We start from the raw sequence: 57671 nt of genomic DNA, 5'->3' as shown, positions 1-57671 counted from the left end.
AGCACCGACCACGGCGCCCCGGTGCGGTTCGTCGGCTACACCGACACGACCGCGAGCTCGACGGTCGTCGGGCTGCTCGTCGACGGCGTGCCCGCGCCGTCCGCGACCGCGCCCGCGCACGTCCAGGTCGTGCTCGACGTCACCCCGTTCTACGCCGAGGCGGGCGGCCAGCTCGCCGACACCGGCACGATTAGCCTCGAGAACGGCGGCATCGTCGAGGTCGACGACGTGCAGGCGCCGATCAAGGGGCTGTCGGTGCACCACGGGCGGCTCGTCGACGGCACGCTCACGATCGGGGACGCGGGTGTCTCGACGATCGACACCGCGCGCCGTCGCGCGATCGCCCGGGCGCACACCGCGACGCACATGGTGCACAAGGCGCTGCGCGAGGAGCTCGGCGACAACGCCACGCAGGCGGGGTCGGAGAACGCGCCGAGCCGCCTGCGGTTCGACTTCCGCTCGGGTGCGGCCGTGCCGGCGTCCTCGCTGTCGCAGATCGAGGGGCGCGTGAACGAGCGCCTGCAGGACGACCTCGAGGTCACGGACGCGGTCATGGCGATCGACGAGGCCCGTGCGCTCGGCGCGATGGCGCTCTTCGGGGAGAAGTACGGCAACGAGGTGCGCGTCGTGTCGATCGGCGGCGACTGGTCGCGCGAGCTGTGCGCCGGCACGCACGTGCGTCGCTCGGGCGAGCTCGGGCTCGTCACGCTGCTCGGCGAGGCGTCGATCGGCTCGGGCGTGCGACGCGTCGACGCGCTCGTCGGCGACTCGGCGTACGGCTACCAGGCCAAGGAGCGCGCGCTCGTGAGCCAGCTCTCGGGCCTGCTGGGCGCGCGCCCCGACGAGCTCGGGGACCGCGTCTCGTCGCTGCTCACGCGGCTCAAGGAGTCGGAGAAGCAGCTCGCGGCGCTCCAGCAGGCGCAGGTGCTGGCCGCGGCCGGGTCGCTCGCGGCCGGTGCGCAGCAGGTCGGTGCGACGCGCGTCGTCGCGCACGACGCGGGCGAGCTCGCGTCGGGCGACGACCTGCGGACGCTCGCGCTGGACGTCCGCGGGCGGCTGGGGGAGTCCTCCCCGGTGGTCGTCGCGGTCGGCGGCGTCGTCAAGGGCCGCCCCGCGGTGGTCGTCGCGACCAACGCCGCCGCGCGCGAGGCCGGGCACCGCGCCGGGCAGCTCGTGCGCACGGCGTCGGGCGTGCTCGGCGGTGGCGGCGGCGGCAAGGACGACGTCGCGCAGGGCGGCGGCACCGACGCCGCGCGCCTCGGCGAGGCCCTCGAGGGCGTCGTCGCGGCGGTCCGTGGCTGACGGCGGCGACGCCGTCGTCCGTGGCGTGCGCCTCGCGGTCGACGTCGGGACGGTGCGCGTCGGGGTCGCGTCGAGCGACCCCGACGGCCTGCTCGCGACGCCGGTCGAGACCGTCGCGCGGGCGTCCGGCAAGCCGCGGCCGGGTGCCGCGGACGTCGCGCGGATCGCGCACGAGGCGCGCGAACGGGGTGCGGATGTCGTGTACGTCGGACTTCCCCGCCATCTCTCGGGCGCGGAAGGGTCGTCGGCGGGGCTCGCGCGCGCGTACGCTGTCGCACTGGCGCGCGCGGTCGGACCCGTCCAGGTCCGGCTGGTCGACGAGCGGATGAGCACGGTGTCCGCCCATCACGCGCTCCAGGCGTCCGGCCGATCCGGGCGCCGCCACCGGCAGGTCGTCGACCAGGCGGCCGCGGTGGTGATCCTGCAGCAGGCGTTGGACGCGGAGCGGTCCACGGGGCGACGTCCCGGGGAACGGGTCGAGGTCGACCCTGGCCGTGACGCGGCAGCACCAGGGGGCGGTGCGGGCGACGGCACGACGACGGTGGAGTGACGCACACGTGAGCAACCAGACGGAATGGTGGGCCCCCGTGAGGTCGGAAGACGGTTCGCCCGATCTGTTCGGCGGTGACCGCGCGACCCCCGACGGCGGTGCGCAGCCTCCGCGTCGCCGCTCGCGCGCCGCGGGGCGCAAGCGTGAGGAGCGGCTGCGCAAGCAGCGCCGTCGCCGCTCGATCGGCGTCCTGCTCGTCGCGCTCGTGCTGGTGGCCGGGGCCGGGTACGTCGTGTACTCGCTCGTCGGCGGGTCGCTGTTCGGCGGCGACTCGAGCGCGGCGCGCGGCGTCGACGACTACCCCGGCCCGGGCCGCCCCGGCGCTCCCACCATCACCGTGAACGCCGGTGACTCGGGTGCCGTCATGGGCAAGACCCTCGAGGAGGCGGGGATCGTCGCGACCGCGAAGGCGTTCACGGCGGCCTTCAACGCGAACCCCGACGCGTCGAGCATCCAGCCGGGCACCTACCAGCTCCTGCTGGAGATGAAGGCCCAGGACGCGGTGCTCGCGCTCCTCGACCCCAAGAGCCGGGTCTCGACGCGCGTCACCATCCCCGAGAGCTGGACGGTCGAGCAGATCCTCGAGAAGGTCAGCCAGGTCACGACCGTCCCGCTCGACGAGCTGCGTGCCGCTGCCGCCGACCCCGCGGCGATCGGGCTGCCGGCAGAGGCGAACGGCAACGTCGAGGGCTGGCTGTTCCCGTCCACGTACCAGTACGAGCCGGGCACGACGCCGGCGCAGATGGTCGGCCAGATGGTCGCCAAGACGATCGAGGTCCTCACGTCCAAGGGCGTCCCGCAGGACCAGTGGGAGACCGTGCTCATCAAGGCGTCGCTCATCGAGCGCGAGGCGGCGCTCGACGCCGACCGGCCCAAGATGGCGCGCGCGATCGAGAACCGTCTCGAGAAGGGCATGCGCCTGCAGATCGACGCGTCGCTCGCGTACGGTCTCGGCATCCCGGGCACGCAGCTGACGCTGGACATGCTCCAGACGTCGGACAGCCCGTACAACCTCAACCGGGTCACCGGGCTGCCCCCGACGCCGATCGCCGCACCGGGGGAGCCCTCGATCGACGCGGTGCTCAACCCGGCGGACGGTCCGTGGCTGTTCTGGATGACGATCAACCTCGACACCGGCGAGACGCGTTTCGCGACGACGAACGACGAGCACGAGCAGAACCGCGCGCTCTACCGGCAGTGGCAGGCCGAGAAGGCGGCCCAGGAGGCGCAGGGCGACGAGGAGCAGGACGGGTGACGACCGCGGTGCACCGGGCCGCCGTGCTCGGGCACCCGGTCGCGCACTCGCTGTCGCCCGTGCTGCACGCGGCCGCGTACGCCGCGCTCGGGCTCGACGGCTGGCGGTACGACGCGGTCGACGTCACGGAGGACGCGCTCGCGACGTTCCTGCGCGACCTGGACCCGACGTGGGCCGGGCTGAGCCTGACGATGCCGCTCAAGCAGACGGTGCTGCCGCTCCTCGACCACGTGGAGCCGTTGGCGGAGGTCGTGGGTGCCGTGAACACCGTGCTCGTGCACGGCGCGGGTGCCGGCCGCACGCTCACGGGTGCGAACACCGACGTGCACGGTCTGGTGCGGGCGCTCGGGGAGGCGGGCGTCGTCGACGGCGTGCGCACCGGCGCCGTGCTCGGTGCAGGGGCGACCGCCGCGTCGACGCTCGCGGCGCTCGCGCAGCTGGGGTGCACGTCGCCGCGCGTGTACGTGCGCACGCAGGCGCGCGCGGGTGGTCTGCTGCGGGCCGCGCACCGCATGGGCGTCGAGCCCCGGCTGTGCCGGCTCGACGACGCCGCCGCGGAGATCGCGCGCGCCGACGTCGTCGTCAGCACGCTCCCCGCGCACGCGGCGGACGGCGTGGCGGCCGCGCTGCCCGCGTCGGTGCGGGGTGCGCTCCTCGACGTCTGCTACGACCCGAGCCCCACCGCGCTCGGCAGCGCCTGGGCCGCGCGGGGCGGCGCCGTCGTCGGCGGCGAGCGGATGCTGCTGCACCAGGCGGCGGAGCAGGTCCGCCTCATGACCGGTCGGGTCGCGCCACACGACGCGATGGACGCGGCGCTGCGCGGCGCGCTCGCCGCCGCCTGACCCATCGCCGCCGCGGCGTGACGCCGGTGTGATCCGGCCGACGCGTCCTTCAGGCGCGGCCCGCACGTGCCGATGACCTCGGGGGCGCCAGCTCGCGGCGCCGCGGAACGAGGAGGCGCGCGTGAAGCAGCTGGGTGAGGTCCTGCTCGACGAGGGGCTCGTGACGGAGGCGCAGCTGCTCGCGGCCCTCGACGTGCAGACGTCCATGGGGACGTCGCTCGGGCGCACGCTCGTGGAGCAGGGCGTCCTCTCCGAGGCGCAGCTCGTGCGCGCGCTGGCGGCGCAGGTCGGCATGGAGTTCGTCGACCTCGACGAGTACGCGGTCGACCGCGCGGCCGTCAGCATGGTCCCGGGCGCGCTGTGCCGGCGCTACGCCGTGCTGCCGATCGGCCTGCGCGACGGTGCGCTCGTGCTCGCGACCGCCGACCCCGGCAACGTCGTCGCGGTCGACGACGTGCGCACGGTGTCCGGCATGGGCGTCATCCCGGTCGTCGCGACCTACGACAACGTGCACCGTGCGATCGACCGGTTCTGCCGGGCGGACGACGAGATGGAGGACCTCTCCAGCGCGTTCGAGGAGGAGCACGCCGAGCCGGAGGCGGACCTGTCGCGCCTCGGGGACTTCGTCGACGACGACGCGCCGATCGTGCGCTACGTCAACCTGCTCGTGACGCAGGCCATCACCGACCGCGCGTCCGACATCCACATCGAGCCCACCGAGCACGACCTGCGGGTGCGGTACCGCATCGACGGCGTGCTGCACGAGACGCAGCGCTCGCCCAAGAACATCCAGGGCGGCGTCATCAGCCGCGTGAAGATCATGAGCGACATCGACATCGCGGAGAAGCGCAAGCCGCAGGACGGCCGCATGTCGGTGAACCACAACGGACGCAAGATCGACCTGCGCGTGGCGACGCTGCCGACCGTGTGGGGCGAGAAGATCGTCATGCGCATCCTCGACAACTCCACCGCGAGCCTCGACCTGCGGGACCTGTCGTTCCTGGACCACAACTACGAGACGTACCGCGAGTCGTACACCAAGCCCTACGGGATGATCCTCGTGACGGGGCCGACGGGCTCGGGCAAGTCGACCACGCTGTACGCGACGCTCAACGCGGTGTCCCGGCCGGAGATCAACGTCATCACGGTCGAGGACCCCGTCGAGTACCGGCTGCCGGGGATCAACCAGGTGCAGGTCAACCCCAAGGCGGGCCTGACGTTCGCCGCGGCCCTGCGCTCGATCCTGCGCTCCGACCCGGACGTCGTGCTGCTCGGCGAGATCCGTGACCACGAGACCGCGCAGATCGCGATCGAGGCCGCGCTCACCGGTCACCTCGTGCTGTCGACGCTCCACACCAACGACGCGCCGTCGGCCGTGACGCGCCTGACGGAGATGGGCATCGAGCCGTTCCTCGTGGGCTCGGCGCTCGACTGCGTGGTCGCGCAGCGGCTCGCGCGGCGGCTGTGCCCGAAGTGCAAGGAGCCCTACCAGCCCTCGCCGGCCGAGCTCGAGGCGGCCCGGTTCCCGTGGATGCCGGGGGAGCCGCTGCCGCAGCTGTTCCGGCCCGCGGGCTGCAGCGCGTGCTCGCGCACCGGGTACAAGGGGCGTCTCGCGCTGCACGAGGTGATGCGCGTGACCGAGGACATCGAGCGGCACGCCGTCGCGCACTCGTCGTCCGCCGACATCGCGGCCACCGCCGAGAAGCAGGGCATGGTCTCGCTGCGGCACGACGGCTGGCACAAGGTCGCGCTGGGGCAGACGTCGATCGAGGAGATCCTGCGCGTCGTCGCCTGAGGCGCCCGCCGGCCGCGGCGCGGGCTCAAGTCGGCTCGCGCCGTGGCCGATGACAACCACGGGCACCCGTGTGCCACGCCCGCAGCCGCGGGCACGACGTCGTGACGACGGAGGAAGACGTGACCGACTCGTACCAAGGGCGTCCCGGCGAGCCGGGCAGGGGCCTGCCGCCGTACCGTCCGGCCGGGCCGCAGGCGACCACGGCGCCGGCCGCGACGACGCCGGTGCCCGGGGTCCCGACCCAGGGCGCCCCCGCCCCGTGGCAGGTCGACGCGCGCCCCGTCGCGCCCCCCACGACGCCCGGGGGAGGCCACGCGTACCCGCCCGCGTCCGGGGCCGCGCCCGCATCGGGCCCCGGCTACGGCGGCCAGTGGCCCCAGCCCGGGCAGCCGGGTGCGGCGGCACCCGCGTACGCGCCGGCGCCCGCCGTGGCCGCGCCTCCCGCGGCAGCACCCCGCCCCGCACCGGCCGCGCACCGCCCCGTCACGCGGGCCGGCGTCGGGCAGGAGCGGCACGAGGGCGACATCGAGATCGACGACGTCCTGCGCGAGCTCGTGCGGCTCGGCGGCTCCGACGTGCACCTCACGTCGGGCGCGCCGCCCATGGTGCGCATGAGCGGCTCGCTGCGTCCCATGGAGCAGTTCGCCACGATGGCGCCCGACACGCTTCGCCGCTCGCTCTACTCGATCCTCTCGCAGAAGCAGCGCGAGCAGTTCGAGGAGGCGCTCGAGCTCGACTTCTCCTACGCCGTGCGCAACGTCGCGCGGTTCCGCGTGAACGTCTACCAGCAGCGCGAGTCGGTCGGCGCGGCCTTCCGCGTGATCCCGTACGAGATCAAGCCCCTCGAGGCGCTGGGCGTGCCCCCGGTCGTCGGGACGTTCGCGGGCCTGCCGCGTGGGCTCGTGCTGGTGACGGGTCCCACCGGATCCGGCAAGTCGACGACCCTCGCGGCGATCATCGACCTCGCCAACCGCACGCGCGAGGACCACATCATGACGGTCGAGGACCCGATCGAGTTCCTGCACCGCCACAAGAAGTCGCTCATCAACCAGCGCGAGGTCGGTGCCGACACGCACTCGTTCGCCAACGCGCTCAAGCACGTGCTGCGCCAGGACCCCGACATCATCCTCGTCGGCGAGATGCGCGACCTCGAGACGATCTCCGTCGCGCTCACCGCCGCCGAGACCGGCCACCTGGTGTTCGCGACCCTGCACACGCAGGACGCCGCCCAGACCATCGACCGCGTCATCGACGTGTTCCCGTCGGGGCAGCAGGCGCAGGTGCGCACGCAGCTGGCCGGGGCCATCCAGGGCGTCGTGTGCCAGACGCTCTGCAAGCGGACCGACGCCCCCGGGCGGGCCGTCGCGACCGAGGTGATGGTGGCCACCCCCGCGATCCGCAACCTCATCCGCGAGGGCAAGACGCACCAGATCTACTCGGCCATGCAGGCCGGCGCCCAGCAGGGCATGCACACGATGGACCAGCACCTCGCCGAGCTCGTCAAGACCGGGAAGATCTCGTACGAGGTCGGGCTCGAGAAGTGCCACCCCGTCGAGGACTTCAACCGGCTGGCCGGCCGCATGGGCGGCCAGACGCAGGGCGCGGCCGGCCTGGTCGCCGCGGGCGGAGGCTACTGATGGCGAGCAAGACGTTCGAGTACGCGGTCCGCGACCGCAGCGGCAAGATCGTCAAGGGGCGCGTCGAGGCGTCCAACCAGGCGGCGGTCGCCAACCGGCTGCGCGAGATGGGCATGGCGGCCGTCTCGATCAACGAGGTCAGCACCGGCGGCCTCAACGCCGAGATCAAGATCCCCGGCATGAGCGACAAGGTCTCGCTCAAGGACATCGCGGTGATGTCGCGCCAGCTCGCGACGATGATCAGCTCCGGCCTGTCGCTGCTGCGCGCGCTGTCGATCCTCGCCGAGCAGACCGAGTCCAAGCCGCTGCAGCGGATCGTCGCGCAGGTCCGCAACGACGTCGAGACCGGTGTCGCGCTCTCGACGTCCCTCGGCCGGCACCCGCAGGTCTTCCCGCCGCTCATGATCAACATGGTCAAGGCCGGCGAGGTCGGCGGCTTCCTCGACCAGGTGCTCGTGTCGGTCGCGGGGAACTTCGAGTCCGAGCTCAAGCTGCGCGGCAAGGTCAAGAGCGCGATGACGTACCCGGTCGTCATCTTCGTCGTCGCGATCCTCGCCGTCATCGGCATGCTGCTGTTCATCGTGCCGATCTTCGAGTCGATGTTCTCCTCGCTCGGCGGCGACCTCCCCGCTCCGACGCAGTTCCTCGTGTTCCTCTCCGGGATCCTCAAGGTCGGCATCTTCCCGCTCGTCGCGCTGCTGGTCGCGTTCGGGGTCTGGTGGGCGCGGCACAAGAACGACCGCGCCGTGCGTGAGCGCGTCGACCCGGTCAAGCTGCGCATGCCGGTGTTCGGCAAGCTCTTCCAGAAGATCGCGATCTCGAGGTTCACGCGGAACTTCAGCGCGATGCTGCACGCCGGCGTGCCGCTGCTGCAGGCGCTCGAGATCGTCGGCGAGACGAGCGGCAACATCGTCATCGAGCGCGCCACCAAGGCGGTGCAGGACTCGGTCCGCTCCGGTGAGTCGCTGGCCGGTCCGCTCGCCGAGCACCCGATCTTCCCGCCGATGGTCGTCCAGATGATGGCCGTCGGCGAGGACACCGGTGCGCTCGACACGATGCTCGGCAAGGTCGCGGACTTCTACGACCAGGAGGTCGAGACGACCACCGAGCAGCTGACGAGCCTCATCGAGCCGCTCATGATCGTCGTGATCGGCTCGATCATCGGCGGCATGATCGTCGCCCTCTACATGCCGATCTTCAAGATCTTCGAGCTGGTCCAGTGAGCCGTCGCCCTGGCGGCGACCCGGGCTTCACGCTCGTCGAGGTGCTCGTGGTCGTCGCCGTCCTGGGCGTGCTCGCGGCGATCGCCGTGCCGGTGCTCCTCGGTCAGCGGGCCCGAGCCCTCGAGACCACCGTGCAGGCCGACCTGCGGTCCGTCGCGTTCGCGGTCGCGCAGGCGGACGACGGCTCGGGGACCCTCGACACCGACCGGTTGCGGGACGTGGTGGTCGTGAGCCCGGGCAACGTCGTCGAGGTCGCCGCCGACGGCGACGCGTGGTGCGTGCGCGGGTGGCACGACGGGGTCGTGGACTCGCGCCGGTGGGTCCTCGACCGCGGCGGGCTCGACGCGGACGACGCGCGCTGCGCGGGCGTTGCCGTCGTCTCCTGGTGAGCGCGACCGCTCCCACGGCCGGGCTGCGCGCCTGGTGAACGGCCCCGCTGGGCCGATCGGGCGCCGCTGCGCGGCACCCCGCCCGGCTGGCGTACGGCCGCACGGGTGATCTGCGCGGCGGCGGGTCAAGTGCACGACGACACCGTCCGAAGCACGGTGCGGAGCCGGCCGCGAGGTCGGTGCCGCTGACACCTGAAACTGACACCTGAATGGGGACGGGCATGATCGCTCGCATCAGCAAGGCGCTCAACAAGAAGGACGGGGACAAGGGCTTCACGCTCATCGAGCTCCTCGTCGTCGTCATCATCATCGGCATCCTCGCGGCCATCGCGATCCCGGTGTTCCTCAACCAGCGCAAGAGCGCGGTCGACGCCTCGATGAAGTCGGACCTCCGCACGGTCGCCACGGCCATGGAGACGTACCTGACGGCGAACAACGGCTACCCGACGAGCGAGACCGAGCTCGGCGCCATCGCCCTGTCCGAGGGCAACGTCCTCAAGGTGGACGTCGCTGACGACAACGCGTCGTACGTGATCGCCGCGACGCGCGCCGACGGCGCCCAGCCGTCGAGCCTCGCGGACGGCGACGCGTGGATCTACGACTCCGGCAAGGGCGGCCTGCAGAGCACGGCCGGCGACGACGTCACGGGCTTCACCGTGACGTCCACGGCCGACTGAGACTCGCCCGGCTGGAACGCAGGACGACGTCGGTCGCCGGGGAGAGCGCACGCTCTCCCCGGCGACTTCCCTGTACGGCTCGGTCTTCGTTGGAGGAGCACGTGAGCGCCACCCGCATCGCGCACCGCACGCACCGCCCGGTCGACGACGGCTTCACCCTCGTCGAGGTCATCGCCGCCCTCGCGATCGTCGGCATCGTGGCGTCCACGGCGCTCTACTTCTTCGTCAACGGGACCCGCTCGATCACGCACCAGTCCCGCACGCAGTCCGCGGTGACGGTCGCGAACGAGTCCATGGAGGACGCGTTCGCGGTCAGCGCGAAGCCCGTGACCAAGGGGCCGCACCAGTTCTCCGGCCTGCTGCGCGACCGCCCGCAGGCCGCCGTCGAGCAGGCTTGGGCAGCCGCGCAGGCCGCGGGGCTCGACGGGCTCGACCAGACCTACCCCGCGTGGGACCCGCAGCCCGCGACGGGCGCCGCCCCGGCGGTGCCGATCACGCGGACCACGGTCCTCGACAAGGTCGAGTACACGTCGACCATCCTCATCGGGACGTGCTACCGGCCCACCGGCGGCGCGAGCCAGGACTGCACGCGCACCGGCGCCGGTGCGACGCCGCCCGCCGTGACGCCCGCGAACACCGTGCGCCTGCTGCGCGTGATGGCGCTCGTGCAGTGGCCCGACCTGACGGGCAGCTGCGGCGGCACCTGCACGTACCAGACGCAGTCGCTCGTGGACCCCAACGAGGACATCGTCTGGAACAACACGACCCGGCCGATCGCCGTCGACGACAACACGTCCGTCCCGGTCGGCGAGTGGGTGGACGTCCCGGTGCTGCTCAACGACGTGCTGGGCCCCGTGACCAGCAACCCCGTCGTGAACGTGACCGCCCCGACGTTCGGGACGGTGGCGCCCGCGCCGACCACGGGTCAGCTGCGCTACACCGCCCCACCGAACCGTTCCGGCGTGGCGACGTTCACGTACCAGCTCAAGGACCGCGCCGGGCACATGTCCGACGTCGCGACCGTGCGCGTGACCGTGACCGGCAAGGCGCGCGACGACACCGCCTCGGCGATCCGGAACCAGGTCGTCACGATCCCGGTCCTCGACAACGACCTCGGCACGCCGACGGCCGTCGTGATCGACACGCCGCCCACGGGCGCGTCGGTGAACCTCAGCAACGGCGGGCGCACGGTCGACTTCCGTGCGGCCACCGACGGGACGTACACGTTCCGGTACCACTTCACCGACGGGACGTCCGACTCGACGCAGGCGGTCGTGACCGTGGTCGTCACGAACTACGCGCCGCCCCTCGTCTCCGACTTCGTCGCGAACGTGCCCGCGACCATGTCGCTCACGGACTTCGACATCGACATGCTCGGCAAGACGGGCAACCCCGAGGGCTACCTGTACGAGATCGTGTCGATGTCCGTGAACCAGGGCCAGCTGAAGATCGACGGGCCGCTCGGGGTCCGGAACGTCAACATGAGCAACTACAAGCGCGGCACGCGGTTCCTGTACGCCGCGCAGACCAACACGCTCGGCACGTGGACGTTCCAGTACCGCGTGTTCGACCCCGAGGGTGGGCAGGGCTCCGCGGTGAAGACCGTGACGCTGCGGATCGTGCCCGTGGCGGTGGACTTCACCTACCAGGTCCGCACGGGCGTCAACGAGGCGCGCATCGACCTCAAGAACCAGCCGGGCATGGCCCCGACGAACTTCAGCGGCACCGTCAAGCTGGTCGACGGGGCGTTCCCGTCGTGCGTCGTCGATCCGGGCGGCCAGGAGTACCACAACGGGATCATCAAGATCCGCACGACCAACAAGAAGGCCGGGACGTGCACGATGCGCTACCAGCTGGCGAGCCCGTCGGACCCGGCGGTCGTCTCCGAGGTCAAGACGATCACGATCGTGGTGAAGTAGCGGTGACCGGAGGCCACGGACGCGACCGCGACACCACCACGTCGACCCGCGACGCCGGGATCACGCTCGTCGAGCTCATCGTCTCGATGGGGATCTTCACCGTGCTCGTGGCCGTCGTCATGGGCGGGGTCGTGATGATGAGCCGCAGCACGGTGCGCGCGGACGTCACCGTGACCGCGAACGACGGGCTCCGGACCGCGTTCCAGCGGCTCGACCGGCAGGTGCGGTACGCCGAGGCCGTGAACTTCCCCGGTGACGGGGCGCAGGGCCGCCGCTACGTCGAGTTCCGCGTGTCGGCGACCGTCTCGGCCACGGGAAGGGCCACGTGCACGCAGTGGCGGTGGGACCCCACCGCGGGCACGCTCGACCGGCGCAGCTGGGAGGACTGCGTGGGCGTCGCGGTGCCGGCGTTCGGGACGGTCGTCTCGGACGTGCAGCCGCCCGCCGACGGCGTGACGGCGAACTACCCGTTCCAGCTGCTCAAGGCGACGGAGGACAACCCGCGCCAGCGGCTCGTCGTGCGGCTGCGGGCGGGGGACAGCACGCTCGGCAACCCGGTCGAGCAGCGCACGGTCTTCGTCGCGCGCAACAGCTCGACCGGGTCCCTGACCAACAGCGACACGAGCACGCCCGGGGTCAGCGACATCCCGGTGTGCATGGCAGGAGGCAGGCCGTGAGGACGATCCGGAGGGCGTGCGACGACCTGCGGCGGGGCGGCGACGAGGGCATCGCGATGCTCAGCGCGATCATGCTCGCGCTGATCCTGACGACCCTGAGCATCCTCGTGCTTGGGCTCGTGCTCTCGCAGGCGATGCCGACGCAGTTCCAGCGCAAGAGCACGCAGACCGTCTACGCGGCCGAGGCCGGCATCGAGACGGCGTTGAGCTCGGTGCGGACGGCGCTGGGGAGCGAGGACTTCGTCGGGGCGGTCTACGGCGACATCCGCAAGCTGCCCTGCGCGTTGGAGGGGACGGTCGCGACGCCCGGTGGCGACCTGGGCTACAAGGTCACGGTCCGGTACTACCGCGACAACCCGGCGGGTCAGAGCGAGTCGTGGCTGAACTCGAAGAAGCTGTCGTGCGTGCCCGGCAGCGGGACCACGCTGCAGCCGCTGTTCGCGTACATCACGTCCACGGGTGACGCGCCGACGGGGGCCACGCTCGGGCAGGACGACGCCGTGCGGACGATGTCGAGCATCTACCGGTTCAACACGACGAGCACCAACGTGGTGGGCGGGCGCCTGTACAGCTACGAGTCCAAGTACTGCCTGCGCGCGGACGGCACGACGGCCGGGTCGACCGTCAGCTACGTGCGCGTCGACCAGTGCGGCGTCGACGACGACCGCGAGCTGTGGGTGTACGACAAGGACTACCAGATCAAGCTGGCCATCACGACGCTGCCCGGCTCGGGACCGCCGCTGTGCATCACGGGCCCCTCGACCAACACGTCCAGCCTCACGTTGGCCTACCTGCGGGAGTGCGCCGCCGCCACGAGCTCGTCACGGTGGAACCAGCTGTGGAGCTGGGAGGCCGGTGCGCGCTTCAAGGGTGAGAACACCGCGATCACGAACTACGGCGCGTTCTGCCTGCGGTCCTCGGGCACGCCGCTGAACAGCAAGCTCTACACGGGAAGCTGCTCGGACAAGCAGGACTGGGGGTCGTTCAACCCGGACCCGGCGGTCGGTGCCGGTGCCGCTGGCCCGAGCACGAACCAGATCGTGAACTTCCTCGAGTTCGGTCGCTGCTTCGACGTGACCCGCCTCGACGTCAACTTCGAGCACATGATCATCTACCCGTGCAAGCAGGACCCGTCGGGCGGCAGCAACCTCGAGTGGAACCACAAGTGGTACTACTCGGAGCCGACCGGCGGCGCGACGACCGTCGAGACCCAGATCGTCGTGCGTGTGAACAACAGCACGGCCCCGAGCAACACCTACTGCCTCACCGCGTCCGCCACGACGCTGTACCCCAAGCTGACGAGGTGCAGCGACTCGGCCCAGAACCAGCGCTGGATCCGGTCGGGCGACACGGGGAACTACCAGACCAGCTTCACGTTCATGCCGAAGGGCATGCAGACCAAGTGCATCGGGCTCGGGGACGGGTTCGAGGAGGCCAACTGGTCGAAGATGGTGCTCGCGGACTGCAACGGCGGCATCGACCAGAAGTGGAACGCCCCGCCCGAGAAGGTCAGTGCGTCCGTGGGCAACTACCTCGAGAGCCGGGGCGGATGAGGCAGGATCCTCTGCCATGACAGCGCTGCTCGTGGTCGTCGCGGCCGTGCTCGGTCTCGCCGTCGGCTCGTTCCTCAACGTCGTCGTCTGGCGCGTGCCGCGGGACGAGTCGGTGGTGCGACCGCCGAGCGCGTGCCCGGCGTGCGGGCACCCGATCCGTCCGCGCGACAACGTGCCCGTCGTGTCGTGGCTCCTGCTGCGCGGGCGGTGCCGCGACTGCGACGCCCCCATCAGCGTGCGGTACCCGCTCGTGGAGGCGACGACGAGCGTGCTGTTCGCGCTCGTCGTGGGGTGGCTCGGCGCGTCCTGGGCGCTGCCCGCGTTCTGGTACCTCGCCGCCGTCTCGGTCGCACTGTTCCTCATCGACGTCGACGTGCGTCGGCTGCCAAACGCGATCGTCCTGCCGTCGTACCCCTTGGCGTTCGTGCTGCTCGCCCTGGCGAGCGCGAACCCGGGGGGACCGTCGGACTTCTCGGCGCTGCTGCGCGCGGTGCTCGCGGGCGTCGCCCTGCTCGTGTTCTACGTCGTCCTGCGGGTCGTCTACCCCGCCGGCATGGGGCTGGGCGACGTCAAGCTCTCGGGCGTGCTCGGCCTCTACCTCGGGTGGGTCGGGTGGTCCGCCGTCGTGGTGGGGGCGTTCGCCGCCTTCCTGCTGGGGGGCGTGTACGGGGTCGCGCTGGTCGTGCTGCGCCGCGCGGGGCGCAAGTCCACGCTGCCGTTCGGCCCCTGGATGCTCCTGGGCGTCGCCGTCGGCCTCGTCGCCGGCCCCGCCGTCGCAGGGTGGTATGTCGGACTGCTGTGACCCGCGGCGTCGCGCCCTCAAGAGGTGCGGCGCTCGTGCCGATGAGTGCCTCGTACGGACGGACTCCCGGAAGGACCTCCAGTGGCCTCATCGCGTGTGATCGGCCTCGACATCGGCACCACCGCGGTGCGTGCTGTCGAGGTGGAGTTCGGGTCGGGCGGGCCCGCCGGGACCGTCTCGCCCACGTTGCTGCACGCAGCGGTCGCCCCCTTGCCGCCCGGCGCGGTGCGCGAGGGTGAGGTCGTCGACCCGCGCGTCGTGTCGGACGCGATCCGGGGCATGTGGTCGCGCGGTGGCTTCTCGTCGAAGGACGTCGTCATCGGCGTGGGCAACCAGCGCGTCGTCGTGCGTGAGCTCGAGCTGCCGTGGATGCCGGCCAACCAGCTGAAGGCGTCGCTGCCGTTCCAGGTGCAGGAGCTGCTGCCCGTCGCGTCGTCGGAGGCGCTGCTGGACTTCCACGTGACGGGGGAGTCCGACGGCGACACCGGGCGCCGCGTGCACGGCATGCTCGTGGCCGCGCAGCGGGACACCGTCGCCGCGAACGTCCTCGCGGTCGAGGGGGCGGGGCTGCGCCCGGTGATGGTCGACCTCAACGGATTCGCGTTGCTGCGCGCGCTGTGCCGCGGCGAGTACGCCGAGCACGTCGTCGCGTTCGTCGACATCGGTGCGCGGCTCACCAACGTCGTCGTCGCCGACCACGGCACCCCCAAGCTCGTGCGCGTGCTGCCGTCGGGCGGTCAGAACATCACCGACGCCGTCGCGGCGGCGCTGCAGGTCTCGCAGCCCGAGGCGGACCAGGTCAAGCGCACGCTGGGCCTGGGCTTCTCCCCGCCGCCGGGGCACGAGGCCGCGGCCGAGGCCATCGTCGAGGCGACGCGCACGCTCGTCGAGTCGATCCGCAACACGTTCGTCTACTACGCGTCGAACCACCCCGGGCGGGCGATCGAGTCGCTCGTCGTCACCGGTGGCGGCGCGCACCTGTCCGGGCTGGGGCAGTTCCTCTCGAGCAGCACCCGTCTCCCCGCCGGCCTGGGCGACCCCGTCGCCGGGTTCCGGCTCGGCAAGAACCTCGACCGCACCGTCGTGCAGGGCGCGGAGTCCACCGTCGCCCTTCCCGTCGGCCTCGCCTACGGAGTCGCCGCATGAGCGCCCAGACGCTGCGCGCCCCCGCGCGCCAGAAGAAGGGCGCGGCCGCGTTCACGCCCGGCCTGCCCCAGGTCAACCTGCTGCCGCCCGAGGTACGCGCCGCGCGCTCGCTCGCGGTCGTCAAGCGGTGGCTCGTCGTCGCGCTGCTCGTGACGGTGGCGGTCGTCGCGCTGGCGTACGTCTCGGCGGTCTTCGTCCGCAGCGCGGCGGAGGACCGACTCGCCGACGCCGAGAGCCGGACCATCGCGCTGCGGGCCGAGGAGCGCAAGTACGCCGAGGTGCCGCAGGTCCGCGGGGCGATCGACCAGGTCACGGCCGCGCGCCAGACCGCGACCGCGACCGAGATCCGGTGGCTGCCGTACCTCGACGCGGTCAGCGCCGTCCTCCCCGACGGCGTGCGCATCGAGTCGTTCGCCGCCACCGGCCCGTCACCGACGGGCCTGGTCTCGCAGTCGACCAGCCCGCTGGACGCGCCGAGCATCGCGTCGTTCAGCTTCCAGGGGCAGTCGACGACGGTCCCCGACACCGCCGCGATGCTCGACGGGCTCGCGTCCGTGCCGGGTCTGCAGGACCCGTGGGTGTCGTCGATCGCGGTCACCGAGGTCGACGGCACGACCTTCTACACCTTCTCGGCCACCGTCCAGATGGGGCCGACGACGCTCGCGCAGCGGTTCGCCGCGACCACCGAGGAGAGCTGACATGCGGTCGAGCAAGGCCACACCGTGGATCGCCGGCGCGGGTGTCGTCGTCGTCCTGCTGCTCGTGGGGGCGTGGTTCCTCGCGATCTCACCGGTCCTCACGGCCGCGGGCGAGACGAGCACGACCGCCGACCAGGTCGAGGCGGACAACGCGCTGCTGACCGACCGCATCGGCGTGCTGCGCGAGCAGTTCGAGCAGATCGACACCTTCCGCGCCGAGCTCGCGACCCTGCGCACGTCGGTGCCGAGCGACGACGACCTCGCGGGCTACCTCCGCCAGCTCGACGGGCTGGCGGCGACGCACGCGGTGACGCTGCTCACCGTCTCGCCGTCGACGCCCGTCGCGTTCGTCCCGGAGGTCGCAGCCGCACCGAGCGACGCCGCGACGAGCGACTCGACCGGTGAGGACGCGGCCGTCGACGCCGCCGCCGCACCGGCGTCGGCGGCCCCCGCGGGTCTCGTGTCCGTCCCGCTGGGCATGACGGTCGTCGGCGGCTACGAGAACGTGCGTGCCTTCCTCGACGCGTTGCAGGTCGGCACCGAGCGCCTGTACGTCGTGGAGTCGGTCGTGGGCGCCAGCCAGAGCGACGCGGAGGCCGGCGGTGGCCGGCCGGCGACGGCGGTCGGCGACCTGGAGATCAACGTGAGCGGGTACCTGTTCGTCCTTCCGGACACCACGACGGCGTCGCCCGCGCCGGAGGCGACCGAGGAGCCGGCGCTGCCGACGCGCCCCGAGGGCCGCAACCCGATGGTGCCCCTCGGCTGAGTCGACCCGTCGACGCCCCGTCCGCCCCGCCCGGGGTGGGCGGGGCGTCGTCGTCCGAGGTGCGGGCGGCCGAGGGCTGCGGGGTCGCGGGCGTGGGAGGATCCCCGCATGCTCCGTTGGCTGACCTCAGGCGAGTCGCACGGTCCCGCGCTCGTCGGCATCCTCGACGGTCTGCCCGCCGGCGTGCGGGTGGAGACGTCCGACGTCCGGGCCGCGCTCGCGCGCCGCCGCCTCGGCCACGGCCGCGGTGCGCGCATGAAGTTCGAGCAGGACGAGGTGCGCCTGCTCGCGGGCGTGCGGCACGGGCTGTCGCAGGGCGGTCCGGTCGCGGTCGAGATCGGCAACACCGAGTGGCCCAAGTGGTCGGACGTGATGTCGGCGGACCCGGTGGCGCCCGAGGCGCTCACGGTCGACGCCGGGACCGGTGACGCGCGGGAGATCGCCCGCAACCGGCCGCTCACGCGCCCCCGCCCGGGCCACGCGGACCTCGTGGGCATGCGCAAGTACGGCTTCGACGACGCCCGGCCGGTGCTCGAGCGCGCGAGCGCGCGCGAGACCGCGACGCGCGTCGCGCTCGGCACGGTCGCCGCGGCGTTCCTCGAGCAGGCGGCGGGCGTGCGGCTCGTCTCGCACGTCGTCGCGATCGGACCGGTGGGCGTGCCCGACGACGCGCCCGTGCCCACGCCCGACGACGTGGCCGCGCTCGACGCGGACCCCGTGCGGTGCTTCGACCCCGCCACGAGCGCGGCGATGGTCGCCGAGATCGACCAGTGCCACAAGGACGGCGACACGCTCGGCGGCGTCGTCGAGGTGCTGGTGCACGGCCTGCCGTCCGGCGTCGGCACCTACGTGCAGGCCGACGGGCGCCTCGACGCGCGGCTCGCGGCCGCGCTCATGGGCATCCAGGCGATCAAGGGCGTCGAGGTCGGTGACGGGTTCCGCACCGCGGCCCGGCGCGGCTCGCAGGCGCACGACGAGATCGAGCGCGACGCGTCGGGCCGGATCGTGCGCCGCACGAACCGGGCCGGCGGCATCGAGGGCGGCATGTCGAACGGCGAGGTCGTGCGCGTGCGCGCCGCGATGAAGCCGATCTCGACCGTGCCGCGCGCGCTCGCGACCGTGGACACCGCCACGGGCGAGCCCGTGACCGCGCACCACCAGCGGTCGGACGTGTGCGCGGTGCCGCCCGCGGCCGTCGTCGCCGAGGCGATGGTCGCGCTGGTCGTCGCGCAGACGCTGCTCGAGAAGACCGGCGGCGACTCGGTCGCCGAGGTGCGCCGCAACCTCGAGGCGTACGTCGCCTCGATCCCCGAGCTGCTCGCGTGACCCGCGCGCGGGCGTGCGGCGGCGTCCGCGCGCCCGCCCGGCACGCGGACAGCCCCGGACCGCGCGGCCGCGCGCACTAGGCTGCCCGTCGTGCCAGCCGCCGTCCCGCCCCCCGGTCCCCGTGTCGTGCTCGTCGGCCCCCCGGGGGCAGGCAAGTCGACCGTCGCGGAGGCGCTCGCGCAGCGCTGGCAGCTGGCCGTGCGCGACACCGACGCCGACGTCGAGACCGTGACGGGCAAGACCGTCGCGGACGTGTTCGTCGAGGACGGCGAGCCGCGCTTCCGCGAGCTCGAGCGCGACGCGGTCGCCGCGGCGCTCGCCGAGCACGACGGCGTCCTGGCCCTGGGCGGCGGCGCGGTGCTGCACGACGCGACCCGCGCCGCGCTGGCGGCGTACCGCGCGGCGGGGGGCGCCGTCGTCTTCCTCGACGTGAGCCTCGCGCACGCGGCGCCCCGCGTCGGCTTCAACCAGGCACGTCCGCTGCTCGTCGGCAACCCGCGTGCCCAGTGGCAGGCGCTCATGGAGGCCCGACGCCCCGTCTACGAGGAGGTCGCGACCGTGCGCGTGCCGACCGACGGGCTGCGCCCGGCCGAGGTCGCCCAGGCCGTCGAGGACGCGCTCGGTGCGCTGCGCACCGCGGGGGGTGACGCGTGAGCGGCGAGCAGACGGTCCGCGTCGCGGGGGAGCAGCCGTACGACGTGGTCATCGGTCGGCACCTGCTGGGTCGGCTGCCGGACATGCTCGGCGGCGGCGTGCAGCGCGTGCTCGTGGTGCACCCGGCGGCGCTCGCGGCGTCGGCCGACGCGGTCCGCGAGGACCTGCTGGCGCACGGGTACGAGGCGTACGTGGCACAGGTCCCCGACGCCGAGGAGCAGAAGACCGCGCAGGTGGCCGCGTTCCTGTGGGGCGTGCTGGGCCAGGCGGGGTTCACGCGCTCCGACGCCGTCGTCGGGCTCGGCGGCGGCGCGACGACCGACCTCGCGGGCTTCGTGGCCGCGACGTGGTTGCGCGGCGTGCGCGTCGTGCAGGTGCCGACGACCGTGCTCGCGATGGTCGACGCCGCGGTCGGCGGCAAGACCGGCATCAACACGGCCGAGGGCAAGAACCTCGTCGGTGCGTTCCACCCGCCCGCCGGGGTGCTGTGCGACCTCGCGGCCCTCGAGTCGATGAGCCCCCACGACTTCGTGGCGGGGCTCGCCGAGATCGTCAAGTGCGGCTTCATCGACGACCCGCGCATCCTCGAGCTCGTCGAGGAGCACACGGCGCTGCTGCGCGACCCCGCGGCGGCGGCGTCCTCGCCGGTCCTCGCCGAGCTCGTCGAGCGGGCCGTGCGCACCAAGGCGCGCGTGGTCGGCGAGGACCTGCGCGAGGCGGGCCTGCGGGAGATCCTCAACTACGGGCACACGTTCGGGCACGCGGTCGAGCACGTCGAGCGCTACCGGTGGCGGCACGGCGCGGCGGTGTCGGTCGGCATGGTGTTCGTCGCCGAGCTCGCGCGGCTCGCCGGTCGCCTCGACGACGACGTCGTCGCGCGTCACCGGTCGGTCCTCACGGCGCTGGGGCTGCCCGTGACGTACCGGGGCGACCGGTGGGAGCAGCTGCTCACGGCGATGCGTCGCGACAAGAAGACCCGGGGCGACCTGCTGCGGTTCGTGGTCCTCGACGGGCTCGCGAGCCCGTCGCGCCTCGAGGGACCCGACCCGACGCTGCTGGCGGCGGCGTACGCCGAGATCTCGGCCGACCCGACGCCTGCCGGTGCTCTGCTGCTGTGAGCGCGCCCCGCGACTGACGTCCCGCACAACTCCTTGAGGTTGTGGTGCTGAGAACAACCTGGCAGGGTTGTGCCATGTTCGTCATGACGATCGACCAGCGAGGGAGCCGACGCGGCACCGACCGCGTCCCCGAGCTCCTCGCCGCGCTCGCGGACGTGCCGACGGTGCGCGGGTTCGAGCGCACGGTCGGCGACGAGGTGCAGGGCGTCCTCGACGACCCGGGCGTCGTCGTCGACGTCGCGCTGCGGGTGCTGCGGGACGGCGAGTGGACGGTGGGCGTCGGCGCCGGGCCCGTCGTCGAGCCGCTGCCCGCCTCGCCGCGCGCCGGAGCGGGCGACGCGTTCGTGCTCGCGCGCGACGCGGTCGAGAGCGCGAAGAGCCGCCAGCGGCCGGTGCCGGTCGCCGTGCGGGGCGCGGTGCCCGAGGTGGCCGAGGACGCGGACGCCGTGCTCGTGCTGCTCGGCTCGGTGGCCGCGCGCCGCACCCCCGCGGGGTGGGACGCCGTCGACGCGCTGCGCGCGGCGGGCGAGGCGGGCCAGGATGCCGTGGCGCAGGCCCTCGGCGTCACGCAGCAGGCCGTGAGCAAGCGCCTGCGCACCGCGATGTGGGCCGAGGAGGTCGCCGCGCGACCCGCGGTCGCCCACCTGTTGACGCGGGCCGCCGGCGACGCCAAGGTCTGACGCGTGCACCCCGCCCTCGTGGCCGGCATCTGGGCCGGCGCCCTGCTCGTGTCCTCCGCGGGCGGCTGGCTCGTCACGCGCCTCGTGCTGCGGCTCGCGTCGCGCTCGCGCGACGCGGGACGGGCGCGTCGCAGCGGTCCCGTCGTGCTGCAGCCGCTGCGCGTGAGCGACGGCCCCGACGGCGAGGGCGCGCAGACCGTGCTGCGGGGCGGCACGTGGATCGGCGTGCTCGAGCGCCTCGCCGTCACGGCGAGCCTGCTCGCGGGCGTGCCCGAGGGCGTGGCCGTCGTCGTCGCCGTCAAGGGCCTGGGGCGCTACCCCGAGCTGCGCGAGAACCCCGGCGCGTCCGAGCGCTTCGTGATCGGGACGCTCGCGTCGCTGCTGTGGTCGGCCGCGGTCGGGACGCTCGCGCAGCGGCTGGTCGGCTGACGCGCCCGCGCGGGCCGCGCGCGCCGGCCCGCGCGGGTCCGTGCAGTTCCGGGCAGGTCGGTGCGGGCGCCCGGGGGAGCGGGCGCTAGGATGGACGACGGCCTGGGGCCGGACGACCGCACCGGTCGGCGGCAGCGCCGGGTCGGGCATGCCGGAGGACCGGCGCCCGCCGCCCGCACGCGCCGCACGGCGCGCACCACCACCGATCGGGAGAACGACGCTCGTGGCGACCACCAACGACCTCAAGAACGGCATCGTGCTGCGCATCGACGGCCAGCTCTGGACCGTCGTCGAGTTCCAGCACGTCAAGCCCGGCAAGGGCGGCGCGTTCGTGCGCACCAAGCTCAAGAACGTCCTGTCCGGCAAGGTCGTCGACAAGACGTTCAACGCGGGCGTGAAGGTCGAGACGGCCAACGTCGACAAGCGCGACATGCAGTACCTGTACAAGGACGGCGAGGACTTCGTGTTCATGGACACGGACACCTACGACCAGATCAACGTGCCGGCCGCGACCGTCGGCGACGCCGCGAACTTCATGCTCGAGTCGCAGACCGCGCTGGTCGCGACCAACGACGGCGTGCCGCTGTACGTCGAGCTGCCTCCGTCGGTCGTGCTCGAGGTCACGTACACCGAGCCGGGCCTGCAGGGCGACCGCTCGTCGGCCGGCACCAAGCCGGCGACGCTCGAGACCGGCTACGAGATCCAGGTGCCGCTGTTCCTCGAGTCGAACACCAAGGTCAAGGTCGACACGCGTGACGGGTCGTACCTCGGCCGCGTGAACGACTGACGTGGGCGCCCGGACCAAGGCGCGCAAGCGCGCGCTCGACGTGCTGTTCGAGGCGGAGCAGCGCGGCGTCCCCGTCGCCGACCTGCTGGCGAAGCGCGTCGTCGAGCCGGGCACCGAGGCGTCGCTGCCGCAGTACTCGGTCGAGCTGGTCGAAGGCGTGCTCGCGCACGCCGAGCGCATCGACGAGCTGCTCGCGACGCACGCGCACGGCTGGACGGTCGCGCGCATGCCCGCGGTCGATCGTGCGCTGCTGCGCCTCGGCACGTGGGAGATCCTCTGGAACGACGACGTGCCCGACGCGGTGGCCGTCGACGAGGCCGTGTCGCTCGCCCGTGAGCTGTCGACCGACGAGTCGCCCGCGTTCGTCAACGGGCTCCTCGGCCGCATCGTCGTGCTGAAGCCCACGCTGCTGGCCTGACGCGCGGCACCACCTCTGCACGACCCCGGCGCCCGGGCACCTCACAGGTGCTCGGGCGCCGCGTCGTCCCCGCCGCCGTGCACGACGCGCAGCGGGCGCGGGACCGTGCGGACCCGGCGGGCGTCGAGCCGACGCTGCTCGCCGGTCGTGCGCGCCGGCTCGACGGAGCGCGGCTGCGGGCGCGCGCCCCGCACGGGCAGCCCCGCGGCCGGGCGGCCGACGAAGTTGCCCTGCGCGCGCGGCACCCCGAGGTCGACCAGCACCTGCAGGTCGCCCGCCGACTCGACGCCTTCGGCGACGACGTCGAGGCCGTGGTGCTCGGCGAGCGCGACGATCGCGCGCACGGCGCCCACGCCGCGCGGCGTGCGCAGCTCGCGCACGAACGACCGGTCGATCTTGAGCACGTCGACGGGCAGCCGCGCGAGCCGCGCGAGCGAGCTGTAGCCCGTCCCGAAGTCGTCGAGCGCGATGCGCGCGCCGCGCGCCCGCAGCTCGGACAGCACGGGCACGGCGGCGGACGTGCGCAGCATCGTGCTCTCGGTGATCTCGACGGTCAGGTGCTCCCACGGCCCGCCCGACCACGCCGCGTCGAGGTGCTCGAGCACGTCCGGCTCGTGCAGCTCGCGCGCGGACAGGTTGACGGCCACGGGCATCTGGTGCCGGTCGAGCGCACGCCGCGACTGCCGGACCATCGACCGGCCGATCGGCACGATGAGCCCCGTCTGCTCGGCCAGCGTGATCCAGTGCTCGGGGAGCACGACCGCGTCGCCCTCCTGCCAGCGCGCCAGCGCCTCGAGCCCGACGACCTCGAGCGTGCGGGTGTCGACGATGGGCTGGAAGTACGCGGTGATCCGGTCCTCGGCGACCGCGCGCTCGAGCGCGCTGCGGATGCGGCGCTGGTCCTCGGCGCGCGCCCGCATGGCGGGGTCGAACACGCGGTGGCCCGTGGATGTGCGCTTGGCCTCGAGCATCGCGGCGTCGGCGTGCCGCAGCAGCGCGTCGGCGTCGACCACGTCGGTCGGGTCCCACGCGGCGACCCCGCACGTGAGGCGCGGTCCCGTGCTCCCGACGTGCGCGGCGAACTCGGCCCGCAGGCGGCGCGCGAGGTCGCCCAGGGCCTCGTCGTCGGGCGCGCGGGCCACGACGACGGCGAACTCGTCGCCCGCGAGCCGGGCGGCGTACGTGTCGTCGTCGACCCAGCCGCGCAGCAGGTCGGCGGTGCGGCGCAGCAGCTCGTCGCCCGCCGCGTGGCCCTCGCGGTCGTTGACGTCCTTGAAGCCGTCGATGTCGCAGTAGAGCACCGCGACGCGCGTGCGCTCCACCGCGCCCCGCTCGAGCACCTCGAGCAGGTGCACGTCGGCCGCGCGGCGGTTCGGCAGGCGCGTGAGGGGGTCGGTGACGGCGGCGCGCGCCAGCCGGTCGGCCAGCGCGTACCGCTCGGCGGCGGTCGAGACGACCAGGGCGAGGTCGACGAGGAACGTGCGGTCGTGCGGCTCGAGCCGTCCGGGCTCGGCGGGGAACAGGTCGGCGACGAAGCGGTCGCGCTGCAGGGGCCGCAGCGACGCCTCGACGCTCGGGTCGCCGAGCACGCGGCGCGCCGCGTCGCGGGCCTGCAGCAGCACCGCGTCCGCGTCGCGGTGGAACCACGCGGTGTTGGTGACGGCCGCGAGGGCGTCGCGCATGAGCTCGCGGCGACGTGCGGTGCTCTGCGCGCGCCGCAGGCGCACGAACGCGAGGGACTCGAGGCCGAGCGCGAACGGCAGCGGCCACAGCGCCGTGAGCAGCGCACCGAGCGGACGGCCCGCGAGGAGCACGCCGCCGCCGAGCATGACCAGCGAGGTCGAGCCCGCCGCCGCGACCGTCCAGCCCGGGCGCGTGAGGCGGGCCCGGCCCAGGGCCGCGACGACGTAGCCGACGACGACCGCGAGCATGACGAACAGCAGCGCGACCGCGGCCGCGCGACCACCGGGCACGCCCGGGACCTGCTCGGCCGGCCAGAACCACAGCGCCGCGCGCAGCGCGAGCACCACGCCGACGGCGACGGCCCACGGGCGCACGCGCGGCCCGCGACCGCCGAACGCGCGCGTGGCCGGCAGCGCCACGAGCGCCAGCACGCCCAGCAGCTGCGCGTGCCCGAACTCGAGCACGGCCCGCACGGGTGGGCTCTCCGTCACGCCGTGCAGCCCGCCCACGAGCAGCAGCGCACCCATCGTGACCGACAGCGCGAGCGACCACGTCGAGCCCTCCGAGCGCAGCGCACCGCGCCACCAGACCCACTGCAGCACGCAGAAGCCGCCGACGAGGCCGGCGGCCAGGAACTGCAGGACGGTGGCCCACAGGGGGACGTCGCCGAGCATGCCTGCTGTATCGGCGCACGTCGCGGGGCCCATGAGAGGCATCCGGGTGACGCCCCCGCTCCGTCGGGGACGACCGCGGCGCGCGCTGCCGGACCGGCCGTGCCGCGCGTCACGTGGACACGACCGCGCACCCGCGGGATCCGCAGGTAATGTGACCCGTCGAGCAACCTCCCTTTAAGCCCGTCCCGTGAGGCGGGGAAGGAGTCGCACGCATGAGCACTGGCACACCTGCGCCCGCACCCGGGAGCACCCCCGCCGGGGGCACCGGCACGACGGTCCTCGGGGCCGACGACGTGGGACGCGCACTGACGCGCATCGCGCACGAGGTCGTCGAGCGGAACAAGGGCGTCGCCGACGTCGTCCTGCTCGGCATCCCCACGCGCGGCCTCCCGCTCGCACGCCGCCTCGCGCAACGCCTCGCCCAGGTCGAGGACGTCGCCGAGCACGACCTCGTCGGCAGCCTCGACGTGACGATGCACCGCGACGACCTCGCGCACCACCCCACGCGCACCATCGGCGAGACGTACGTGCCGGGCGACGGCGTCGACGGCAAGGTCGTCGTGCTCGTGGACGACGTCCTGTACTCGGGGCGCACGATCCGCGCCGCGCTCGACGCCATCAGCGACCTCGGACGGCCGCGCGCCGTGCAGCTCGCCGTCCTGGTCGACCGCGGGCACCGCGAGCTGCCGATCCGCGCCGACTACGTCGGCAAGAACCTGCCCACCGCGACCGCCGAGCGCGTGCACGTGCTCCTGGCCGAGACCGACGGCGAGGACCGCGTCGTCATCGAGGGCGGCACGCGATGAAGCACCTGCTGTCCGCCGCCGACCTCAGCCCCGCGCAGGCCGTCCACGTGCTCGACACCGCCGCGCAGATGGCCGCGACCCAGGCACGCGAGATCAAGAAGCTCCCCACGCTGCGCGGCCGCACCGTCGTCAACCTCTTCTTCGAGGACTCGACGCGCACGCGCATCTCCTTCGAGACCGCCGCCAAGCGCCTGTCGGCCGACGTCATCAACTTCTCCGCCAAGGGCTCGAGCGTCTCCAAGGGCGAGTCCCTCAAGGACACGGCCCTCACGCTGCAGGCCATGGGCGCCGACGCCGTCGTGATCCGCCACCAGGCCTCCGGCGCGCCGCACACGCTCGCGCACGCCGGGTGGACCAGCGGCGCGGTCGTCAACGCGGGCGACGGCATGCACCAGCACCCCACGCAGGCGCTGCTCGACGCCTACACGCTGCGCCGGCACCTCGTCGGCGACCGCGGCACCACCGACACCACCGGCCGCGACCTCGCGGGCCTGCACGTCGCGATCGTCGGCGACGTGCTGCACAGCCGTGTCGCACGGTCCAACGTGCAGCTGCTGCGCACGCTCGGCGCGCGCGTCACGCTCGTCGCCCCGCCCACGCTGCTGCCCGTGGGCGTGCACACGTGGCCCGCCACGGTGTCCTACGACCTGGACGACGCGCTCGCGACCCGGCCCGACGCGGTGATGATGCTCCGCGTGCAGCGCGAGCGGATGTCCAGCGCGGGCGGCGGGTTCTTCCCCAGCCCGCTGGAGTACACGCGCGGCTACGGACTCGACGCCCGCCGCCTGGCGGCCCTGCCCGACCACGCGGTCGTGCTGCACCCCGGCCCCATGAACCGCGGCCTCGAGATCAGCGCCGACGCGGCCGACTCGCCGCGCGCCGTCATCGTCGAGCAGGTCGCCAACGGGGTCGCGGTCCGCATGGCCGTCCTCTACCTGCTGCTCGCCGGCGACGGCACGCGCACGACCCGCACGACCGACGAGACGAAGGTGCCCGCGTGACCGCCATCCTGCTCACCGGCGCCCGCCCGCTGGGCGGCGACCCGACCGACGTGCTGCTCGCCGACGGCGTCGTCGCCGCGCTCGGCGCCGACGCCCGCACGCACGACGCCGCGCGCGACGCCCGCGTCGTCGACGCCGACGGGCTCGTGCTGCTGCCCGGCCTCGTCGACCTGCACACCCACCTGCGCGAGCCCGGACGCGAGGACGCCGAGACCGTCGCGTCCGGCACGCGCGCCGCCGCGCTCGGCGGCTTCACCGCCGTGCACGCCATGGCCAACACGACCCCCACGCAGGACACCGCGGGCGTCGTCGAGCAGGTCTGGCGCCTGGGGCGCGACGCCGGCCACGCCGACGTCCACCCCGTCGGCGCCGTCACGGTCGGCCTCGAGGGCGAGCGGCTCGCCGAGCTGCAGGCCATGGCCCGCTCCGCCGCGCGCGTCCGCGTGTTCTCCGACGACGGCAAGTGCGTGCACGACCCCGTCGTCATGCGCCGCGCGCTCGAGTACGTCAAGGCCTTCGACGGCGTCGTCGCGCAGCACGCCCAGGAGCCGCGCCTCACCGCGGGCGCCCAGATGCACGAGGGCGTCGTCTCCGCCGAGCTCGGGCTCACCGGCTGGCCCGCGGTCGCCGAGGAGGCGATCGTCGCGCGCGACGTCCTGCTCGCCGAGCACGTCGGCTCGCGCCTGCACGTGCTGCACCTGTCCACCGCCGGGTCCGTCGAGATCGTCCGGTGGGCCAAGGCCCGCGGCATCGACGTCACCGCCGAGGTCACGCCCCACCACCTCGTCCTCACCGACGAGCTCGTGCGCGGCTACGACCCGCGCTACAAGGTCAACCCGCCGCTGCGCACGGCGCAGGACGTCGAAGCCGTCCGCGCGGGCCTCGCCGACGGCACGATCGACACCGTCGGCACCGACCACGCGCCCCACGCCCGCGAGGACAAGGACTGCGAGTGGGCGGCCGCCGCGTTCGGCATGACCGGCCTCGAGACCGCGCTCTCCGTGGTGCAGCAGGTCATGGTCGACACCGGCCGGTTCACCTGGGCCGACGTCGCCCGCGTGATGTCCGCCGCGCCCGCGCGGATCGGACGCCTCGACGGCCAGGGCCGCCCGATCGCCGTGGGGGAGCCCGCCAACCTCACGCTCGTCGACCCCACCGCCCGGCGCGTCGTCGTCCCCGAGCAGCAGGCCACCGCGAGCGTCAACTCGCCCTTCGCCGGTACCGAGCTGCCCGGGCGCGTGGTCGCCACGTTCCTGCGCGGCCGTGCGACCGTGCTCGACGGCGCGCTCGTCGAGCCGGGGGTGCCCGCCTGATGCCCGTCTGGCTCTCCGTCACGCTGCTGGCCGCGCTCGCGGTGCTCGGGCTGTGGGGCATGCGGCACGGCTGGCGCTCGCGCGAGCGTCGCACCGCCGCGCTCGTGCCGTCGCTGCCGGTGCTCCCGGACGCGCCCGGCGCGCCCGTCACCGACGCGATCGAGGCCGTGTACGTGTCCTCGACGCGCGCGGGCGACTGGCTCGACCGGGTCGTGGCCCACGACCTGGGGGTCCGCAGCCCGGCCCGCGTGCGCGTGCACGCCGACGGCGTGGCCGTCACCCGCACCGGTGCGCGCGACCTGTGGGTGCCCGCCGCCGCGCTGACCGCCGTGGGCACCACGAGCGGCCAGGCCGGCAAGTTCGTCGGCCGGGACGGCCTCGTGGTCCTCACCTGGGTGCCCGACCCCACCACCGGCACCGCCCTCGACACCGCGCTGCACGTGCGCCACGACGCCGAGCGCGGCACGCTGCTCGACGCCGCCCGCGCGCTCGTCGCGGCCCCCACCGACACCGACGCCGCGCCCCCGGCGCGAGAGGAGCAGGCATGAGCGACGCGATCCTCGTCCTCGAGGACGGCCGCACGTTCACCGGACGCGCGTACGGCGCGACCGGGCGGACGCTCGGCGAGATCGTCTTCAACACCGGCATGACGGGCTACCAGGAGACCCTGACCGACCCGTCGTACCACCGGCAGGTCGTCGTCATGACCGCGCCGCACATCGGCAACACGGGCGTCAACGACGAGGACCCCGAGTCGCGGCGCATCTGGGTCGCCGGGTACGTCGTGCGGGACCCCGCCCGCCGTCCGTCGAGCTGGCGCTCGCGCCGCTCGCTGGACGAGGAGCTCGCGGCGCAGGGCGTCGTCGGCATCAGCGACGTGGACACCCGCGCCCTCACGCGGCACCTGCGCGAGCGGGGCGTCATGCGCGCCGGCATCTTCTCGGGCGACGCGCTCGTGCGTCCCGAGGGCGAGCGGCGCCCGGTCGACGAGCTGGTCGACGAGGTGCTGACGGCCCCCGCGATGACGGGCGCCGACCTGGCCGGCGAGGTCAGCGTCGACGCCGCGTACGTCGTGCCGGCCCTGGGCCCCGACGGCGCGCCGCTCGACGAGCCGCGCGCACGCGTCGCGGCGGTCGACCTGGGCATCAAGGCCATGACCCCGCAGCGCATGGCCGAGCGCGGCGTCGAGGTGCACGTGCTGCCCGCGACGTCGACGATCGCGGACGTCCTCGCGGTGCAGCCCGACGGCGTGTTCTTCTCCAACGGCCCGGGCGACCCCGCCGCGGCGCGCCACGAGATCGACGTGCTGCGCGGCGTGCTCGACCGCCGGATCCCGTTCTTCGGGATCTGCTACGGCAACCAGCTGTTCGGCCGTGCCCTGGGCTTCGGCACCTACAAGCTGCAGTACGGCCACCGCGGCGTGAACCAGCCGGTCATGGACCGCACGACCGGCAAGGTCGAGATCACGGCCCACAACCACGGCTTCGCCGTCGACGCGCCGCTGGACGCCGAGACGGTCGCGCCCTTCGACGGCGGCCGCTACGGCCGCGTCCGCGTGTCGCACGTCGACCTCAACGACGACGTCGTCGAGGGCCTCGAGGCGCTCGACCTGCCGGCGTTCTCGGTGCAGTACCACCCCGAGGCGGCGGCCGGCCCGCACGACGCGGCCTACCTGTTCGACCGCTTCCTCGACCTCATGACCTCCCACCGCGACGGCGCCGGCACGACCGGCGGCGACGCGACGAACCAGAAGGGCGCCGCCTGATGCCCCGCCGCGACGACCTGCAGTCCGTCCTCGTCATCGGCTCCGGCCCGATCGTCATCGGCCAGGCCTGCGAGTTCGACTACTCCGGCACGCAGGCGTGCCGCGTGCTCAAGGAGGAGGGCCTGCGGGTCGTCCTCGTGAACTCCAACCCGGCCACGATCATGACCGACCCGGAGTTCGCCGACGCCACGTACGTCGAGCCGATCACGACCGAGGTGCTCACCTCGATCATCGCCAAGGAGCGCCCCGACGCGATCCTGCCGACGCTGGGCGGCCAGACCGCGCTCAACGCGGCGATCGCGCTCGACGAGGCCGGCGTGCTCGAGCAGTACGACGTCGAGCTGATCGGCGCGAACATCCCCGCCATCCAGAAGGGCGAGGACCGCGAGCAGTTCAAGCAGGTCGTCGAGGTCTGCGGCGGGGAGTCGGCGCGCTCGGCGATCATCCACACGATCGACGAGGCGCTCGGCGCGGCCGAGGACCTCGGCTACCCGATGGTCGTGCGGCCCTCGTTCACGATGGGCGGCCTGGGCTCGGGCATCGCGTACGACGAGGACGACCTGCGGCGCATCGTCGGGCAGGGCCTGCACTACTCGCCGACCACCGAGGTGCTCCTGGAGGAGTCGATCCTCGGCTGGAAGGAGTACGAGCTCGAGCTCATGCGCGACAAGCACGACAACGTCGTGGTCGTGTGCTCGATCGAGAACGTCGACCCGGTCGGCGTGCACACCGGCGACTCCGTGACGGTCGCACCCGCGCTGACGCTGACGGACCGCGAGTACCAGCGGCTGCGGGACATCGGCATCGCCGTGATCCGCGAGGTCGGCGTCGACACGGGCGGCTGCAACATCCAGTTCGCGGTGCACCCCGACACCGGGCGCGTGATCGTCATCGAGATGAACCCGCGCGTGTCGCGCTCGTCGGCCCTGGCGTCGAAGGCCACGGGCTTCCCGATCGCGAAGATCGCCGCGAAGCTCGCGGTGGGCTACACGCTCGACGAGATCCCCAACGACATCACCGGGTCGACGCCCGCGTCGTTCGAGCCGACGCTCGACTACGTCGTCGTCAAGGTCCCGCGGTTCGCGTTCGAGAAGTTCCCCGCCGCCGACGACACGCTGACGACGACCATGAAGTCGGTCGGCGAGGCCATGGCCATGGGCCGCAACTTCACCGAGGCGCTCGGCAAGGCCATGCGCTCGATCGACAAGAAGGGCTCGACGTTCCACTGGGACGGCGAGGCGGCCACGGGGGAGGAGCTCGAGCGGCTCGTCGCGTCGATCTCGCGACCCACCGAGCACCGGCTGGTCGACGTGCAGCAGGTGCTGCGCGCGGGCGTCCCCGTCGACGACGTGTACGCGCGCACGGGCATCGACCCGTGGTTCCTCGACCAGGTGCAGCTGATCAACGAGGTCGCGCAGGAGACCGCCGACGCGCCCGCGCTCACGCGCGACGTGCTCGCGCGCGCCAAGCGCCACGGCCTGTCGGACACGCAGGTCGCGTCGCTGCGGCAGACCAGCGAGGACGCCGTGCGGCGCACCCGCTGGGCGCTGGGCGTGCGGCCCGTCTACAAGACGGTCGACACGTGCGCCGCCGAGTTCGCGGCACGCACGCCGTACCACTACTCGTCGTACGACGAGGAGACCGAGGTCGCGCCGCGCGAGCGTCCCGCGATCCTCATCCTCGGCTCGGGGCCGAACCGCATCGGGCAGGGCATCGAGTTCGACTACTCGTGCGTCCACGCGGCGCTCGCGCTCAAGGGCGAGTACGAGACCGTCATGGTCAACTGCAACCCCGAGACCGTGTCGACCGACTACGACACGTCCGACCGGCTGTACTTCGAGCCGCTGACGTTCGAGGACGTGCTCGAGGTCTACGAGGCCGAGCTCGCGGCGGGCCCGGTGGCGGGACTCATCGTGACGCTCGGCGGGCAGACGCCCCTGTCGCTCGCGCAGCGGCTGTCCGACGCGGGCCTGCCGATCCTGGGCACGCCGCCGGAGGCGATCGACGCGGCCGAGGACCGCGGCGAGTTCGGCGCCGTGCTCGAGGCGGCCGGTCTGCCCGCGCCCGCGTTCGGCACCGCGACGACGCTCGAGGGCGCGCGGGAGACCGCGCGTCGCATCGGGTTCCCGGTGCTGGTGCGCCCGTCGTACGTGCTCGGCGGCCGCGGCATGGAGATCGTGTACGACGAGGCGCAGCTCACGGAGTACGTCGAGCGCGCGCTCGCCGAGCAGGTCGGCGGGCACCGCGCGTCGCTGCCGCCGCTGCTCATCGACCGCTTCCTCGACGACGCGATCGAGATCGACGTCGACGCGCTCTACGACGGCACCGAGCTCTTCCTCGGCGGGGTCATGGAGCACATCGAGGAGGCGGGCATCCACTCGGGCGACTCGGCGTGCGTGCTGCCGCCCGTGACGCTGTCGGTCGCCGAGCTCGAGCGGATCCGCACGTCGACCGAGGCGATCGCGCGCGGCGTCGGCGTCCGCGGGCTGCTGAACATCCAGTTCGCGCTCGTGTCCGACGTGCTCTACGTCCTCGAGGCGAACCCGCGCGCGTCGCGCACGGCGCCGTTCGTGTCGAAGGCGACGGGTGTGTCGCTCGCCAAGGCCGCGGCGCTCGTGATGGCAGGCCGCACGATCGCGCAGCTGCGCGACGAGGGCGTCCTGCCGCGGGCCGACGCGAGCACGCTCGACCTCGACGCGCCGATCGCGGTCAAGGAGGCCGTGCTCCCGTTCAAGCGGTTCCGCACCGCGGACGGTCAGGTCGTCGACACCGTGCTCGGGCCGGAGATGCGCTCGACGGGCGAGGTCATGGGCTTCGACGTCGACTTCCCGACCGCCTTCGCGAAGTCGCAGGCGGCCTCGTTCGGCGGGCTGCCGGACTCCGGCCGGGTCTTCATCTCGGTCGCGGACCGGGACAAGCGGTCCATCGTCTTCCCCGTGAAGCGTCTGGTCGAGCTCGGGTTCGAGATCCTCGCGACCGAGGGCACGTCGGCCGTCCTGCGCCGCAGCGGCATCCCGTCGCGCGTGGTCCGCAAGCACTCCGCCGGCCGCGGGCCGGCGGGGGAGCCGACGATCGTCGACCTCATCACCGCGGGCGAGGTCGAGATGGTCGTCAACACGCCGTCCGGGCAGGGCGCGCGCGCCGACGGGTACGAGATCCGCGCGGCCACGACCGCCGCGGACAAGGCGATCGTCACGACCGTGCAGCAGCTGGGTGCGGCCGTGCAGGCCATCGAGGCGCGGCGGTCCGGACCGTTCGCGGTCACGAGCCTGCAGGAGCACGACGCGGCGGCGGCGCAGCGGCGCGCGACGGTGCCCGCGTGACGGCGCCCGCACGCGTGCGCCCGTTCGGCGAGCGGCTGGCCGCGGCGATGGACGTGCACGGGCCCCTGTGCGTCGGGATCGACCCCCACGCGTCGCTGCTCGACGCGTGGGGGCTCCCGGACGACGCCGCGGGTCTGCGCGAGTTCGCGCACCGCGTCATGGACGCCGTCGCCGGGCGGGTCGCGGCCGTCAAGCCGCAGGCCGCGTTCTTCGAGCGGCACGGGTCCGCGGGCGTGGCCGTGCTGGAGGAGGTCGTGGCGGCGGGCCGGGAGACCGGCACGCTCGTCGTGGTCGACGCCAAGCGCGGCGACATCGGCTCGACGATGGGCGCGTACGCGGACGCGTTCCTGCGGGACGGCTCGCCGCTCGCGGGGGACGCGCTCACGGTGTCGCCGTACCTCGGGTTCGGGTCGCTCGACCCGGCGGTGGACCTCGCGCTGGCGACCGGGCGAGGCCTGTTCGTGCTCTGCCTGACGTCGAACCCCGAGGGTCCGGACGTGCAGCACGCGCGCACGGCCCAGGGCGTCACCGTCGCGGCACAGGTCGCCGCGCGCGCGGCCGCCCTGAACACGGGTGCGGCGAGCCTCGGGTCGATCGGGCTCGTGGTCGGCGCGACGGTCGGTACGGCCGTGCGCGACGCAGGGGTCGACCTCGCGGCGGTCGCGGGCCCGCTGCTCGCACCGGGCGTCGGTGCGCAGGGCGCGGGGGCCGCCGAGCTCGCCGCGGTGTTCGGTGACGCCCGCCGTCAGGTGCTCGCGTCCTCGAGCAGGGGAGTGCTGGCCGCGGGCCCGGAGGTCGGAGCGCTGCGCACCGCGGCCCTCGAGGCCTCGTCCCAGGCGGCCGCTGCGCTGCGCTGACGCAGGGTCGCGCGCCTGTCGTACGAGGGCGCGCGACCACCGCTCAGCACTGCGTCGGTACGTCACGATAACGGAACCTAACGGTCTACCACCGCCACGGGGACGAACAAGCGCCGCCTCACGGCGGCCCGCCCCGAAGGCGAACCCGGTGCGGACCCGCCGCTAAGGTGCGGACGTGCGCGGACGGACGACGGTGGGGCAGGCCGCGGCGCGGTACCTCGTCCAGCTCGAGCAGCGCCCGGCGTCGACCGCACGCGCCCAGCGCTGGGCGCTCACCGACCTGGTCGCGCAGCTGGGGGAGGAGCCCCTCGGGCAGGTCGCCCAGGACGACCGGCTCGCCCTGTGGTCGACGTCCCCGACGGGCTCGGGCCGTGAGCCGTCGGCGGCGTCCGTGCGGCAGCGCGCCACTGCCGCACGCGGGCTCCTCCGGCACGCGGTCGAGCACGCGATGCTCGACGCGGACGCCGCCGACCGGGCGCTAGCCGCGCTGCGCCGTCCCGCCACCCCGCCCGTCGTGCGCGACCACGCGCCCGCGCGCCTGCTGCTCGCCCGGGTGGGCGGCCGGCGGCCCCACGGCGTCTCGTGGGAGGTGTGGGTCCGGTTCCGCGCCCACGTCCGCGTGCTGGCGGACACCGGCGCGTCCGAGCGTGACCTGGCGCGCGCGTGCGTCGCCGACCTCGCGGCGGACGCGACGACCCTGCGCCTCGTCGACGTGCCCCACGATCTGTCCGAGCCGACCCGGCACGCGGTCGAGCAGTGGCTGCCCGTCCGAGCAGCGCTGGTCGCCACGCTCGAGGGCAGTCCGCCGCCGCAGCTCTGGGTCCGCGCGCACCCCTCGGTGCACCCGCGCACGGGTGCCGTCGCGGCCGTCGGCATGCCCATCACCGCGCGCGGGCTGCGCAAGGCGTTCACCGAGGTCCTGGCCGCGCTCGTCGGCGACGACCCGCGCCTCGCGACCTGCACCGTCGCGCACGTCCGGGGCCTCGGGCGGGGTCGGTCGGCGGGCGACGACCGACCCCGCCGAGCGCCCGACGAGGTGTGATCCGGTGCGTCGGCGCAGGTCGCAGGGCGACACGCGGCGCTCCCGCGTTGCCGAGCGGTCGGACCGTCGCTAGTTTCGTCCTCAGATCCCGCGCATTCCGACGAGGATCTCCGGCCCAGTGACGAGAAGGTGACGCGCGTGGCTCTTCCTCCGCTGACTCCCGAACAACGAGCCGCCGCGCTCGAGAAGGCTGCCGCGGCGCGGCAGGCCCGTGCCGAGGTGAAGAACCGCCTCAAGTACTCGCAGGGCTCCCTGTCCGAGGTGATCGAGCAGGGCCAGCAGGACGAGACGATCGGCAAGCTCAAGGTCGCCGCGCTGCTGGAGTCCCTCCCCGGCGTGGGGAAGGTCAAGGCCCGAGCGATCATGTCCGAGATCGGCATCTCGGAGACCCGCCGCGTGCGTGGCCTCGGCCCGCACCAGGTGAAGGCCCTCGTCGACCGTTTCGGCTGAGCGCCGCGGCGACACCCACGGCGCCCCGCCCGGACCCGGGCGGGGCGCCGCCGTGTCCGGACCGTCCGGGCACCTCGTGACACGACCTGGAGCAGGGCACGCATGACGACGCAGCAGGCACGGCTGACCGTGCTGGCCGGACCGACCGCCGTGGGCAAGGGCACGGTGTCGGCCGACATCCGCGCCCGGTACCCCCAGGTCTGGCTCTCGGTCTCCATGACGACGCGTGCCCCGCGCCCGGGCGAGGTGGACGGGCTGCACTACCACTTCGTGTCGCCCGAGCGGTTCGACGAGATGGCCGCGCGCGGCGAGCTCCTCGAGTGGGCGGTCGTGCACGGGCGCAACCGCTACGGCACGCCCCGCGGCCCGGTCGAGGAGCGGCTCGCCGCGGGCGAGCCCGCGCTGCTCGAGATCGACCTGCAAGGCGCACGGCAGGTGCGCGAGTCCATGCCGGACGCGCGGTTCGTGTTCCTCGCCCCGCCGTCGTGGGACGAGCTCGTGCGGCGGCTCGTCGGTCGAGGCACCGAGGACGAGGAGGAGCGCGAGCGTCGCCTCGCCTCGGCCCGCGTGGAGCTCGCCGCCGAGTCGGAGTTCGACCACGTCGTCGTCAACGACGACGTGCACCGGGCGACCGACGAGATCGTCCGTCTCATGGGCATCGAGGCCTGACGACCGGCCCTCGCCTCCGCGTCCCGGGGTCCGCCGCCGCGACCGGGTAGCATGGTGCGCTGCGCCTCCCGCCGCCCGTGCCGTCACCGGCACCCGCCGGCGGACGCACGCCGACCAGCCCTCCGACGAAACGGGAGTCCTCCGTGTCCGGAACCGTTGCCGCCCCCACGGGCATCACCGACCCGCCGATCGACCGCCTGCTCGAGCGCGCGGACTCCAAGTACGCGCTCGTGCTGTTCTCGGCCAAGCGCGCGCGCCAGATCAACGCGTACTACGCGCAGCTCAACGAGGGCCTCCTCGAGTACGTCGGGCCGCTCGTCGAGACCCGCCCGCAGGAGAAGCCGCTGTCGATCGCGATGCGCGAGATCGACGAGGGCCTCCTCACGTCCGAGCCGACGCCGGAGGCCTGACCTCCCGTCATGCGCGTCGTCCTCGGTGTCGCGGGCGGGATCGCCGCCTACAAGGCGGTCCTGCTGCTGCGGCTGCTGCGGGAGCAGGGTCACGCCGTGCGCGTGGTCCCGACGCGCGCCTCGCTCGAGTTCGTCGGTCGCGCCACCTGGGAGGCCCTGTCGGGCGAGCCGGTGACGACCGACGTCTTCGAGGACGTCGACCAGGTCGCGCACGTCGCGATCGGCAAGACCGCCGACCTGGTGGTCGTCGCCCCCGCGACGGCCGACCTGCTCGCGCGCGCCGCCGCGGGCCGCGCCGACGACCTGCTCACCGCGACGCTGCTCGTCGCGCGCTGCCCCGTGCTGCTCGCCCCCGCGATGCACACCGAGATGTGGGAGCACCCGGCGACCGTCGCGAACGTCGCCACCCTCCGCTCACGCGGCGTGCACGTGCTCGACCCCGCGTCGGGGCGCCTCACGGGTGCCGACACCGGACCAGGGCGTCTCCCCGAACCCGAGGAGATCGCCGCGGCCGCGACGGGGCTCGTGGCTCCCGCACGGGCCGCGGACCTCGCGGGGACGCACGTGGTCGTGTCGGCCGGCGGGACCCGAGAACCCCTCGACCCGGTCCGGTTCCTCGGGAACCGGTCGTCGGGTCGGCAGGGCGTCGCGCTGGCGCGTGCCGCCGCCGAGCGCGGCGCGCGCGTGACGCTCGTCGCGGCGAACGTCACGCACGACGTCCTCGCACGCGTCGGTGCCGGCGTGACGGTCGTGCCCGTCGAGACCGGCGACGAGCTGCGGGCGGCGGTGCGAGCGGCCGCCGCCGAGGCCGACGTCGTCGTCATGGCCGCGGCCGTCGCCGACTACCGGCCCGCGAGCGTCGCCGACGCCAAGCTGAAGAAGACCGGCGACGCGCCCGTGGTCGCACTCGTGGAGACCACCGACATCCTGCGCGAGCTCGTGACCGACCCGCCCCGAGCGGGGCAGACGGTGGTCGGCTTCGCCGCCGAGACCGGCGACGCCGAGGGCTCCGTCCTCGAGCACGCGCGCGCCAAGGCCGTCCGCAAGGGCGCCGACCTGCTCGTCGTGAACCCCGTCGGGGGCGGCCGTGGCTTCGGCACGACGACCAACGACGTCACCGTCCTCGACCGCGCGGGCGACGTGGTCGCGACCGCCGCGGGGACGAAGGACGAGGTGGCGCACGTCGTGTGGGACGCGGTGCTGACGAGACGTCACCTCTGAGACGCCGCGACGGCGTTACGCTGCCGCCATGACCTCGACGTCCCTGCGCCTCTTCACGTCCGAGTCGGTGACCGAGGGACACCCCGACAAGATCTGCGACCAGATCTCCGACGCGATCCTCGACGCCATCCTCGAGCAGGACCCCACGGCCCGCGTGGCCGTCGAGACCATGGTCACCACGGGCCTCGTCCACGTCGCCGGCGAGGTGACGACGAGCGCGTACGTCGAGATCCCGCAGCTCGTCCGCGAGGTCGTCCGCGGCATCGGCTACACGTCGTCCCTCATCGGGTTCGACGGCGACTCGTGCGGCGTGTCCGTCTCGATCGGGCAGCAGTCCCCGGACATCGCCGCGGGCGTCGACAAGGCGCTCGAGGTCCGGCAGGACGGCGCCGACCTCGACCCGCTCGACCTGCAGGGCGCGGGCGACCAGGGCCTGATGTTCGGCTACGCGAGCGACGAGACCCCCTCGCTGCTGCCGCTGCCGATCTGGCTCGCGCACCGCCTCGCCGAGCGCCTCACGCTCGTCCGCAAGGAGGGCCTCGTCGCGGGTCTGCGCCCCGACGGCAAGACCCAGGTGACCGTCGGCTACGACGGCGACCGCCCGGTCACCCTCGACACCGTGGTGCTCTCGACGCAGCACGAGCCCGACGTCCTCAACGACCACCTCGTCGCCCAGATCGCGGAGCACGTCGTCGCGCCCGTGCTCGCCGACGTCGACATCGACACGTCCTCGTACCGCCTGCTGGTCAACCCGACCGGGCAGTTCGTGATCGGCGGCCCGCAGGGCGACGCCGGGCTCACGGGCCGCAAGATCATCGTCGACACGTACGGCGGCATGGCCCGCCACGGCGGCGGCGCGTTCTCCGGCAAGGACCCGTCGAAGGTCGACCGCTCGGCCGCGTACGCGCTGCGCTGGGTGGCGAAGAACGTCGTCGCGGCGGGCCTCGCGCGGCGCTGCGAGGTGCAGGTCGCCTACGCGATCGGCAAGGCGCACCCCGTCGGCCTGTACGTCGAGACCTTCGGCACCTCGCAGGTCTCCGACGAGCGGCTCACCGCCGCGATCCGCCAGGTGTTCGACCTGCGTCCCGCCGCGATCGTGCGTGACCTGGAGCTGCTGCGCCCCGTGTACCGCCGCACGGCGGCCTACGGGCACTTCGGCCGCGACCTGCCGGAGTTCACGTGGGAGCGCACGGACCGCACCGCCGAGCTCATCGCCGCCGTCGGCTGACGCACCGCACCGGACCGACCCCCCGACGTCCCCGCCGCGACCCGCGCCGGGGACGTCGGGGCGACGTGGTGGGATGAGCACCGTGACCGACCCCGCGCCCGAGCAGCCCGCCCTCGCGGGGCTCGAGCCGCCGGCGCCCCGGCGGCGTCGCAGCGCCGCGGCGGCGGGGCCCGCCGAGCACCTGCCCGTCGCGCGGGTGTGCGTCGACCTCGCGCCCCCGCACCTGGACAGGCCCTTCGAGTACGTCGTCCCCGCCACCCTCGACGCCGCCGCCCGGCCGGGCGTGCGCGTGAAGGTGCGGTTCGCCGGCCAGGACGTCGACGGCTGGCTGCTGGAGCGCGTGGAGCGGGCCGAGCACGAGGGACGCCTGCTGCCGCTGCGGCGGGTCGTCTCGGCGGAGGCCGTCGTCGCGCCGCAGGTCGCGCGGCTCGCCCGCGCCGTCGCCGACCGGTGGGCCGGCACGCTCGCCGACGTGCTGCGCCTCGCCGTGCCGCCCCGGCACGCGCGCGTCGAGGGGGAGGACGGTGCTGCGCCCCCGGCGGGCGCCACGACGCCCGGGCCCGCACCCGCGGCGGTCGCGTGGGACGCGTACCGCGGCGGGCCCGCGTTCCTGCGGCACGTGCTGTCCGGCGGCGCACCACGCGCCGTCTGGACGGCGCTGCCCGGACCGGGTCCGCACCGCTGGGCGGCCGCCGTCGCGCAGGCCGTCGCGACGTGCGTGCTCGGCGGTCGTGGTGCGCTCGTCGTCGTGCCGGACGCGCGGGACGTCGACCGCGTGTGCGCCGCCCTCGCCGAGGTCGGGCTCGTCGACGTCGCGCAGGGCGGCCCGGTCGCGCGACTCGTCGCCGACGACGGCCCCGCGGCGCGGTACCGCGCCTTCCTCGCGACGCTGCGGGGGAGCGCACGCGTCGTCGTGGGCACGCGCGCGTCGGCGTTCGCCCCGGTCGCCGACCTCGGCCTGGCCGTCTGCTGGGACGACGGCGACCTGCAGCACGCCGAGCCCCGTGCGCCGTACCCGCACGTGCGCGAGGTCCTCGCGCTGCGGTCCGAGCTCGAGGGCGCCGCGCTGCTCGTGGGCGGCCACGCGCGCACGGTCGAGGCGCAGCACCTGGTGGCCACCGGCTGGGCGCACGAGGTCGCCGCCGAGCGGGCGACGGTGCGCGCGAGGACCGCACGCGTGCGGGCGCTCACGAGCGTCGAGCTCGCCCGCGAGGGTCCGGCCGCGGCCGCACGGCTCCCCGCACCGACGTGGCGTGCCATGCGCGACGCGCTGGCCGTGGGGCCCGTCCTCGTGCAGGTGCCGCGCGCCGGCTACGTGCCGGTCGTCGCGTGCGGCCGGTGCCGCACGCCCGCGCGCTGCACGACGTGCCACGGGCCGCTGGGGCTGACGTCCGCGGACGGCCCGCCCTCGTGCGGGTGGTGCGGGCGCCTCGCGACGGGCTGGCGCTGCGACGAGTGCGGTGCCGCGGCGCTGCGCTCGGTGCGCGTCGGGTCCGAGCGGACGGCCGAGGAGCTGGGCCGCGCGTTCCCGGGGGCGACCGTGCGCGTCTCCGGCGCGCGCGCCGCGGGAGGCGTGCTGGCCGAGGTGCCCGACCGGCCGGCCCTGGTCGTCGCCACGCCGGGGGCCGAGCCTCACGTCGCGTCGGGGTACGCCGCGGCCGTGCTGCTCGACGCCGCCGTCGCGAGCGCGGGCGAGCACCTGGGCGCCGAGGTCGACGCGCTGCGCCGCTGGCTGGGCGCCGCGGCGCTCGTGCGCTCCGCGACCGACGGCGGGCAGGTGCTCCTCGTGGGGGACGGCGCCGCGCGTCCGACGCAGGCCCTCGTCCGGTGGGACCCGGCCGGTCTCGCGGTGCGCGAGCTCGACGAGCGCGCCGAGCTCGCGCTGCCGCCCGCGGTGCGCGTCGCGGCCCTCACGGGCACGCGCGACGCGGTCGCCGCGGTCGTCGCGCGCGTGACGGTCGACGCCCTGGAGGTGCTGGGGCCCGTGCCGCTGCCCGCGGACCCGCAGCAGGGTGCGGCGCTCGAGCCCGAGGTGCGTGCGCTGCTGCGGGTGCCGCCCGCGCGCGGGGCCGAGCTCGCGCGCGCGGTGGCGGCGTCGGTCGCGATCCGCAGCGCACGCCGCGAGGGGGGCGCCGTGCGCGTCCAGGTCGACCCGGCCGACCTGCTGTGACGCACGGGCCGGCGCGGCGCGCGACCTAGGATCGGGTCCATGCGTCTGCTCTTCGCGGGGAGTCCCGCGGCCGCCGTGCCCTCGCTCGAGGCCCTGCTGGGCTCCCGGCACGAGGTGGTGGCCGTGCTGACCCGACCGGACGCGCGCGTGGGACGCGGCCGCACGCTGCAGCCGTCCCCGGTCGCGGCGCTCGCGCGCGACCGCGGCGTGCCGGTGCTGACGCCGCGCACGCTGCGCGACCCCGAGGTGGTCCAGCAGATCCGCGACCTGCGCGTGGACGCCGCGCCGGTCGTCGCGTACGGCGTCCTCGTCCCGGCCGAGCTGCTGGCCGTGCCGACGCACGGCTGGGTCAACCTGCACTTCTCGGTGCTGCCCGCGTGGCGCGGTGCGGCCCCCGTGCAGCGCGCTCTCATGGCGGGCGACGAGGTGACCGGCGCGTCGACCTTCGTGATCGAGGAGGGCCTCGACACCGGGCCCGTGCTCGGCACCCTCACCGAGACCATCAGGCCCACCGACACGACGGGGGACCTGCTGGGGCGCCTCGCGGTCGCGGGCGCCGAGCTGCTGGTCCGCACGCTCGACGCGCTCGAGGACGGCACGCTGCACGCCGTGCCGCAGCCGCACGACGGCGTCAGCCACGCACCGAAGCTCACGCCCGACGACGCGCTCGTGCGCTGGACGCACCCCGCGCACGTGGTCGACCGGCGCGTCCGCGGCTGCACGCCCGCGCCCGGCGCCTGGACGACCCTCCCCGACGGTCAGCGCCTGGGGCTCGGGCCCGTGCGCGTCGTGCCCGACGTCACCGACCTGCGACCGGGCGAGGTCCGCGCGGACAAGCGGGAGGTCCTCGTGGGGACGGGCAGCGGTGCGGTGCGCCTCGGCGACGTGACCGCACCGGGCAAGCGTCCGATGCCCGCGGCGGACTGGGCGCGCGGCGCGCGTCTCGCGCCCGGCACGGTCCTCGGCGCCGGCACGCCGGAGCAGGGGGAGCACGCGTGAGCGCCGACGGACGCCAGGGCGGCGAGCGCCGCGGCCAGGGAGGCGGCGAGCGCCGCGGCCAGGGGAGCGGCGAGCGCCGCGGCCAGGGGAGCGGCGAGCGCCGCGGCCAGGGTGGCGCCGGCCGGCGGGACGGCCAGGAGCAGCGGCGTGACACGCGGGGACGGCAGCGCGGCGCGGCCCGCTCGGAGGGCCGCGCGGGCCGGACGACCGCGGCCCCGTCGCAGCGCGCCCGCACGGGGGACCAGGCCCGGGGCGCCGCCTTCGACGCGCTGCGTGCCGTCGCCGAGTCCGACGCGTACGCGAACCTGGTGCTGCCGCCGCTGCTGCGCGAGCGGGGCGTCACCGGGCGGGACGCGGGCTTCGCGACCGAGCTCGCGTACGGCACGCTGCGGCTGCGGGGACGGTACGACGCGGTGCTCGCGCACGCGTCGTCGCGGCCCCTCGAGCAGGTCGACGGGCCCGTGCTCGACGTGCTGCGCCTGGGCGCGCACCAGCTGCTCGGCATGCGCGTGCCGTCGCACGCGGCGGTGTCCGAGACGGTCGCGCTGGCCCGCGAGCGCGTCGGTGCCGGTGCCGCGCAGTTCGTCAACGCGGTGCTGCGCCGGGTGTCCGAGCGGACCCCCGAGGAGTGGCTCGCGGTGATCGGCGACGCGGCCGACCCCGACGGGTCGGACGCGGTCGCCCGGCTGGCGGCCGTCGAGAGCCACCCGGCGTGGGTCGTGCGGTCGCTGCGGGAGGCGCTCGTGGGGTCGGGTCGGCCCGCGGACGAGCTGCCCGCGCTGCTCGCGGCGGACAACGCGCCGCCGCGCGTGACGCTCGTGGCGCGGCCGGGGCTCGTCGAGCCGGCGGAGGTCGCCGAGCAGACGGAGGTCGCCGAGCAGGCGGAGGTGGCGCCGGCGGGGCTGGTGCCGACCGCGTTGGTGCTGCGCAGCGGGGACCCCGGTGCGCTGACGGCGGTGCGCGAGGGGCGTGCGGGCGTGCAGGACGAGGGGTCGCAGCTCGTGACGCTCGCGCTCGTCGAGGCGCCGCTGGACGGCCCGGACGAGCGGTGGCTCGACCTGTGCGCGGGCCCGGGGGGCAAGGCCGCCCTGCTGGGTGCGCTGGCGGCGGGGCGGGGGGCGCGGCTGGTGGCGAACGAGGTGCAGCCGCACCGCGCGCGACTCGTGTCGCAGTCGCTGCGGGCCGTCCCCGCGTCGGCGGTCGAGGAGGTGCGGACCGGTGACGGTCGCGAGGTGGGGCGGGTCGAGCCGGGGTCGTACGACCGCGTGCTGCTCGACGCGCCGTGCACGGGGCTGGGTGCGCTGCGGCGGCGGCCGGAGTCGCGGTGGCGCCGCACGCCTGCCGACCTCGCGACGTTGAGCGCGTTGCAGCGCGAGCTGCTGGCGTCGGCGTTCGCGGCGGTGCGGCCCGGGGGCGTCGTGGGGTACGTGACGTGCTCGCCGCACCTGGCGGAGACGCAGCTGGTGGTGCACGACGCGGTGCGGGCCGCGCAGCGCGCGGGCACGTCCGTCGAGGTGCTGGACGCGACGCCGGTGGTCGCGGGGGTGGCGCCGTCGTGGGAGCCGGTCGCGGGCCGGCGGGACGTGCAGCTGTGGCCGCACGTGCACGGCACGGACGCGATGCACCTCACGCTGCTGCGCCGTCTCTGACCCGCTGCGCCGCACGGCCGGCGGACGCGGCGCGCCGGTGCCGCGCGGCGTCGGTACGGTGGGGCCGTGGCACCCGTCCTGATCAACCCGAGCATCCTGTCCGCGGACTTCGTCAACCTCGAGCGCGACCTGCAGCGGATCGCGACGGCGGACTACGCGCACGTCGACGTCATGGACCAGCACTTCGTGCCGAACCTGACGATCGGCCTGCCGGTGGTGCGGCGGATCGCCGAGGTGAGCCCGGTGCCGCTCGACGTGCACCTCATGGTCGAGGACGCGGACCGCTGGGCCCCGCAGTACGCCGAGGCGGGTGCGCGGTCGGTGACGTTCCACGCGGAGGCGACGCAGGCGCCGGTCCGGCTCGCGCGCGAGCTGCGGGCGGGCGGCGTGCGTGCGTCGGTGGCGCTGCGCCCGGCCACGCCGGTCGAGCCGTTCCTCGACCTGCTGGCCGAGGTCGACATGGTGCTCGTCATGACGGTCGAGCCGGGGTTCGGCGGTCAGGCGTTCATCGAGGGCACGCTCGCGAAGGTGCGGCGCACGCGTGAGGCGATCGTCACGGCGGGCGCGGACACCTGGGTGCAGGTCGACGGTGGCGTGTCGCGCGACACGATCGGGCGGATCGCGCGCGCCGGGGCGAACGTGTTCGTGGCGGGCTCGGCGGTCTACGGCGCCGACGACGTGGCCGGCGAGATCGCGGCGCTGCGCTCGCTCGCGGAGCACCCGACGACCGAGGCGTGAGCCGCCCGCGGCGCGCGGTGCAGAGCCGCTGACGGGGCGTCCCGTGCGGTCGTGGGCGGTGCGCGTGGCGGGAATGACCGCTGTGGCATCATCGTTGCAGAACACACACGTGCTCCGGGGTCGGTGAAAGTCCGAGCCGGCGGTGACAGTCCGCGACCCGTGAGCCCCGCGAGGGGCGAGCGGTTGACCTGGTGGAACTCCAGGACCGACGGTGAAAGTCCGGATGGGAGGAGACGCGTGCACGGTGCGCCCCTGCGCGCGCCGTGACGGTGCGTCGTACGCCCGTGCACCCCGGAGCCTGTCGAGGCGACGGAGGTGCGGGGCATGGTGACGACGACGGCGGACGTCCGCCCGTGCGAGCTGGCCGCGATGACGCGTGCGCTGGAGCTCGCGTCGCGCGGTCCCCTGGGGCCCAACCCGCGTGTGGGCTGCGTGCTGCTCGCCGCCGACGGCACGGCCCTCGGGGAGGGCTGGCACCGGGGGGCGGGCACGCCCCACGCCGAGGTCGCGGCGCTGGCCGACGCCCGCGAGCGCGGCGCGGACGTGCGGGGTGCGACGGCCGTGGTGACGCTCGAGCCGTGCGACCACGTGGGCCGCACGGGGCCGTGCTCGCTGGCGCTGCTGGCGGCGGGCGTCGCGCGGGTCGTGGTGGGCGTGGCGGACCCGAACCCGGTCGCGGCCGGGGGTGCGCGGCGGCTGCACGACGCGGGGGTCGAGGTGGTCACGGGCGTGCTCGCGGACGAGGGCGTCGCGGCGCTGGGGGCGTGGCTGCCCGCGGTGACGCGCGGGCGCCCGTTCGTGACGCTGAAGCTCGCGGCGTCGCTCGACGGTCGGGTCGCGGCGGCGGACGGCAGCAGCCGGTGGATCACGTCGGACGTCGCGCGGCGGCACGCGCACGGGCTGCGCGCGGAGGTGGGGGCGATCGTCGTGGGGACGGGTACGGCGCTGGCCGACGACCCGTCGTTGACGGCGCGCACAGGTGACGGGTCGCTCGTGGAGCACCAGCCGCTGCGGGTCGTGGTCGGGTACCGGGACGTGCCCGCCGACGCGCGGCTGCGCGGCCCGGGTGGCGAGCTGGTCCCGCTGCGCACGCACGAGCCGGAGCGGGTCGTCGCGGCGCTGCACGCGCGCGAGGTGCGGCACGTGCTGGTCGAGGGCGGGCCGACGCTGGCGGCGGCGTTCGTCGCGGCGGGCCTGGTCGACGAGGTGCACGCGTACGTGGCGCCGGTGCTGCTCGGCGCCGGGCCGGCCGCGCTGGGCGACCTGGGCGTGCGCTCGATCGAGGACGCCGTGCGGCTGGTGCCGCGCGAGGTCCACCCGCTGGGGACCGACGTGCTGGTCGTCGCGACCCCCGAACCCCGGTCGGCCGCGCACGCGTCCGCCACGTCGCTGGAGGAGCGCTGATGTTCACGGGCATCGTCGAGGAGCTGGGCACGGTCGTCGCGCTGGAGGCCGGTGCGGACGCGGGGGGTGACGCGCGGCTGCGGGTGCGGGGCGACCTCGTGACGTCCGACGCGCACCTGGGGGACTCGATCGCGGTGAGCGGCGTGTGCCTGACGGTCGCGGAGCTGCCGGGTGACGGCACGTTCGTCGCGGACGTCATGCCGGAGACGTTGCGCCGCTCGGCGCTGGGCGCGCTCGTCGTGGGGGACCGGGTCAACCTGGAGCGGGCGCTGGCGGTGGGCGGCCGGTACGGCGGGCACGTCGTGCAGGGGCACGTCGACGGCGTCGGCGTGGTGCGCTCGCGCCGTCCGGGGCCGCGCTGGGACGAGGTCGAGATCGGTCTCGACCCGGCGCTCGCGCGGTACGTCGCCGAGAAGGGCTCGGTCGCGGTGTCGGGCGTGTCGCTGACGGTGACGCACGTGGGCGACGACGTGTTCGGGGTGTCCCTGATACCGACGACGCTGCAGGTCACGACGCTGGGGAGCCTGGCTGCGGGCGCGCCGGTGAACCTCGAGGTGGACGTGCTCGCGAAGTACACCGAGCGGCTGCTCGCGACGTCCGGGGCGCTGCGGTGAGCGGGCACGTGCCGGGTGAGGTCGGGGACGAGGTCCGCCTGGGCACGGTCGAGGAGGCGCTCGACGCGCTGCGGGCGGGCCGTCCCGTGCTCGTCGCGGACTCCGCGGACCGGGAGGACGAGGCGGACGTCGTGCTCGCGGCGCAGTCCGCGACGCCCGAGTGGGTGGCGTGGACGATCCGCCGCTCGTCGGGCTACCTGTGCGCGCCGATGCCGGCCGAGCGCGCGGACGCGCTCGACCTGCCGCTCATGGTGCCGAGCAGCCAGGACCCGCGCCGCACCGCGTACACCGTGACGGTCGACGCGGCCACGGGCGTGACGACGGGCATCTCGGCGGCGGACCGGGCGCGCACGCTGCGCGTGCTGGCCGACCCGGCGTCGGGCCGCGGCGACCTGATCCGCCCCGGGCACGTGCTGCCGCTGCGCGCGGTGCCCGGGGGCGTGCTGCACCGTGCAGGGCACACCGAGGCCGCGGTCGACCTGTGCCGGCTGGCCGGCCTGGAGCCGGTCGGGGCGATCGCCGAGCTGGTGCGCGACGACGGTCGCATGGTGCGGCTGCCGGAGGCGTCGGCGATCGCCGCCGAGGCGGGCCTGGTGCTGCTGACGATCGCGGACCTGCAGGCGTGGCGCCTCACGCACGACGACGTCGCACCCGCCGCCGGCACCGCCCCGGAGCAGCCGCGCGTGCACGCGACGCACACCGCGTACCTGCCGACCGCGCACGGCGAGTTCCGGGTGCACGGGTACCGCGACCTGCGCACGGGTGACGAGCACGTCGCGCTCGTGGCGGCCTCGGGCCTCGTCGACGAGCCGCCGGTGCGCGTGCACTCCGAGTGCCTCACGGGCGACGCGTTCGGCTCGGCCCGGTGCGACTGCGGCCCGCAGCTCGACGCGGCCCTGCGGATCGCCGCCGCGGAGGGCGGCGCGGTCGTCTACCTGCGGGGGCACGAGGGGCGGGGGATCGGGCTGCTCGCGAAGGTCGCGGCGTACGCGCTGCAGGACGCGGGCCGCGACACGGTCGAGGCGAACGTCGACCTCGGCTGGCCCGCGGACCGGCGCGAGTACGGCGCGGCCGCCGCGATCCTCACGGACCTCGGCGCGCGCCGCGTCCGCCTGCTGACGAACAACCCCGCCAAGGTCACGGGCCTGCGCGCGCACGGCGTCGAGGTCACGCAGGTGCGGGCGCTCGAGGTGGGACGCACCCCGCACAACGAGGCGTACCTGCGCACCAAGGCCACGAGCATGGGGCACCTGCTGCACCTCGACGACGCACCGGACGCCCCCGGTGCGTCCGGGACCCCGGCGCCCGGCGACCCCGTGCGGGTCGACCCGGTGCACGCCGCGCCCACGACCGTGGGCGCCGACACGACCGACCACGCGTTCGACCCCCTGGAGGAGCTGGCATGAGCGGCGCAGGATCGCCCACCCTGGACGTCGACGGCACCGGGCTGCGCGTCACGGTCGTCGCCGCGAGCTGGCACACGACCGTCATGGACGGCCTGATCGCCGGGGCCCGCCGAGCGCTCGACGACGCGCACGTCACGGACGTGCGCGTCGTGCGCGTGCCCGGCACGTTCGAGCTGCCCGTGGCCGCGGCGCGCGCCGCGCAGGACGCCGACGCCGTCGTGGCGCTGGGCGTCGTGATCCGCGGGGGCACGCCGCACTTCGAGTACGTGTGCCAGGCCGCGACCGTGGGCCTCACGGACGTCGCTGTGCGCACGGGCGTGCCCGTCGGCTTCGGCGTGCTCACGTGCGACGACGAGCAGCAGGCGCTCGACCGCGCCGGGCTGGCCGGGTCCCACGAGGACAAGGGCGCCGAGGCCGCGCAGGCCGCGGTCGCGACGGTCGTCGCGCTGCGGGGGCTGTGACGTGGGCCCGCTCGGCTGGCTGTTCGACGCGACGCTGACGGTCGCGGGGTACGACGTGCTGTGGCGCGAGATCGTCGGCAACCTGTTCGGCCTCGCGGCCGCGGTCGGCGGCCTGCGACGCCGCGTGTGGGCGTGGCCCGTGGGCGTCGTGGGCAACGTGCTGCTGTTCACGGTGTTCCTCGGGGGCGTGTTCCACACGCCGCAGCAGACCGACCTGTACGGCCAGGCCGGGCGGCAGGTGTTCTTCGTCATCGTGTCGGTGTACGGCTGGGTGCGGTGGCGCGGCGCGCAGCGGGCCGCGGCCGCGGGCGGCGACGCCGACGCACCGGCGGTCGTGCCCCGCTGGGCCGGTCGCTCCGGCTGGCTCCTCATCGGCTCGGTCGCCGTGGTCGGCACCGCCGCGTGCGCAGCGGTGTTCTCGGCGCTCGGCTCGTGGGGCCCGTGGGCGGACGCGTGGATCTTCGTCGGCTCGATGCTCGCGACGTACGGCATGGCCCGCGGCTGGATCGAGTTCTGGCTCATCTGGATCGCGGTCGACGCGGTCGGCGTCCCGCTGCTGCTGTCCGCCGGGTACTACCCGTCGGCCGTGCTCTACGCGGTCTACGGCGCCGTCGTCCTCTACGGGTTCGTCGTGTGGTGGCGCGCCCGGGACACGGCCGCCGCGGCCGACGCCGTGGACGAGCGCGTCCCGACCGCCTGACGTCCGCACGTCCGCGGACGTGGACGGCGGCGCGACCCGCGCCGTCGCGCGTCTAGGCTGGTCGGTCGTGAAGACCTTCGACGCGCTGTTCGCCGAGCTGTCCGACAAGGCCACGACCCGCCCCGCGGGCTCGGGCACGGTCGCCGAGCTGGACGCGGGCGTGCACGCCATCGGCAAGAAGATCGTCGAGGAGGCCGCCGAGGTGTGGATGGCCGCCGAGCACGAGTCCGACGAGCGCGCCGCCGAGGAGATCTCCCAGCTGCTGTACCACCTGCAGGTGCTCATGCTCGCCAAGGGCCTGACGCTGCAGGACGTGTACACGCACCTGTGACGCGCCCCCACCTCACCCCACCGAACCACCCGAGGACACCGTGCTGAGGATCGCCGTCCCCAACAAGGGCTCGCTGTCGGAGCCCGCCGCCGAGATGCTGCGCGAGGCGGGCTACCGCCAGCGCCGCGACTCCCGCGAGCTCGTGCTGCCCGACCCGGACAACGACGTCGAGTTCTTCTTCCTGCGTCCCCGCGACGTCGCCGTCTACGTGGGCGCCGGCACGGTCGACGTCGGGATCACCGGCCGCGACCTGCTGATCGACTCCGCGTCGGAGGCCGTCGAGCACCTGCCGCTCGGCTTCGCGCGCTCGACGTTCCGGTTCGCCGGCGCCGCCGGTCGCCTGACCGACGCGCGGCAGATCGCCGGGCTGCGCGTCGCGACGTCGTACGCCGAGCTCGTCGCGGCGTACCTGCGCGAGCGCGGCGTCGAGCCCGAGGCCGTCGTGCGCCTCGACGGCGCCGTCGAGTCCGCGATCCGCCTCGGCGTCGCCGACGTGATCGCCGACGTCGTCGAGACCGGCTCGACGCTGCGCGCCGCGGGCCTCGAGGTCTTCGGCGAGCCGATCCTGCGCTCCGAGGCCGTGCTCATCCGGCGCGCCGACGTCGACCAGCCCGCGGGGCTCGACACGCTCACGCGGCGCCTGCAGGGCGTGCTGACCGCGCGCGAGTACGTCCTCATGGACTACGACGTGCCGCTGCACCTCGTCGACGACGCGGTCGCGATCACCCCCGGCCTCGAGTCGCCCACGGTGTCGCCGCTGCACAACGGCGAGTGGGCCGCGGTGCGCGCGATGGTGCCGCGCAGCCAGACCAACCGCGTCATGGACGCGCTGTACGACGTCGGCGCGCGCGCGATCCTCGTGACCTCCATCCTCGCCTGCCGGATCTGACGTGCCCACGCCCGACGACGCGCTCGCCGCACCGTTCCGCCCGCGCCTCGCGCGCGTCGTGACGCTCGCGGTGGCCGTCGTCGTGCTCGCGCTCACGGCCGTGCTGGTGCTGACCATGCCGGGGCTCGCACCGCTCGACCAGACCGGGTTCGCGCTGTTCGGGCTGCTCATCGCGTGGTTCTGCTGGCGGCAGGCGTCCGTGCGCGCGGTGCCCGACGCGACGGGTCTGCTGGTGCGGAACCTCCTCGTCACGACGCACGTCGACTGGGCGCAGATCGTCTCGGTGCGCTTCGGTCAGGGCCGGGCCTGGGTGCAGCTCGACCTCGCCGACGGCGACACGCTCGCCGTCATGGGCGTGCAGCGCGCCGACGGCGCGTTCGCCGAGCAGGAGGCCCGCCGCCTCGCGACGCTCGTGGCCCGCCGGACGACGACCGCCCGCGACGACTGACTGACGGCCGCGCGCGGGCCCGACGAGCGACCAGGTCGCCCCGCACGCTCGGCCGCGGCGTCCGACCGGGGGAGCGGACCGTCAGCCCGCGCGCACCGCGTGCACGCCCGCGACGGCCGCCGCGAGGAACGCGGCCGGGTCCGCGTCCAGCCGCCGCCCCATCGTCGACAGCGTCACGGGGGCCTCGCGCAACGCGTCCAGCAGCGCGTCGTCGGCGGCGACGCGCACCGCGCGGTGCCGCCCCCGCGGTGCCACGAGTGTCGCGACCTGCGCGTCCACCCGGTCCGCGAGCGCCGCCCACGCACCCGACCCCGGTTCGGCGAGCAGGTCCTGCGGCGTGCCCGGCAGGTCGGGCGCGAAGGCCGGCACGACGACGTCGCAGGCCGCGAGCGCGACGCGCCCGTAGGCGGTCAGGGAGTGGTGCGACACCCCGAGGTGCCGCTCGCGCGCGTCGGCGCCCGAGACCCGCAGCGACGCGACGGGCCGACCGCCGAGGGTCGCGGCCGCGTTGAGCGCCTCGCCGGCGGCGACGCCCGAGAAGCCCCACCGGGTGCCGGTGCCGAGGTTCCCGGGGCCCTGCGCGACGACCACGAGGTCCGCGTCGAGGACGTGCCGCGCGGCGAGCAGCCCGGTGTGCACGGTGACGGCCTCGAGGTCGCCGCCGAACGCCTGGCCGGTGGTCACGCACGCGTCGATCCACCCCGCGGTGCGCAGGGCGTCGACCGCGCGCGAGAACCACGCCGGCAGCGCACCGCCGTCGGTCATGACGTACACCACGCGGGGCGCGGGGCGCCCGGCGGTCGCGGCCGCGGCGCGCGCACCGGCGACCACGGCGGGCAGCGCCGAGTGCAGGTCCGCCACGACGACGGGCATCCCGGCGAGGTCGTCGGCGTCGCGCAGCACGTCGTGGTGCGGGGACTCCTGGTCGTCGACCCCCAGGACCATCGCCTGCAGCGGCGTGTACCGCGCCTTGACGAGGTGACCCGGTCCGGGCAGCGGGTCGGGCACGAGCGCGTCGGTGCGGGCGACCACCAGCGCGTACCCGCCGGTGCCGAGCCCGCGGACCAGCGCGGTGACGTTGAGCAGCACGCGCGCGCCCGGCACGACCTCGCCCACGAGGTGCGGGTAGGACAGCGCACGCACCGTGCGGTCCTCGCCCTCGAGGGCCACGGTCGACTCGCACGCACCGTCCCACCGGGCCCGGCACTCCGTCACGACTCCGGCACGCCACGCGATCACGCGCCCACGGTACCGGCGCGCCGCACGTCACCGGGTCGGGCGGGGCGCCCGCTGCGACTACCGTGGTGCCCGATGCCCCCCGCGATCCCCCCCGCCGAGCGCCTGCTCAACCTCGTCATCGCCCTGGTCAACACGCCGGGCCGGATGACGAAGGAGCAGGTGCGCTCGTCCGTGGCCGGGTACGGCGACGCGCGCTCCGACGACGCGTTCGAGCGGATGTTCGAGCGCGACAAGGACACGCTGCGCGACCTGGGCATCCCGGTGCTCACGGTGACGCACGCGGGGCACGGCGACGACATCGGCTACCGCATCGACGTCGAGCACTGGTCGCTGCCCGCCGTCGAGCTCACGGCCGCCGAGCTCGGCGTCCTCGCGCTCGCCGCGCAGGTGTGGCAGGACCAGTCGCTGCGCGCCGACTCGACGCGTGCGCTGACCAAGCTGCGCGCCGTCGGTGCCGAGCCGGGTGCGGCCGACCTGGTCGCGGGTCTCGCGCCGCGCGTGCGTGCGGGTGGCGACGCGTTCGGACCGCTCGTCGACGCCGTGCAGAACCGGCAGGCCGTGCGCTTCACGTACCACGCGGCGACGACGGGCGAGGTGCGCGAGCGGCGCGTCGAGCCGTGGAAGCTGCTGGCGCGCCGCGGCGGCTGGGTGCTCCTCGCCCGGGACCGCGACCGCGGGGCGAGCCGGTCCTTCCGCCTCAGCCGCATCCGGGGGGCCGTGCGGCCGCTCGGCCCTGCCGGGGGGTTCACGGCTCCGACGCCCGAGGAGCTCGCGGACGCGTCGCGCGCGTGGGTGGGCGACGGGCCCGAGCGCACGGCGCTGCTGGCGGTGACCCCGGAGCGCGCCGGTGCCGTGCGCGCCCGCGCCGTGCCGGTGCCGCCCGACGTGACGCTGCCCGTGGGCGCCGACCGCGTGCTCGCGGGGCGTGAGCTCGTCGCGGTGCCGTACCGGCTGGGCTGGGAGCTCGCCGAGGAGGTCGTCGGGTACGGCGACGCGGTGGTCGTGCTCGAGCCGGCGGACGTGCGCGACCAGGTCGTGGGGATGCTGCGGGTCGCCGCGACGCTCGACCGCGCGGGTGCGCGCGTGAGCGGCGGCGTGGAGGAGGTGCGCGGTGCCTGAGCGCGCGAGCGACCGCCTGGTGCGGATGCTGGGGATCGTGGCGTACCTCGAACGGCACGACGACGTGCCCGTCGAGCAGCTCGCGGCGCAGTTCGGCGTCCCGCCCGAGCAGGTGATGGCCGACATCGACACGCTGTGGGTCACGGGCACGCCGGGCTACCTGCCGGACGACCTCATCGACTTCGACGCCGCGTCCTACGAGCAGGGCGTCGTGCGGCTGACCGAGTCGCGCGGCATGACCCGCCCGCTGCGCCTGGGGCCTCGCGAGGGCGTCGCGCTGCTCGCGGCCCTGCGCTCGCTCGCCGCGCTGCGGCCCGCGCTCGACGCCGACCGCGCCGCGGCCCTGGACTCGGTGCTCGCCAAGGTGCAGGCCGCCACGGGCGACGCCACGGCCGCGGCGCCCGTCGAGGTCGAGCTGCAGGTCGGCGCGGCGCCCGCGGTGGCCGCCGCGATCGGCACGGCGCTCGCCGAGCGGCGTCGCCTGCGCCTGCGGTACGTGGACGCGTCGGACGTCGTGACCGAGCGCGACGTGGACCCGGTGCGCCTCGTGAGCGAGGACGACCGCTCGTACCTGCTGGCGTGGTCGCTCGCGGCCGACGCCGAGCGGCTCTTCCGCCTCGACCGCGTCGTCGAGGCGACCGTGCTGCCCGACGCGGCGCAGTCGCACGACGTCGCGGCCGACGCCGACGTGTTCCAGCCGGACGCGTCGGGCGAGCTCGTGACCGTCCGGCTCGCGGGCCGCGCGCGCTGGGTGGCCGAGTCCGTGCCGGTCGAGCGCACGCACGAGCGCGGCGACGGGTCGTTCGAGGTCGAGCTGCGGGTCGTGCAGCCCGCGTGGTTGCGGCACCTGCTGCTGCAGGTCGCGGACGACGTGCTCGACGTGCGCCCCGTCGAGGTGGCGCAGGACACGGCCGCGGCCGCACGTGCGGCGCTCGACGCCTACGCGCCGCTGCTGGGCGCGGGGGAGGTCTGACGTGCTCTGGTTCACCGTGTGGACGCTGCTCGTGCTGGGCACGCTCGGCGGCGCGTTCCTGCTGGGTCGGCGCCTGTGGCGCTCCCTGGTGGGCCTCGGCGAGGAGCTGGCCCGTGCCGGCGAGGTGGCCGAGCGCGTGTCGCAGCAGGCCGCGGAGCTCGAGGCCCGCGCCCGCGACGCCCAGCAGGAGATCCGCCCCACCCTGGGGGCGGACGCCGACGTGCTCGGTGCGCGGCTCGAGGAGCTGCGCGCGGTGCGCCGCCGGCAGCGCGCGCAGCGACGTGCGCGGCACCGCGACACCGTCGCCGACGCGTCGCGCCGCTGGTTCGGCTGAGGCCGGCGGTCACCCCCGCGGAGGTCACGAATCGGGACGCATCCCGGCGAAGCGCTTCGACAACCCCGGGCCACCCCGTAGACTCGGACCGGTCAGCACCGCCACCCATCCGAGGGAACGGACTCGTCATGAGGCTCACCCCGACGCACGCCGTCATCCTGCTCGTCGTCGTCCTGCTGCTGTTCGGCGCGAACCGGCTGCCGGGAGTGGCGCGGAGCATGGGGCAGTCGCTGAAGATCTTCAAGAAGGAGATGCAGGACCTCACGGGTGACGGCACGTCGACGTCCGCACCCGCCACGCCTGGTCCCGCGACGACGACCTCCACGACGACGCCTCCGGCCCCGGGTGCGCCCGACCCGGTCGCCACCACGGCACCCGAGGGCTCCGAGGTCCCCCCGCCGCCGCCTGCACCGCCCGCCGCGCCGCGCTCCTGACCCGCCCGTGACCCGCACGCCCGCCGCCGACGGCGGCCGGATGCCGCTGCGCGCGCACCTGCGCGAGCTGCGCCGGCGGCTCACGCTCATCGCCGTCGGGCTCGTCGTCGGCACGGTCGTCGGCTGGTTCTTCTACGACCCGGTGTTCCAGCTGCTGCAGCGGCCCATCCTGGACGTCGCCGCCCGGCGCGGGGACACCGTGTCGCTCAACTTCCAGGGCGTCGCCACGGCCTTCGACGTCCAGATCAAGGTCTCGCTGTTCCTCGGGGTGCTCGGCACGAGCCCGTGGTGGATGTATCAGCTGTGGGCCTTCATCACGCCGGGGCTCACGCGCCGCGAGCGCGGCTACGCGGTCGGGTTCATCGCCGCGGGCGTGCCCCTGTTCCTCGCGGGCGCCGCACTCGCGTTCTGGGCGCTGCCCAACGCGGTGCGCCTGCTCACCGACTTCGCCCCCGCCGAGACCACCAACTGGGTCGACGCGCAGCTGTACCTCAGCTTCGTCATGCGCATCGTCCTCGCGTTCGGCGTCGGGTTCCTGCTGCCGGTCGTCATGGTCGCCCTGAACTTCGCCGGGCTCGTGCGGGCACGCGCCTGGCTGGCGGGCTGGCGGTGGGCGGTCGTCATCGCGTTCACGTTCGCGGCCGTGGCCACGCCCACACCTGACGCGATCTCGATGATCGTGGTGGCGATCCCCATCTGCGTGCTGTTCTTCGTCGCGATCGGCGTGTGCCACCTGCACGACCGCCGGCTCGACCGCCGGCTCGTCGCGCAGGGCCTGCCGCGGCTCGACGGCACGATGCCCGGCGAGGACGCCGACGCGCGAGGTGGCGGCGCCGCACCGGGCACCGCGTGAGCACGCTCGGCCTCGTGGTCAACCCCGTCGCGGGCGACGGTCGCGGCGGCGTCGTGGGGGAGCGCACGCACCGCCTGCTGGCGCGCGCCGGGCACACCGTCCGTGACCTGTCCGCGCCGAGCCTCGTCCAGGCGACCGACCGTGCGCGCGCCGCCGTGACCGAGGGCCTCGACGCGCTCGTCGTCGTCGGCGGCGACGGCATGGTGCACCTCGGTGTCGGCCTCGTCGCCGGCACCGCGCTGCCGCTCGGGATCGTCGCCGTCGGCACCGGCAACGACGTGGCCCGCGCGCTCGGCCTGCCGCGCGGCGACGCCGACCGTGCCGTCGCGGTCCTCGACGGCGCGCTGCGCACCGGCGCCCGCCGCGTCGACGCCGTCCGCGTGACCCGCAGGGGCGACGGCGAGGTCCGCTGGTACGCGGGCGTCCTGTCGTGCGGCGTCGACGCGGCCGCCAACGCGCGGGCCAACACGCTGCGCTGGCCGCACGGCCACGCGCGGTACGTGCGCGCCCTGGTCCCCGAGCTCGCGGCGTTCCGGCCCTACGGGTACCGCGTGCGCGTCGACGGCACGCTCTGGGAGTCTCCCGGCACGGTCGTCGCGGTCGCCAACACCGCGTGGTTCGGCGGCGGCCTGCGCGTCGCACCCGGGGCGACCCCCGACGACGGGCTGCTCGACGTCGTCGTCGCGGGACCGCTCACGCGCCGCGACGTCGTCGGGCTCTTCCCGCGCCTGTACCGGGGCAGCCACGTCCACGACCCGCGCGTGCAGGTCCTGCGGGGGTCGCGCGTCACGGTCGAGCACGCGCCCGACCTCGGCCCCGCGCCGCCCGCCGCGTTCGCGGACGGCGAGCACCTCGGAGCCCTGCCGCTCGAGGTCGAGGTCGTGCCGGGCGCGCTCGGCGTGCTCGGCTAGCGCACCGGCACGGCGTGCCTAGGGTGGGCGCGTGCCCTCCCGTCGCCGCCGCACCCGCAGCACGTCCGCCGCCGCACCCGCGGCCCGGACCACCAGCCCCGCCGAGCCGTCGCCCGCCGAGCGCTACGCCGCCGCACGCCGCCGCGCCGGGGCCGACCGCGGCGAGCTCGCGACGTTCCGCGACCGCCTCGACTTCCCGCTCGACGACTTCCAGGTCGAGGCGTGCGCGGCGCTCGAGCGTGGCAGCGGCGTGCTCGTCGCCGCCCCCACGGGCGCCGGCAAGACCGTCGTGGGGGAGTTCGCGGTCCACCTCGCGCTCGCCGCGGGCCGCAAGGCGTTCTACACGACACCCATCAAGGCCCTGTCGAACCAGAAGTACGCCGACCTCGCGCGCGTGCACGGCGCCGACCGCGTCGGCCTGCTCACCGGCGACACCAACGTCAACGGCGACGCCGACGTCGTCGTCATGACCACCGAGGTCCTGCGCAACATGCTGTACGCCGGGTCACCCGCGCTCACCGGGCTCGGGTACGTCGTCATGGACGAGGTGCACTACCTCGCCGACCGGTTCCGCGGGCCCGTGTGGGAAGAGGTGATCATCCACCTGCCCGACGACGTGCAGCTCGTGTCCCTGTCCGCGACCGTGTCGAACGCCGAGGAGTTCGGCGACTGGCTCGCGACCGTGCGCGGCGACACCACGGTCGTCGTCAGCGAGCACCGCCCCGTGCCGCTCGGGCAGCACGTCATGGTCGACGACCGGCTCCTCGAGCTGTACGCGGGCCACGTCGACCCCACGGACCCCGGCGTCGACCCGCCCATCAACCCCGACCTCGCGCAGCTCCTGCGCCGTCAGCTGCCCGGCGGGCCGCCGCGCCGCGGGCCCGGCGACCGCGGCGGCCGCGGACGCGGCGGCC

At 74.9% G+C, this 57671-nt stretch carries 57 protein-coding genes and 1 riboswitch (1 of these 58 running past the window's edge); of the genes, 55 read left to right on the top strand and 2 right to left on the bottom strand.

Annotated elements, in window-relative coordinates:
* The 23 genes from alaS to nusB all read left to right on the top strand — a co-directional run.
* On the top strand, positions 1–1302 hold the 3' end of the coding sequence (gene alaS, locus CS2_RS02685; RefSeq protein WP_070318782.1) for an alanine--tRNA ligase. The gene continues 1392 nt to the left of window position 1, outside the view; the window shows 1302 of its 2694 coding nt (coding positions 1393–2694); its start codon lies off the left edge, out of view; its stop codon occupies positions 1300–1302.
* Positions 1295–1852, top strand: coding sequence for a Holliday junction resolvase RuvX (gene ruvX, locus CS2_RS02680; RefSeq protein WP_046528348.1), 558 nt, complete (start codon positions 1295–1297; stop codon positions 1850–1852). The genes alaS and ruvX overlap by 8 nt, the downstream gene beginning before the upstream one ends.
* A 37-nt stretch (positions 1853–1889) precedes the next feature.
* Positions 1890–3107 carry an endolytic transglycosylase MltG gene (mltG, locus tag CS2_RS02675; RefSeq protein ID WP_233421042.1) on the top strand — a complete coding sequence of 406 codons (1218 nt, stop codon included), beginning with the start codon at positions 1890–1892 and terminating at the stop codon, positions 3105–3107.
* Positions 3104–3949 (top strand): shikimate dehydrogenase, encoded by an 846-nt coding sequence (locus CS2_RS02670; protein ID WP_070318780.1) that lies wholly within the window; start codon positions 3104–3106, stop codon positions 3947–3949. The genes mltG and CS2_RS02670 overlap by 4 nt, the downstream gene beginning before the upstream one ends.
* 121 nt (positions 3950–4070) lie before the next feature.
* Complete coding sequence (locus CS2_RS02665; RefSeq protein ID WP_070318779.1) at positions 4071–5744, top strand: GspE/PulE family protein; 1674 nt, start codon at positions 4071–4073, stop codon at positions 5742–5744.
* Between the two features lie 119 nt (positions 5745–5863).
* On the top strand, positions 5864–7381 hold the full coding sequence (locus CS2_RS02660) for a type IV pilus twitching motility protein PilT (protein ID WP_070318778.1): 1518 nt from the start codon (positions 5864–5866) through the stop codon (positions 7379–7381).
* Entirely contained in the window at positions 7381–8604 is a 1224-nt protein-coding gene (locus CS2_RS02655) for a type II secretion system F family protein (RefSeq protein WP_070318777.1), read from the top strand. Before CS2_RS02660 ends, CS2_RS02655 begins: the two co-directional genes overlap by 1 nt.
* Entirely contained in the window at positions 8601–8993 is a 393-nt protein-coding gene (locus CS2_RS18400) for a prepilin-type N-terminal cleavage/methylation domain-containing protein (RefSeq protein WP_082739693.1), read from the top strand. The genes CS2_RS02655 and CS2_RS18400 overlap by 4 nt, the downstream gene beginning before the upstream one ends.
* A gap of 221 nt (positions 8994–9214) precedes the next feature.
* A complete protein-coding gene (locus CS2_RS19675) occupies positions 9215–9670 on the top strand; it encodes a type IV pilin protein (RefSeq protein WP_082739699.1) in 456 nt (151 codons plus the stop codon).
* Between the two features lie 101 nt (positions 9671–9771).
* Positions 9772–11589: an Ig-like domain-containing protein gene (locus CS2_RS02640; RefSeq protein ID WP_070318775.1), complete on the top strand. Its 1818-nt coding sequence runs from the start codon at positions 9772–9774 to the stop codon at positions 11587–11589.
* Positions 11590–11591: 2 nt separating this feature from the next.
* Positions 11592–12266 (top strand): PulJ/GspJ family protein, encoded by a 675-nt coding sequence (locus CS2_RS18985; protein ID WP_070318774.1) that lies wholly within the window; start codon positions 11592–11594, stop codon positions 12264–12266.
* Complete coding sequence (locus CS2_RS02630; protein WP_070318773.1) at positions 12263–13819, top strand: hypothetical protein; 1557 nt, start codon at positions 12263–12265, stop codon at positions 13817–13819. The genes CS2_RS18985 and CS2_RS02630 overlap by 4 nt, the downstream gene beginning before the upstream one ends.
* A 16-nt stretch (positions 13820–13835) precedes the next feature.
* On the top strand, positions 13836–14621 hold the full coding sequence (locus tag CS2_RS02625; RefSeq protein WP_070318772.1) for a prepilin peptidase: 786 nt from the start codon (positions 13836–13838) through the stop codon (positions 14619–14621).
* A gap of 81 nt (positions 14622–14702) precedes the next feature.
* A complete protein-coding gene (pilM, locus tag CS2_RS02620) occupies positions 14703–15767 on the top strand; it encodes a type IV pilus assembly protein PilM (RefSeq protein WP_046528360.1) in 1065 nt (354 codons plus the stop codon).
* On the top strand, positions 15764–16465 hold the full coding sequence (locus tag CS2_RS02615) for a PilN domain-containing protein (RefSeq protein WP_070318771.1): 702 nt from the start codon (positions 15764–15766) through the stop codon (positions 16463–16465). The genes pilM and CS2_RS02615 overlap by 4 nt, the downstream gene beginning before the upstream one ends.
* A 1-nt stretch (position 16466) precedes the next feature.
* Positions 16467–17231: a hypothetical protein gene (locus CS2_RS02610; protein WP_070318770.1), complete on the top strand. Its 765-nt coding sequence runs from the start codon at positions 16467–16469 to the stop codon at positions 17229–17231.
* Between the two features lie 108 nt (positions 17232–17339).
* Positions 17340–18557: a chorismate synthase gene (gene aroC / locus CS2_RS02605; RefSeq protein WP_070318769.1), complete on the top strand. Its 1218-nt coding sequence runs from the start codon at positions 17340–17342 to the stop codon at positions 18555–18557.
* 81 nt (positions 18558–18638) lie between these two features.
* Positions 18639–19211: a shikimate kinase gene (locus tag CS2_RS02600; protein ID WP_156441962.1), complete on the top strand. Its 573-nt coding sequence runs from the start codon at positions 18639–18641 to the stop codon at positions 19209–19211.
* Complete coding sequence (gene aroB / locus CS2_RS02595) at positions 19208–20329, top strand: 3-dehydroquinate synthase (RefSeq protein ID WP_070318767.1); 1122 nt, start codon at positions 19208–19210, stop codon at positions 20327–20329. Before CS2_RS02600 ends, aroB begins: the two co-directional genes overlap by 4 nt.
* Positions 20330–20403: 74 nt before the next feature.
* Positions 20404–21009, top strand: a complete 606-nt coding sequence (locus CS2_RS02590) for a hypothetical protein (RefSeq protein WP_070318766.1) — start codon at positions 20404–20406, stop codon at positions 21007–21009.
* A 3-nt stretch (positions 21010–21012) separates the two neighbouring features.
* Positions 21013–21438: a hypothetical protein gene (locus tag CS2_RS02585; protein WP_070318765.1), complete on the top strand. Its 426-nt coding sequence runs from the start codon at positions 21013–21015 to the stop codon at positions 21436–21438.
* A gap of 223 nt (positions 21439–21661) precedes the next feature.
* A complete protein-coding gene (gene efp, locus CS2_RS02580) occupies positions 21662–22225 on the top strand; it encodes an elongation factor P (RefSeq protein ID WP_062103540.1) in 564 nt (187 codons plus the stop codon).
* A gap of 1 nt (position 22226) precedes the next feature.
* A complete protein-coding gene (nusB, locus tag CS2_RS02575) occupies positions 22227–22643 on the top strand; it encodes a transcription antitermination factor NusB (RefSeq protein ID WP_046528369.1) in 417 nt (138 codons plus the stop codon).
* 41 nt (positions 22644–22684) lie between these two features.
* On the opposite strand, the gene CS2_RS02570 is transcribed toward nusB, so the two are convergent.
* Entirely contained in the window at positions 22685–25000 is a 2316-nt protein-coding gene (locus tag CS2_RS02570) for a putative bifunctional diguanylate cyclase/phosphodiesterase (protein ID WP_233421041.1), read from the bottom strand.
* A 212-nt stretch (positions 25001–25212) separates the two neighbouring features.
* Here CS2_RS02570 and pyrR point away from each other — a divergent pair, with 212 nt between their 5' ends.
* From pyrR to CS2_RS02445, 25 genes are all read left to right on the top strand, one after another.
* Complete coding sequence (gene pyrR, locus CS2_RS02565; protein WP_070318763.1) at positions 25213–25806, top strand: bifunctional pyr operon transcriptional regulator/uracil phosphoribosyltransferase PyrR; 594 nt, start codon at positions 25213–25215, stop codon at positions 25804–25806.
* Positions 25803–26807 carry an aspartate carbamoyltransferase catalytic subunit gene (locus CS2_RS02560; protein ID WP_070318762.1) on the top strand — a complete coding sequence of 335 codons (1005 nt, stop codon included), beginning with the start codon at positions 25803–25805 and terminating at the stop codon, positions 26805–26807. Before pyrR ends, CS2_RS02560 begins: the two co-directional genes overlap by 4 nt.
* Positions 26804–28120, top strand: a complete 1317-nt coding sequence (locus CS2_RS02555) for a dihydroorotase (protein WP_070318761.1) — start codon at positions 26804–26806, stop codon at positions 28118–28120. The genes CS2_RS02560 and CS2_RS02555 overlap by 4 nt, the downstream gene beginning before the upstream one ends.
* The gene (locus CS2_RS02550; protein WP_070318760.1) at positions 28120–28668 is read left to right on the top strand and encodes a PH-like domain-containing protein; all 549 of its coding nucleotides are present in this window, start codon (positions 28120–28122) and stop codon (positions 28666–28668) included. The genes CS2_RS02555 and CS2_RS02550 overlap by 1 nt, the downstream gene beginning before the upstream one ends.
* On the top strand, positions 28665–29885 hold the full coding sequence (gene carA, locus CS2_RS02545; protein WP_046528375.1) for a glutamine-hydrolyzing carbamoyl-phosphate synthase small subunit: 1221 nt from the start codon (positions 28665–28667) through the stop codon (positions 29883–29885). The genes CS2_RS02550 and carA overlap by 4 nt, the downstream gene beginning before the upstream one ends.
* Positions 29885–33208, top strand: a complete 3324-nt coding sequence (carB, locus tag CS2_RS02540) for a carbamoyl-phosphate synthase large subunit (protein WP_070318759.1) — start codon at positions 29885–29887, stop codon at positions 33206–33208. The genes carA and carB overlap by 1 nt, the downstream gene beginning before the upstream one ends.
* Complete coding sequence (pyrF, locus tag CS2_RS02535; RefSeq protein WP_070318758.1) at positions 33205–34065, top strand: orotidine-5'-phosphate decarboxylase; 861 nt, start codon at positions 33205–33207, stop codon at positions 34063–34065. Before carB ends, pyrF begins: the two co-directional genes overlap by 4 nt.
* 175 nt (positions 34066–34240) lie before the next feature.
* Positions 34241–35107 (top strand): hypothetical protein, encoded by an 867-nt coding sequence (locus CS2_RS02530; protein WP_070318757.1) that lies wholly within the window; start codon positions 34241–34243, stop codon positions 35105–35107.
* A gap of 138 nt (positions 35108–35245) precedes the next feature.
* Complete coding sequence (mihF, locus tag CS2_RS02525; protein ID WP_013117080.1) at positions 35246–35557, top strand: integration host factor, actinobacterial type; 312 nt, start codon at positions 35246–35248, stop codon at positions 35555–35557.
* Between the two features lie 102 nt (positions 35558–35659).
* Positions 35660–36226, top strand: a complete 567-nt coding sequence (gmk, locus tag CS2_RS02520; protein ID WP_046528380.1) for a guanylate kinase — start codon at positions 35660–35662, stop codon at positions 36224–36226.
* Positions 36227–36369: 143 nt separating this feature from the next.
* Entirely contained in the window at positions 36370–36636 is a 267-nt protein-coding gene (gene rpoZ / locus CS2_RS02515) for a DNA-directed RNA polymerase subunit omega (RefSeq protein ID WP_046528381.1), read from the top strand.
* A 9-nt stretch (positions 36637–36645) separates the two neighbouring features.
* Positions 36646–37857 (top strand): bifunctional phosphopantothenoylcysteine decarboxylase/phosphopantothenate--cysteine ligase CoaBC, encoded by a 1212-nt coding sequence (gene coaBC, locus CS2_RS02510; protein ID WP_070318756.1) that lies wholly within the window; start codon positions 36646–36648, stop codon positions 37855–37857.
* Positions 37858–37885: 28 nt separating this feature from the next.
* Positions 37886–39085: a methionine adenosyltransferase gene (gene metK / locus CS2_RS02505; RefSeq protein ID WP_046528383.1), complete on the top strand. Its 1200-nt coding sequence runs from the start codon at positions 37886–37888 to the stop codon at positions 39083–39085.
* A 73-nt stretch (positions 39086–39158) separates the two neighbouring features.
* Positions 39159–41255 (top strand): primosomal protein N', encoded by a 2097-nt coding sequence (locus tag CS2_RS02500; RefSeq protein ID WP_070318755.1) that lies wholly within the window; start codon positions 39159–39161, stop codon positions 41253–41255.
* A 39-nt stretch (positions 41256–41294) separates the two neighbouring features.
* Positions 41295–42254: a methionyl-tRNA formyltransferase gene (fmt, locus tag CS2_RS02495; protein WP_070318754.1), complete on the top strand. Its 960-nt coding sequence runs from the start codon at positions 41295–41297 to the stop codon at positions 42252–42254.
* Positions 42251–43903 (top strand): RsmB/NOP family class I SAM-dependent RNA methyltransferase, encoded by a 1653-nt coding sequence (locus tag CS2_RS02490; RefSeq protein WP_070318753.1) that lies wholly within the window; start codon positions 42251–42253, stop codon positions 43901–43903. The genes fmt and CS2_RS02490 overlap by 4 nt, the downstream gene beginning before the upstream one ends.
* Before the next feature lie 66 nt (positions 43904–43969).
* Complete coding sequence (gene rpe / locus CS2_RS02485; protein WP_070318752.1) at positions 43970–44641, top strand: ribulose-phosphate 3-epimerase; 672 nt, start codon at positions 43970–43972, stop codon at positions 44639–44641.
* Between the two features lie 105 nt (positions 44642–44746).
* Positions 44747–44880, top strand: a riboswitch (FMN riboswitch).
* An 85-nt stretch (positions 44881–44965) separates the two neighbouring features.
* Positions 44966–46045, top strand: coding sequence for a bifunctional diaminohydroxyphosphoribosylaminopyrimidine deaminase/5-amino-6-(5-phosphoribosylamino)uracil reductase RibD (gene ribD, locus CS2_RS02480; protein WP_070318751.1), 1080 nt, complete (start codon positions 44966–44968; stop codon positions 46043–46045).
* Complete coding sequence (locus tag CS2_RS02475) at positions 46045–46659, top strand: riboflavin synthase (RefSeq protein ID WP_070318750.1); 615 nt, start codon at positions 46045–46047, stop codon at positions 46657–46659. Before ribD ends, CS2_RS02475 begins: the two co-directional genes overlap by 1 nt.
* Positions 46656–48065, top strand: a complete 1410-nt coding sequence (gene ribA, locus CS2_RS02470; protein ID WP_233421040.1) for a GTP cyclohydrolase II — start codon at positions 46656–46658, stop codon at positions 48063–48065. Before CS2_RS02475 ends, ribA begins: the two co-directional genes overlap by 4 nt.
* Positions 48062–48526 carry a 6,7-dimethyl-8-ribityllumazine synthase gene (ribH, locus tag CS2_RS02465; RefSeq protein WP_070318749.1) on the top strand — a complete coding sequence of 155 codons (465 nt, stop codon included), beginning with the start codon at positions 48062–48064 and terminating at the stop codon, positions 48524–48526. The genes ribA and ribH overlap by 4 nt, the downstream gene beginning before the upstream one ends.
* A gap of 1 nt (position 48527) precedes the next feature.
* The gene (pnuC, locus tag CS2_RS02460) at positions 48528–49226 is read left to right on the top strand and encodes a nicotinamide riboside transporter PnuC (protein ID WP_046528390.1); all 699 of its coding nucleotides are present in this window, start codon (positions 48528–48530) and stop codon (positions 49224–49226) included.
* Between the two features lie 67 nt (positions 49227–49293).
* Positions 49294–49557 (top strand): phosphoribosyl-ATP diphosphatase, encoded by a 264-nt coding sequence (locus CS2_RS02455; RefSeq protein WP_046530525.1) that lies wholly within the window; start codon positions 49294–49296, stop codon positions 49555–49557.
* A 40-nt stretch (positions 49558–49597) separates the two neighbouring features.
* A complete protein-coding gene (gene hisG, locus CS2_RS02450; protein ID WP_046528391.1) occupies positions 49598–50446 on the top strand; it encodes an ATP phosphoribosyltransferase in 849 nt (282 codons plus the stop codon).
* A gap of 1 nt (position 50447) precedes the next feature.
* A complete protein-coding gene (locus CS2_RS02445) occupies positions 50448–50894 on the top strand; it encodes a PH domain-containing protein (protein ID WP_046528392.1) in 447 nt (148 codons plus the stop codon).
* Between the two features lie 81 nt (positions 50895–50975).
* Here CS2_RS02445 and CS2_RS02440 read toward each other — a convergent pair whose 3' ends face one another.
* A complete protein-coding gene (locus CS2_RS02440; RefSeq protein WP_070318748.1) occupies positions 50976–52133 on the bottom strand; it encodes a DUF3866 family protein in 1158 nt (385 codons plus the stop codon).
* 72 nt (positions 52134–52205) lie between these two features.
* Here CS2_RS02440 and CS2_RS02435 point away from each other — a divergent pair, with 72 nt between their 5' ends.
* From CS2_RS02435 to CS2_RS02405, 7 genes are all read left to right on the top strand, one after another.
* Positions 52206–53252 (top strand): helix-turn-helix transcriptional regulator, encoded by a 1047-nt coding sequence (locus tag CS2_RS02435; RefSeq protein ID WP_070318747.1) that lies wholly within the window; start codon positions 52206–52208, stop codon positions 53250–53252.
* Positions 53245–54225, top strand: coding sequence for a helix-turn-helix transcriptional regulator (locus tag CS2_RS02430; protein ID WP_070318746.1), 981 nt, complete (start codon positions 53245–53247; stop codon positions 54223–54225). The genes CS2_RS02435 and CS2_RS02430 overlap by 8 nt, the downstream gene beginning before the upstream one ends.
* 1 nt (position 54226) lies before the next feature.
* Positions 54227–54559 carry a hypothetical protein gene (locus CS2_RS02425; RefSeq protein WP_070318745.1) on the top strand — a complete coding sequence of 111 codons (333 nt, stop codon included), beginning with the start codon at positions 54227–54229 and terminating at the stop codon, positions 54557–54559.
* A 128-nt stretch (positions 54560–54687) separates the two neighbouring features.
* Positions 54688–54993 (top strand): twin-arginine translocase TatA/TatE family subunit, encoded by a 306-nt coding sequence (tatA, locus tag CS2_RS18395; RefSeq protein ID WP_046530526.1) that lies wholly within the window; start codon positions 54688–54690, stop codon positions 54991–54993.
* Between the two features lie 40 nt (positions 54994–55033).
* Entirely contained in the window at positions 55034–55846 is an 813-nt protein-coding gene (gene tatC, locus CS2_RS02415) for a twin-arginine translocase subunit TatC (protein ID WP_070318792.1), read from the top strand.
* Complete coding sequence (locus tag CS2_RS02410; protein ID WP_070318744.1) at positions 55843–56757, top strand: diacylglycerol/lipid kinase family protein; 915 nt, start codon at positions 55843–55845, stop codon at positions 56755–56757. The genes tatC and CS2_RS02410 overlap by 4 nt, the downstream gene beginning before the upstream one ends.
* A gap of 31 nt (positions 56758–56788) precedes the next feature.
* On the top strand, positions 56789–57671 hold an 883-nt coding region (locus tag CS2_RS02405; protein ID WP_156441961.1), incomplete at its 3' end, for a DEAD/DEAH box helicase.

The sequence above is a fragment of the Cellulomonas iranensis NBRC 101100 = JCM 18110 genome (genome assembly GCF_001552375.1).
In the GTDB taxonomy this organism is placed as follows: domain Bacteria; phylum Actinomycetota; class Actinomycetes; order Actinomycetales; family Cellulomonadaceae; genus Cellulomonas; species Cellulomonas iranensis.
Note: the sequence above shows the minus strand (reverse complement) of the source record. Positions and strands in the feature narration are given on the sequence as shown.

Excerpts from the sequence above, each read along its gene's own strand:
- CS2_RS02590 (WP_070318766.1), top strand. The coding sequence starts at position 20,404 with ATGTTCGTCATGACGATCGACCAGCGAGGGAGCCGACGCGGCACCGAC.
- tatC (WP_070318792.1), top strand. The coding sequence starts at position 55,034 with ATGCCGCTGCGCGCGCACCTGCGCGAGCTGCGCCGGCGGCTCACGCTC.
- tatA (WP_046530526.1), top strand. The coding sequence starts at position 54,688 with ATGAGGCTCACCCCGACGCACGCCGTCATCCTGCTCGTCGTCGTCCTG.
- CS2_RS02610 (WP_070318770.1), top strand. The coding sequence starts at position 16,467 with ATGCGGTCGAGCAAGGCCACACCGTGGATCGCCGGCGCGGGTGTCGTC.
- metK (WP_046528383.1), top strand. The coding sequence starts at position 37,886 with ATGACCTCGACGTCCCTGCGCCTCTTCACGTCCGAGTCGGTGACCGAG.
- carB (WP_070318759.1), top strand. The coding sequence starts at position 29,885 with ATGCCCCGCCGCGACGACCTGCAGTCCGTCCTCGTCATCGGCTCCGGC.
- CS2_RS02615 (WP_070318771.1), top strand. The coding sequence starts at position 15,764 with ATGAGCGCCCAGACGCTGCGCGCCCCCGCGCGCCAGAAGAAGGGCGCG.
- gmk (WP_046528380.1), top strand. The coding sequence starts at position 35,660 with ATGACGACGCAGCAGGCACGGCTGACCGTGCTGGCCGGACCGACCGCC.
- CS2_RS02625 (WP_070318772.1), top strand. The coding sequence starts at position 13,836 with ATGACAGCGCTGCTCGTGGTCGTCGCGGCCGTGCTCGGTCTCGCCGTC.
- ribD (WP_070318751.1), top strand. The coding sequence starts at position 44,966 with ATGGTGACGACGACGGCGGACGTCCGCCCGTGCGAGCTGGCCGCGATG.
- coaBC (WP_070318756.1), top strand. The coding sequence starts at position 36,646 with ATGCGCGTCGTCCTCGGTGTCGCGGGCGGGATCGCCGCCTACAAGGCG.
- aroC (WP_070318769.1), top strand. The coding sequence starts at position 17,340 with ATGCTCCGTTGGCTGACCTCAGGCGAGTCGCACGGTCCCGCGCTCGTC.
- carA (WP_046528375.1), top strand. The coding sequence starts at position 28,665 with ATGAGCGACGCGATCCTCGTCCTCGAGGACGGCCGCACGTTCACCGGA.
- CS2_RS02500 (WP_070318755.1), top strand. The coding sequence starts at position 39,159 with ATGAGCACCGTGACCGACCCCGCGCCCGAGCAGCCCGCCCTCGCGGGG.
- fmt (WP_070318754.1), top strand. The coding sequence starts at position 41,295 with ATGCGTCTGCTCTTCGCGGGGAGTCCCGCGGCCGCCGTGCCCTCGCTC.
- CS2_RS02570 (WP_233421041.1), bottom strand. The coding sequence starts at position 25,000 with ATGCTCGGCGACGTCCCCCTGTGGGCCACCGTCCTGCAGTTCCTGGCC.
- CS2_RS02560 (WP_070318762.1), top strand. The coding sequence starts at position 25,803 with ATGAAGCACCTGCTGTCCGCCGCCGACCTCAGCCCCGCGCAGGCCGTC.
- CS2_RS02655 (WP_070318777.1), top strand. The coding sequence starts at position 7,381 with ATGGCGAGCAAGACGTTCGAGTACGCGGTCCGCGACCGCAGCGGCAAG.
- CS2_RS02435 (WP_070318747.1), top strand. The coding sequence starts at position 52,206 with ATGCCCCCCGCGATCCCCCCCGCCGAGCGCCTGCTCAACCTCGTCATC.
- CS2_RS02550 (WP_070318760.1), top strand. The coding sequence starts at position 28,120 with ATGCCCGTCTGGCTCTCCGTCACGCTGCTGGCCGCGCTCGCGGTGCTC.
- pyrR (WP_070318763.1), top strand. The coding sequence starts at position 25,213 with ATGAGCACTGGCACACCTGCGCCCGCACCCGGGAGCACCCCCGCCGGG.
- CS2_RS02475 (WP_070318750.1), top strand. The coding sequence starts at position 46,045 with ATGTTCACGGGCATCGTCGAGGAGCTGGGCACGGTCGTCGCGCTGGAG.
- CS2_RS19675 (WP_082739699.1), top strand. The coding sequence starts at position 9,215 with ATGATCGCTCGCATCAGCAAGGCGCTCAACAAGAAGGACGGGGACAAG.
- ribH (WP_070318749.1), top strand. The coding sequence starts at position 48,062 with ATGAGCGGCGCAGGATCGCCCACCCTGGACGTCGACGGCACCGGGCTG.